Consider the following 57,265-nt stretch of genomic DNA (forward strand, 5'->3'; position numbering starts at 1 on the left):
GCCGCCGCGGCGCGCGCCATCAGTCGCTGCACCGGTCCGCGATCGCCAAAGGGGTAGAGCTGGAACCAGTGGTCGCAATCCGTGGCCCGGGCGATTTCCTCCAGGGTGTAGCTCGCCGCGGTACTGATCACCGCGCGGGTGCCGCGCGCCTCGGCGGCACAGGTGGCGGCAATATCACCGGTCCAGTGACTGATACCGGCAGCACCGGTGGGCGCCAGCGCCACCGGCAGCGCCAGCGATTGGCCGGCCATCTCTACTGACATGCGCGGTGCCGACACGCCGGCCAGGCTGCGCTGACGCAGGCGCCAGCGCGCGAAACCGGTTTCGTTTTCGCTGCGGGTGAGGCCGTCGTCCGCGGCGCTCTCGATGTACTGCCAGGCCATGTCCGGCAGGCGCTTGCGCGCCAGCTCGCGCCAGGCGGCGACGCTCACCGGGGGTGCGGGATCGCGCAGGCCGAAGCGCATCTCAGCAGGCCTCCAGGCACAGCGGCGCGGGTCCGCGCAGGGGCAGTGAGCTGTAGCGCGGCTGGCCATCCACACGATAGGCCGGCAGCGCGTCGAGCAGCGCGTTCACCGCCACCTCCGCCTCCAGGCGCGCCAGGGCCGCGCCCAGGCAGTTGTGCAGGCCGGCGCCGAAACCCAGGTGCGGCTGCGGCGGACGGTGCAGGTCGAAGTCGTCGGGGTTAGCGTAGCGCGCGGGGTCGCGATTGGCGCAGGCCAGCACGCAGGTCAGGTCGTCGCCCTCTTCCAGGCGTACGCCGGCCAGTTCCACCGCAGCGCCGCGCCGCCACCGCGGTGGCGTTCACCATCAGGCTGACCAGGTCGTCACCCGGCGCCGCGCGGCGCTCGCGCATCAGCGCCAGCAGGTAGTCGGCCAGGGCGGTCTTGGCGGACTCGCGCGCGGCCACCGCCACCTCGCGCGCCGCGGCGTCGAGAAACGAGGTGCTGCCGCCGGCCATGGCGTCGCTCCAGCGCACCACGTCCGCCAGCCGCTCGCGCGGCACGCCCATCATGCGGGCGATGACCATGGTCGGCAGCGGCCGGGTAAAGCCGGCGGAGAAGTCCACCACCTCGCCGTCGGCCAGGCGCGCGAGCAGCGGTGTGAGCAGGTCCTGCACCAGGGCCTGTACCTCACGGCGCAGCGCCTGCAGGGCTTGCGGGCGGAAGGCGGGCGCCCAGATTTCGCGCAGGGCGTTATGGCGCGCACGATCGTCCATGGCGATGAACGCATCGGCGCCGAAAATGTCCTCGACCACCGTACCCTCCACGCTAAAATGCGTGTAGTCGAGGGCGACCTGGCGCACGGCGTGATCTGTGGTCACCAGCCAGCGGCGGTGTTCGCTGTGCCAGACCAGCGGGCCCAGCTCACGCAGCGCGCGCAGGGCAGGCCACGGATCGCTGGCCAGCGTCGGGCAGAGCAGGTCGATTGTCGTCGTGGGTACGTTGTTGTTATCCATTACCGCTGCGCCTGGTGGCGGGGCCGGGTGGCGGGAACTGGCGTCCGTGTCGTTTGCACAGACAGCGGGCAGCGCCGCGCGGGCCGTCGCCGCGATCTTTAATAATTGACATCATATTAGTTTTTTATTTTCATTGCCAAGCAATTGTAGATTCGAGCGTGGCTCAAAACTCAATCAGCGAGAGCCTGCGACAGCCGGACGGACAATAACTGTACAATTGTTAGTTAGCAGCCATGCCGCGGGCGATGCGCCAAGCACCGCAAGACGCGAAGCACCACCAGACGCCATGCACCACCAGAATAGTCAGGAGAAGTCTCGATGAGCAAACCGCAACGCCTGTTGCCCAGACCCACGCCGGAAACCCAGCACTTCTGGGACGGCTGCCGCGAGGGTGAACTGCGCCTGCAGCGCTGCCGCGATTGCGCCGAGCCCTTCTTCCCGCCGCGCCCGTTCTGCCCGCACTGCGGCAAACGCGATGTCGAGGTGTTCCGCGCCAGCGGCCGCGCCACGCTCTACTCCTACGTCATCAACTACCGGCCGCGCCCGGACATGGGCGAGGAGCCCTATGCCATCGCCGTGGTCACCCTCGAGGAGGGGCCGCGGTTGATGACCAATATCGTCAGCTGCCCGCAGACACCGGAGGCGCTGCAACTGGACATGCCCCTGCAGGTGCACTTCGCCGCACAGAACGAGACCATCACCCTGCCCCTGTTCGAACCCGCGCAGCCGGCCCCGGGGGACACACCATGAGCCTCGCCCCCGGCAGTATCGCGGTGGTCGGCGCCGCGGAGACCACGCAACTGGGCGTCATCCCCGACGTCTCCGCCCTCGGCCTGCACCTGGACGCGGCGCTCAATGCGCTGGAGGATGCCGGCCTGAAACCCGGCGACATCGACGGCCTGGCCTGCGCCGGCGAGCACCCGTGGAATGTGTCGACCATGCTCGGCATCACCCCGAAGTGGGTGGACGGCACCAACGTCGGCGGCTGCTCCTTCATGCTCCATGTGCGCCACGCCGCGGCGGCCATCGCCGCCGGCTATTGCACGACCGTGCTCATCACCCACGGGGAATCCGGGCGCTCGAATATCGGGGCACCGCAGTACGCGTCGGCGCCGGCCAGCCTGTTCGGCCAGTTCGAAATGCCCTACGGCGTGGCCGCTCCCGCCTCCATGTTCACCATCCCCGTCCTGCGCTACCTCAAGGAGACCGGGGCGGAGGTCGAGGACCTGGCGCGGGTCGCCGTGGTGCAGCGCGAATGGGCCGCGCGCAACCCGCGCGCCTACGCCCGCGAGCCAATCACGCTGGACGACGTGATGAACTCGAAGATGATCGCCTACCCCTACCGCAAGCTGATGTGCTGCCTGGTCACCGACGGCGGCGGCGCGCTGATCCTGACCAGCGCGGATCGCGCAAAGGATTTCCCGACGAAGCCGGTGTACATCCTCGGTACCGGCGAGGCGGTGGAGTGCGTCAGCATCAGCATGATGCAGGACTTCACCAGTTCCAAAGCGTTCCGCGTTTCCGGCAAGTCCGCCTTCGACGCCGCCGGCATCAGCCACGCGGACGTCGACCACCTGATGGTCTACGACGCCTTCGCCCACCTGCCCCTGTACGGCCTGGAAGACCTCGGCTTCTGCGCCCGCGGCGAGGCCAAAGACTTCTTCCGCGAGCGGCGCACCGCGCCGGGCGGCGAGCTGCCGATGAACACCAACGGCGGCGGCCTGAGCTACATGCACTCGGGCATGTACGGCATGTACGCCCTGCAGGAGAGCGTGCGTCAGATGCGCGGCACCGCACCCGCCCAGGTGCAGGGCGCGAAGATTTCCGTATGCCACGGCGTGGGCAACATGTTCAGCGCCGCGGGCACGGTGATATTCAGCAACGAGATCTAGCGCCGCGCCGCCGGGCGGCGCCCACGGGCGAACAGGAATAAACACAATATGTACCCGGGCACCCACGCCAAGACCCAGCCGGAGCGGCTGGCCATCATCCAGCCCTCCAGCGGGCTGGCGCTCAGTTACCGCGAGCTGGATGAACAGTCCAACCAGCTGGCGCAGCTGCTGTACGCCCAGGGCCTGCGCCGCGGCGACCACCTCGCACTGTTCCTGGAAAACCACCCGCGCTTTCTCGTCGTACTGTGGGCCTGCCTGCGCTCCGGCCTGTATTTCACGCCGATCAACCGCCACCTCTCCGCCGCGGAGGCCGCGTACATCGTCGACGACTGCGACGCACGCGTGCTGGTGGCCTCGGCGGCGCTGGAACAGAGCGAGGAACTCGGCCGGCTCGCGCCACGCTGCGAGCTGAAGCTGGCCATCGGCGGCGCCGTGCCGGGGTTCACCGACTACGACACTGCCACCGCGCAGCAATCGACGCAGGCACTGGCCGAGGAGCACATGGGCACACTGATGCTGTACTCCTCCGGCACCACCGGCCGGCCCAAGGGCATCAAGCGGCCGCTGCCCGAGGGCAGGCCCGAAGCCGGCAACCCAAGCACCCTGTTCGCGGCGAAGATGTTCAACATGGACAGCGAGACGGTGTACCTCGCCCCGGCGCCCATGTACCACGCGGCGCCGCTGGGCTACAGCAACGCCGCGCTGGTCAGCGGCGGCACCGTGGTGATGATGGACAAGTTCGAACCGGAACTGTCCCTGCAGTTGATCGAGCAGTATCGCGTCACCCACAGCCAGTGGGTGCCGACCATGTTCATCCGCCTGCTGCGCCTGCCCGACGCGGTGCGTGAACGCTACGACCTGTCCAGCCTGCGCTACGCGATACACGCCGCGGCGCCCTGCCCGGTTGAGGTGAAGCGGCGCATGATCGAGTGGTGGGGGCCGGTGATCGAGGAGTACTACTCGTCCACCGAAGCGGCGGGTTACACGCGAATTTCCAGTGAAGAGTGGCTGGCCCACCCCGGCTCGGTGGGCCGCCCGGTGGGCCGGCCGTTTCACATCTGCGACGAGGCCGGCAACGAGCTGCCCGCCGGGGAGCCAGGCATGATCTATGCGGAGATGACCCCGGGCGCCGAGGTCACTTACCACAAGGACCCGGGCAAGTCCGCCGATGCGCGCCACCCGCGGCACGAGGACTGGCTGTGCGTGGGCGACGTCGGCTACCTCGACGACCAGGGCTACCTGTACCTCACCGACCGCAAATCGTTCATGATCATCTCCGGTGGCGTGAACATCTACCCGCAGCAGATCGAGGACGCGCTGGCGCTGTACCCGGGCATCGAGGACGTCGCGGTGATCGGTGTGCCCAACGAGGACCTCGGCGAGGAGGCGCGCGCGCTGGTCCAGCTGGCACCGGGCAGCGAGGGCAGCGACGCCCTGGCGGAGCAGATCCAGGAGTTCGTGCGCGCCAGGCTGGGCAAGCAGCTGGTGCCGCGTTCGGTAGAATTTGTCGCCGCGCTGCCGCGCATGCCCACCGGCAAGCTCAACAAGAAAGCGCTGCGCGAACGCTACTGGCCCGCCCCGGTGCGGGGCTGACAAGCGCGACGCGCGCCACAAGATAGCGTCTACGCGCGCAACAAGGAGACACCGACAATGCCTTTTACCTGTGAAGAGATCAGCGCCCAGCGCGCCGACGACGTACCGTTCAGCTACGCGGATACGCAGATGCTGCTGTACAACCTGAGCGTCGGCATGGGCCGCGACCCCTACGACGAGAACGAGCTGCCCTACGTGTTCGAACACCCGGCACTCAAGGTCGTGCCCACCGCGGCCACCGTGCTCGGCGGTGGCGGCGCCGCCATTCTCGGCGCCGTGGACATCGACTGGACCATGGTCCTGCACGGCGAGCAGCGCCTGACCTGCCACCGTCCCCTGCCCGCGGCCGCGGAGCTCATCGGCAGCACCTACATCTCGGAAGTGGTGGACAAGGGCCCGGAGAAAGGTGCCATCGTCACCCTGGAAGTGGACGTGCGCCTGGCCGGCGGCGAGCCGCTGTACACCATGCAGAACGTGATCTTCATGCGCGGCAACGGCGGCTGCGGCGGCCTGGCGACGTCCGCGGCAACCCCGCACACCCTGCCCGAGCGCGAGCCGGACATGGTGCACGTCTCCGAAACGCGCCAGGACCAGGCACTGCTCTACCGTCTCAATGGCGACCGCAACCCGCTGCACGCGGAGCCGGCCTTCGCCGCCCGCGCGGGTTTCCCGAAACCGATCCTGCACGGCCTGTGCAGCTACGGCATCGCCTGCCGAGCCCTGCTGGCCAGCGTGTGCGACTACGACCCGGCGCGCATCCGCCGCTTCGACGTGCGCTTCACCTCGCCGGTATTTCCCGGCGAGACCATCCACACGGATATCTGGGTGGACGGCGACGCAGTGTCCTTCCGCTGCCGGGTGCCGGCGCGGGATATCGTGTCGATCAACAACGGGTACTGCGAATTGAACCCGGCGTAACACGCCGGACCAACGACCGAACGAGGAAGCTGGCCAGGTGGGCCAGCGATAACACCGGGCCTGCAAGCCCGGCCTGATAAAACTGAACTCCAGGAGAATCCCATGTCCGCAAGCAGCAGCGACGCCCCCGTCGCCATCGTCACCGGCGCCGGCCGCGGCCTCGGCCGCGAACACGCACTGGCCCTGGCCCGCGCCGGTTACGACCTCGTGGTCAATGACCTCGGCGGCGCCGGCGACGGCACCGGTGCCGACGCCACACCGGCGCAGCAGGTGGTGGCACAGATCGAGGCGCTGGGACAGCGCGCCATCGCCAACGGCGCGGACGTCTCCAACTGGGAGGCCGCGGGCGAGATGATTCGCAGCGCGGTCGAACATTTCGGGCGGCTGGACGCGCTGGTCAACAACGCCGGCATCCTGCGCGACCGTACCATCGCCAACATCACCGAGGAGGACTGGGACCTGTCCATCGCGGTGAACCTCAAAGGCAGTGCCGCGCCCCTGCACCACGCCGCCGCCTACTGGCGCGACCTGAGCAAGGCGCGCGGCGAGCCGGTGAACGCGGCGGTGGTCAATACCACCTCAGCCTCGGGGCTGTACGGTGCCGCCGGGCAGTCCAACTACGCCGCGGCCAAGCTGGGCGTGGCGGCGATGAGCGTGGCGGCGGCGCGCGAACTCGGTCGTTACGGCGTGCGCGTCAACGTGCTGGCGCCGGCAGCGGTCACTCGCCTCACCGAGGGCGTGATGAAAACCGAGGAGTTGAAACAGCGCCTGCAGCCGCGCTTCGTCGCGCCGCTGGTGGTCTACCTGCTGAGCGACGCCGCGCGCGACATTACCGGCCGCGTGTTCGAGATGGGCGGCGGCGCGCTGGTGGCCGTGGACATGCCGCGCCCCGGCGCCGGCCTGCGCCACGCGGACGGCGAGTGGACGCCCGAGCGCATCGCCGAGATCATGCCAACGCTGCTGGAACAGGTGCCGGCGCAACCTTCCGGTATCGAGGCCATGCAGTACATGATGAGCGCGCCGCTGGACGAGTGACGCGCAAGCCTACGCCGGTTCGGCTACCGCCACCGGCGGGAACTCAGGGTAGCGCCCCATGGTGAACAGCAACCCGGACGCCACCACGAACAGCGGCATGAACAGCCACAGCGCCGGCTGGTAACTGCCGCTCACGTCGTAGACATAACTCGCGATCAACGGCCCCAGCCCAGTGGCGACGCTCCACAGGCTGACGATACAGCCGAACACCACGCCGAAGCTGCGCAGTCCGAAGTGGCGAGTGGCGAGGTAGGCCACGACGTCGAGCTCCGCGCCCAGTGCCAGCCCCAGTACCACCACCGCGAACAGCGCGACCGGCACCGACTGCGGCGCGTAGATGAAACACAGGCAGGTCACGATCGGCGCCAGCACCACCAGGCCGCCGATCAGGTTGCCGTCGAGCCGGTCCAGCAGGTAGCCGGTAGCCAGCCGCCCGATGATCGAGGTAACCCCCACCGCGCCGGCAATCGCCGCGGCGGTATCGCGGCCCAGGCCGTTGTCGCTCATGATCGGCACCAGGTTCATCACCAGGCCGATGATTGCCAGGGTGATGCAGAAGGCGGCCAGCGCGAGTTGGGCAAAGCGCCGGGAAAGTATCGCCTGTTTCGCCCCCAACCCCGGCTGCGGCACGCGGCCGGCGGCAGTGGACGACGCGCGGCGGGCGTCGTCCGCGGCGCTGGTGAAGCGCAGGTAGGCCAGCGGGAAAAGCAGGACCAGGCAGATGACGGCGAGCGCGACATAGCTGCTGCGCCAGCCCACATGCTCGATCAACTGGTTGCTGAGCACCGGCACCAGCGCCGAACCCAGTCCCGTCCCGCATAGCGTCACCGCCAGCGCCAGCCCGCGGCCCTGGGTGAACAGGCTGGACACCGCCGCCGTCCACATGGTCGGCTTGGTGAACAACCCGCCCAGCGCGAGCAGCATCCACAACCCCCACCAGGAGTAGAGGTTCGCGGTGGCCAGCGACAGCGCCGCCAGGAAACCGCAGTACATGAGGATTCCGGCGAGTGCCAGGCGTCGCGGTCCGCAGCGGTCGATCAGCGCACCGACAAACGGTGCCAGCGAGGCGCCGACGAAGGTGAGCAGGGTAAACCCGAACATGATCTGCGAGCGGCTCCAGTCGAACTCCGCCTCCAGCGGCGCCAGGAACACCCCGGTTGAATAGATGTGCACCGTGCCCAGGGCCATGCCCAGCATGCCGACCAGGACAACGCTCCAGTGGCGTCGCCATTCCTGCGCTGTGCCCGCATGAGCCGCACCTGCTTCCGCTTCATTCACTGCCCTGCCCTCCGCCGCTCTTATTGTTGTGTCGCGTGTTGTTGTGTCGCGCGTTGCTGTGTCGCGTGGTGTTGTGTCACGGAGTGCTCCGCGCAGCTCGCCCCGGCGCGCAGAGCTGAACAGACTCCCCCGGCGCACCACAGCGAGCGTCAATATACGAAACATTCTCTCATTATAGTTGACGATTTGTCATTTATATGCCAAATATTAACTGAGGAATCCACTTGGACTTCAAGCGAATTCTTGTCAGTTAAATGCTGCAAATAAGCCAATAAAAGCACCACCGCAAGCACACCGGATAGCGCGATAGACGCCTGGAGCCATAATGATAACTGAATCTAGATCATTTAAATTGAAACTCATGCCCGCCCTGATGGGCGCTGCCCTGCTCCCGCTGGGGGCACAGGCCCAGGACACGGCCACTGCCGCAGGCGCCATCGAAGAGGTGATGGTCACCGCGCAGCGGCGCACGGAACGCCTCGAGGAAGTACCCATGGCGATCACTGTGGTCAGCGGCAGCCAGATGGAGCGCGCCGGCATGCGCAACATCGAGGACATCGGCAAGGTCGCCGCCGGGGTGCAGGTGAATCGCGGCGGCGCGTTCAGCCAGCCGGCGATCCGCGGCATCAGCACGCTCACCCTGGGCAACGGGCTGGAGAACAACGTCGCCGTGTATATCGACGGCGTCTACCAGCCGGACGCGGTCGCCATCAACGCGGAACTGGCGAATATCAAGAGCGTACAGGTGCTCAAGGGCCCGCAGGGTACGCTGTACGGGCGCAACGCCACCGGTGGCGCCATCGTCATCGAGACGCTGGCGCCCTCGCAGGAATTCGAGGGCAGCGTCAAGGCCACCTACGGCCGCTTCGACGACAAACGCCTGCAGGGCTATATCTCCGGACCGCTGGGCGACAAGCTCGGCTTCAGCCTGGCGGGCAACTGGCGCGAGAGCGATGGCTATATCGAGGATGTGGGCGACGACTCCACCGCCTCGGGCGATGACTTCGACGCCGCGCCGCTGGAGAGCAGCGCCCTGCGCGGCAAGCTGCACTTCGCGGCCACCGACGACCTGGACCTCACCCTCGGCTACAACTACGTCAAGCACCTGGACGCCCGCGGCCTGGCCTACCGGGTTCCCAAGTACGCCATCCTGCCCGGCGGCGCCACGGCGCGCGACAAGGTCTCGCTGAACCTCGAATCCGACAACACCATGGAAATGCAGGAGGCGTCCCTGGGCATCAACTGGCAGACCGGCATCGGTACGCTCACTTCCACCACGGCCTACGCCAAGCGCGAGGCGATCAGCAATTTCGACTTCGACGGCACCAAGATCGACATCGTGCGCTCGGTGGGCGAGGACATCGCCGAGTACACCCTGCAACAGAGCCTCAACCTCAACATCGACGCCATCGACCGCTGGAACATCAACATCGGCGGCATGTACTACGACGACCGCTTCCGCACCCGCGATATCGAGAGCTGGCAGTACTTCATCCTGCAGTACACCTACGACCTGGGCACCGATGCCGAGGCACTCGCCGCCTACGTCGACGCCAGCTGGGAATTCGTCGACGACTGGTTCCTGACCCTGGGCGTGCGCTACAGCGAGGAGGAACGCCGCGGCTTCTACAGCGTGACCAACTACACTGGCGTCGCCATACCCCCGGCAGACAAGGACCAGGACTACGACGCCACCACACCGCGGGCGGTGCTGCGCTACCAGCTGAGCGATTACAGCAGCGTCTACGCGTCGTACACCACCGGCTTCCGCAGTGGCGTGTTCTACACCGGCACCCAGCCGGACCCGGCGCTGTACAACTCGGTGGACCAGGAGGAGATCACCGCCTATGAGGTCGGCTTCAAGACGGCGCAACCCTTCTACCGCTTCAGCGCCGCGGCCTACTACTACGACTACCAGGACCTGCAGGTGGGCCTCACCGTGCCCAATCCCATCGGCAATGGTGTGATCCAGCAGATCTTCAATGCGCCGGAAGCGGAGGTGTACGGGGCCGAGGCGGAGATCGACCTTTCCCTCACCGACGCCCTCAACCTGCGCGCAGGCATCGCCTACGTCCACGGCCGCTACACCGACTTCGACGATGTCACCGGTGTCGGGCTGGACGCGGCCACCCAGACCAACATCTCCCCGCAGTATCAGGACTGGAGCGACCAGGAGATGGCGCGCGCCCCGGAGTGGACCGCCAACCTCGGCCTGGACTACAGCCTGCCGCTGGCCGGCGGCGAACTGGTGCTGGCGGGCAACGTCAACTACACCGATGCCTACGTGGTGCAGAACCTGTCCCTGTTCGGCCCGCTGGCCGGTAACGCCGGCGGGGCCAACGAGCAGCGCTACCGGCAGGACAGCTTCACCCTGGTCAATGCGCGCGCAGACTGGACCAGCCCCGGTGGGCGCTACACGCTCGGCGTATACGGGGAAAACCTCACGGACGAACGTTATTTCCTGACCACTTCGGGCAGCAGCCTGGGCGACTACAACCAGTACGCCTGGCCGCTGACCTACGGAGTGAGCGTGGGTTACAACTTCTAGGGGAAGGCTCGCGCGCGCCGGCCGGTTTAGCTGGACGAGGGTTTGTGCGCGTTTTTCCAGTGTTCCCGGTTGGCCGCACAGGTCTGCTCCGCCTTGTCCCACCAGTTCTCGCTGTGGGTGAGGTTGACGAAATCGAAAGCGGGCTTGTGGCGGATTTCCAGCACTTCCACTCCGTCGGCTCCGGGCACGTAGGTGTAGGGCACACCGGCGGGCACGAAGAAACAGTCCATGGCACCGAGTTCTTCCGTGCCCAGTTTCAGGCTGCCGGCGATGACGTAGTACATGCAGTCGGAATCGTGGGAGTGGCGCATCAACGGGTAGTCTTTTTTCAGCCAGGCGTAGGTGAGCGCGAAGCCCGGCATGTCCACGAGTACTTTCAGCTCGTCGCCCTCCAGGTAGCCGGACTGGACCAGCCGCTTGAGGCCAGATACCTGGACCTCGGTCATCGGCTGCATCTGCATGCACCCCTTCTCAACCAGTCCGGGCGCTTCGCTGGCGCGATAAATTTTCAACTGTTGTCGCTGCTCAGTGGTTTCGCTCATCTCAGCCTCCTGATGTACTGGCAGCCGCAATCTGCGCTGCATTGCGTTGAGTACCCGACAGGCGGGTCATCGCCGCGCCGATCCGCGTGTTGCCGATGGGCGTGACGCCGAACAGCGCCTGGCAGCGCTCATCCATGGCCTCGCGCACCGGCGCCGGCAGGCACAGCGACCAGTTGGCCTGCGGCCGGATGAAGTCCGCGGAATAGTAGGCGAACAGCATGCGGCGCTGCTCGTCCGCGCTGCTATTGCAGCCCGAGGTGTGCCACATGCGTCCCTCCATGGCGATGAAGGAACCCGCCGGGGCCTCGAAGGGCAGGGTTTGCTCGAGGGCGTTCTCGGGCACCTCCTCCAGCGTGGTGAAGCGGTGACTGCCTGGCAGGTAGCGCGTCGCACCGTTGCCCGCGTGCACGTCGTCCAGGCACCAGATCACGTTCACCGCCCAGGGGTGCAGCCAGGGGCCCGGAATCACCAGCGCCTGGTCCGAGTGCAGGTTCATCGAACCGGAGCCCGGCAGCGCGATGTTCGCGGTGAAGTTCGACACGATGACATTCTCACCGATGGCCGCCGTCACCGCGGCCAGTGCATCGTCGCGCAGCAGGAGTTCGGTAAACACCGGGTCGATCGCCGGCAGGTTGTTGACCCGCAGGTTGCGGTCGTTAGGGTCCAGGCTCGCGATATGTGTGCCACCGGGCAGTTCGCGCGTGAGTTCCACACCCCGTGCCAGCGCCTCCCGCACGCGCTCGAGTCGCTGCGCCGACAGCGCCCGCTCCACGACACAGAAGCCGTCGCGCGCTATTCGCTCACGCATCATTTCGCTGTCCATGTTCGCTTCCTCCAGAAGGTGGGGTCAGACGGGGGAGCGGCCGTTGACGAGGCCGAAGCCGGCGGATTTGTAACCGAGCAGGGTGAGCATGTCGTCGGAGCCGAACTGGTGGATTTCCGGTTTGAGGGCGAGGAACCAGTTTTCCTGGGTGCGCACGTAGGTCTTGGTGTACCAGGCGAAGATGCCGGCGCGAGTCTGGTCCGCGGTGATGTTGTTGCCGGTCTTGTGCCACAGGCGGCTTTCGAACACTACCATCGAGCCCGCGGGGGCCTGCATGGCGACGGTGTCCGCCTCCATCTCGTCGGCGGGCACGCTGCAGTTGCGAAGGTGGCTGCCGGGTACAACGCGTGTGGCGCCATTGTCCGCGGTGAAATCGTCGATCGCCCAGGCCACGTTGAGGCCCTGCGGGCCGGCGGCAGGCCAGGGTTCGCCGAGGAAGGTCTGGTCGGCGTGCAGGTGCCCGCCCTCACAACCCGGGCTGCAGATATTCGCCGAGAGATTGCCGAGCAGGGCCGGCCAGCCGAGCACCTCGCGCACGAAGGCCAGCGCGCTGGGGTGCTCGACAAGGTCCTCGAAGACAGGGTCGCGGCTCAGCACGTTCCACACGCGCTGGGTCAGCGACTGATCGCCCTTGTCCAGCGCGAACTGTTCGACCTCGCGCCCGCGGCAGCGGTCCGCTGCGGCGGCGCGGTACAGCGCATCGCGGGTGCGCGCCAGGGTCTCCCCCGCGAGCACGTCGGGCACCACGGTGAAGCCGTGTTCGCGCAGGTTGGCGAGGCCCTGGGCAAAATCCGTGGTCGGGGCCGGTTCATGCACACTCATCGGCGGCCTCCACCGGCAGTGCGCCGGACAGGTCGATGTACTCGTCCAGCCGCGCGATCCTGCCAGCGGAAAAACTGACGAAGATGCAGCAAGGCCGGGCTTTCAGCACACCGTCGGCAGCGCGCAGCAGGAACCGGTGGCGCTGCACCAGACCGCCCGGGATAGGGTCGCGGCGCACCTTGTCTATGCGGTTTTCGGTAAAACCGTCGAACAGTGCCTGCCAGCCCCGGGCCGCCTGCTCCAGGTTCTGCTCCACGTCGTCAAAATTGTGCCAGAAACAGGCATTTTCGGTGCAACAGGCCAGTGCGGATGCGAGATCCTTGCGCGCCAGGGCGGCGTAAAACCGGTCGACGATTTCTCCTTCCAGCGACGTGGAATCGGGCGGCATCAGCGCACTCCGGTGATTTTTATAGGCGATAGAATACTGTGCCTACGCAGTATAGAAGCCCACCCTGCGCGACTCAATAGCTGACGGTTTATTATTTTTTACGCAGAAAACTCAGCCGAGCTTGAGGCCGCTATAAACGCCCAGCTTGTTGCCATCCGGGTCACGCAGATACGCACCCATCGCCCCGCGCGCCTGCGGCTTGGGCTCCGGCACACCCTCACAGGTACCGCCGTTGGCCAGACCCGCCGCGTGCCAGGCGGCCACCGCCTCGTCATTGGGAGCGGCGAACAGCACGGTGCCACCATTGGCGTACGTCACCGGATTGCCATCGCGGGCCGGGCCGAGAATCAGCGAGGCGCCGCCCGGCAGGTGGTACATGAGAATCGGGTACTCGGGGGGCGTCTCCCCCGGCGGGTAGCCCAGGGCGGCAAAGGTCGCGTCGTAAAAGGCCTTGGCGCGGGCCTTGTCGTCGGTTCCCAGTCGGACACTCAGCAGCATGTTGGCAGGCTCTCCAGGGTAAAGGGTTGTTCAGTCTAACCGCACCGGCAGCGCGGAAATACCCCGCTGTTCCAGTCCGCCGGTGAGGAAGGGCGCGGGCTGGTCCGGGTCGAGGCGGATGTTGGGGAAGCTGTCCAGCAGGCCGTTGATGGCGGCGATGATCTCCGCCTTGGCCACGTTCATGCCCATGCACTGGTGGGTGCCCATGCCCCAGCCGAGTTGGTGCTGTACAGGCCGGCGCACGTCGAACACATCGGGGTTATCCCAGCGCGCCGGATCGCGGTTGGCCGCGCCCAGGCAGATCTCCAGCACCGCGCCCGCCGGCAGCGGCACGCCACCCAGTTCGCAGTCCTGTGCCACCAGGCGGGAGAACACAGGGTCGGTGGGGTTCCAGCGCACACTCTCGATCACCGCGCGCTCGAGCATGCCGCGGTCGGCGCGCACGATCTCCAGTTGCTCGCGGTCCGCCAGCAGCGCCCACAGGGTGATACCCATCTGCCGCCAGGAGGTGCCGCCGCCGGCGATCAGCACCACACGCAGGTGCATGACGATCTCCGCGTCGGTCAGCGGGCGCGAGCTACCGTCGGGCAGCTCGAGGGTCGCATCCACCAAGTGGCTGGTCAGGTCGTCGCGGCGCTCGCGCCGGCGCTTGCCCACCAGATCGGTGAGCATGTTCTGCACCGTCGCCGCGTTGCGCTGGACCTCGTCGAGGCCAATCCGGCCATAGGCGGAGGAGCGCATCAGCGCATGGCGGAACACCAGCGCGTCGTTGCCGTCCAAGCCCACCGCGCGGGTGATCGTGTGCACCGGGATGCGCGCGCACAGCTGCAGGTTGAGATCGGCACTGCGCTCGTCCTTCAGGGCCAGCATCAGCGCGTCGACAATCTCCTGCACCCACAACTCGGTCCACCACTTGAAGGCCACCGGCCGCGAGAACTTCGGCTGGATGGTGCGGCGGTAGGCGCGGTGCTCGGGCTCATCCATTTCCAGTAACCCGAGGCGCGGCGGTTCCCCCGGTTCGGCGGGCCCCATTTGCATAATCTTGTTGGAAAAATTGGTGAAATCGCGAAACGCCTGGTCGCAGGTCGCGTAGCTGAAGCAGGTGTAACCCTGCCGCCCTTTCGCCGCACTGTGGCGGTGAAACTCGGGCATACCCAGCAGTTCGCGCAGGAAGCCCTTGTGCACCGGCGCGGCATCGCGCAGGGCGTTCATGCCGGGGTTGGCGTCCCCCTCCACCAGGTTACCGGCGTCCTCGGCCTCGCGGCGGACGTCGTAGAGTTCTTCGTAGAGGGGGTCACGGGCGGTGAGTACTTCGTTCATCGGCAGACCTATGCTGATGTGGCCAGACATTCAAGGGCGACCTTGAGCGTCTGGCGCAGCTCGAAGTCGAGGGATTTCTCCGCGTCGGTCTCGGCGGACTTCACCACCGAGGCAATTTCCAGGTTGTACTCGACACCGGCGGGGGTGAGTTCGTAACGCTCACCCTCCCGGCGCAGCAGGCCGCGCTGGAGCAGCTCATCGATCTCCCCCGCGCTGGGGTAGCGACCGGGGGTATCCAGCATGGACTGCAGCTGCTCCGCGGTGGGCTGTTCCGCCTGGGCGATGCGCGAAAGGAAGAAGTACTGCGGCACGCTGAGCCCGCGGCGCTCCAGCTCCTGCCCCACCGGCGCGTAGACGCGATGGAAAGCGCGGCGCAGCAGGTCGCCGAGGAAGCCGCCGTGCAGTTCGCTCACCGTATCTGCGGCGGCGCCCTGCGGTTTTACCAGCTGCCCGTACTGACCGCCGTGGAACAGCAGCGGCGCCCGCTCGCAGCGGTCGAAGTCGATCACTTCGCCGACGAAGATGATGTGGTCGCCGCCCTCGTACTGGTACGCGGTGCGGCACACGAAGCGCGCCGCGTGCTGGCGCAGCATGGGAATCCCGCCCGGTCCGGCATCCAGTTCCAGGCCCGCGAACTTGTCCTCGCCGCGCCGGGCGAAACGCCCGGACACCTCCTCCTGTTCGGCGCCGAGAATGTGCACGGCGAAAAACTCCGCGGCGCGAAATGCCGGCAGGCTGAAGGAGGATTTCGCCAGGCTCCACAGGATCATCGGCGGCTCCAGCGACACCGAGTTGAAACTGTTCGCGGTGAGACCGATCTGCTCGCCATCGGCGCCGGCCGTGGTCACCACCGTCACGCCCGTGGCGAAGCTGCCCAGGGCGGAACGGAAGGCGGCGGCATCGGCAACCGGTACTGCACTGCTCGCGCTCACGTCACTGAACCTCCACGGCAGTCAGCTGATGATGCCGAGGCGCTGGTAGGATTCGCAGCGGGTCAGCGCGGCACCCAGGCGCTGGAAGTTCTTGGTGGTGATCGCCGGGTCCACGCGCGTGGTCACCGCCCACAGGTACAGGCCATAGGGTGGCGCACAGCAGTAGTCCTCCCAGGCGGTGTCCATGTCCGGCGGCGAACCGCCGTGGCGACCGAGGGCACCCAGGTAATAGGCCACCAGTTCGCGCTCGTGTTTCTCCGCCAGTTCCACCGGCAGCACGCCGTTGATGTGGTAGGCGATGTCCAGCGCCCAGTTGGCACCCTTGATCAACTGCCAGTCGGCGAAGCCGGGGCCCTCCGGCGTCATGTAGATGTTCGCGATGTGGGTGTCGCCGTGTAGCAGGGTCGCTGCGCTTGCGTCGCTGCGCTTGCCCAGGGCACGCAGCCCGTTGAGCAGGTTGCTGCCGTCGAGTGTCGACTCCGGCAGGCCCTCGCCACGCGGGTCGTGCATCTGCTTGTGAATCCAGGACTCCGGGAAATGCTTGGACTCCGCCATCCAGTCGATGCCGCGCGGAATCCACGGGTTGCTCTCCAGCAGGTGCGAGGCGGCGTGCAGCCGCGCCAGTTGGTCCAGCGTTGCCTGCACCTGCTCGACGGAAAACGGCTCGTGCGCGTGACAGAAGTGACCGCCGGCGGCGATGACGTCTTCCATGATCATGATCGCCTGGCCGCTGTCGTCGGTGACCACGCTGGGGCAGCCGGGCACGCGCATGCTCAGGTGCGGGGCGATGCGGGTATAGAAGTTCGACTCGCGGGTGGTGACCTCGCCGGTGCTCTGGCGGTCCTGGTCGGTGTCCAGGAAGCCCTTCACGCAGTAGAAATGCTGGCGCTCGGGATCGTTGGCGAAGCGCACCGCGATGCGCACCTTGGCCGCCATCGCCTGCACCACCTCGTCGAGTTCGACGGCGATGACCGGCGACCCGCCGGAGGTGTGCACCAGTGCCGCTGCCAGCCACTGGGGGTCCAGCGCCTGCTCGAGGGTTTCGGGAATGTCGAGGCCGGATGTTATTGCTGTACTTGCCTGTGCCATGGCTGCTCCGATTAGGTGTTGGGGGTAAGTTTGACCACTGGGATGCGCCGCTCGGTGCGCTCCTGGTACTGGTCGTAATTGGGCCACTGCGCGGTAACCACCTGCCACAGGCGCTCGCGCTCGGGGCCTTCGACGGTGGTCGCCGTCGCCGGCATCACCTTGTCCAGGACCTGGATTTCAACCTGCGGGTTGCGCTCGACATTCAGGTACCAGGCCGGGTGCCGGGGCGCACCGCCCATCGAGGCGACGACAATATAGTCGTCGCCGTCGCTGGCGTAGATCAGCGGCGTAGTGCGCGGCTCGCCGGACTTGTTGCCGATGCTGGTCAGCAACAGCGCCGTGGCGCCGTTCCAGATATGCCCGACTTCGCCGTTGGTTTCCCGGTAGCGCGCAACATGCTCCTGGTTGAGCAGGCTGATATCGGTCTTGATGTAGCGGCTGTCGTCGCTCATGTCCCTGTCTCCTGCTTGACTGCTGCTGTCGCCGCGCTCATTCGCCCACCCGGTACAGGCGCTTGGCGCGCTCGCAGACAATCTCGTTGATGTCCGCGTCCGGGATACCGTCGAAGTCCCGCGCGATCACGTCCAGCGAGTGCGGGAAGGTGGTCTCCGAGTGCGGGTAGTCCGAGGACCACATGATGTTGCGCCCGCCGGGCAGGTCGCGGTTGAGCACGCCGACACGGTCGTGGATGAACGAGGCATACACGTTCTGGTCCATGAAATGGCTGGGTTTTTGCTGCAGCGGGCTGTCGGTCCAGAAGCGCTGGCGCTCCCAGGTGCGGTCCATATACTCGGCCATCCACGCCATCCAGCCCACGCCGCTCTCGACAATCGCCAGGCGCAGTTTGGGGAAGCGCTGGAACACCGCGCCGTAGATCATGATCGCCACCGGCTCGGCCATCGCCGTCTTGCTCATCACCAGGTCGGGCAGGAAGTGCAGCTTGTTGCCGAAGCGCGGTACGCGGCCACCCAGGTGCATGGTCAGGGTCAGGTCCAGTTCGGTGACGGTTTCCCAGAGGATGTCGAACTCGGCATCGATATAGGAGCGCTTGCCGTCCGGGTTGCCGGAAAGCCCCAGCGCCTGGGCGCTGAAACCGCCGGCCTTGGGCACGTCCGGGTCCATCGGGAAGGCGGGGATGTTCACCGTGCGGAAACCCATCTTCGCCAGGTCGCGCAGCATGCGCACGGTTTCCTCGACATTGCGCATGGGCACGTAACCCACCGGCACCAGGCGCTGGCGGTCGGCGCCGCAGAAATCCCACAGCCAGCGGTTGTAGGCCTCGAAGCTGGCGATGTACAGGTCCGGGTTGGCGGTGCCCAGCGGGCCACCGCCGAACAGCACCGCCGCGTCCATGCCGTCGGTGGCCATGTCCTCCAGGCGGGTTTCCGGCAGCCAAACCGGGCGCATCTCCGAGCGCCGGCCGACCATCTTGTAATCCTTGCCCTGGCGGCCGGCCTGGTTGGAGATCATCATCACCGGGCGCTTGTTGCCCTCGAACACGATCCAGTCGTGCTCCTCGCCGTGCTCGATGTACGGCGCCAGGCCGGCGAGTTCCGCCGGCAGGTAGTCCTTCCACATCTCGTAGGGCGGGTCGATATGCGCATCCGCATCGACGATGGGACGCTTGCGCGCGGTCCCGCGAACACTCTCATCACTTTCTTTCAGGGCGACTGACGACATGACGGATCCTCCTCGTGAACGACTCACGTTTTCGCTGTTGGTTGCTGCGCCGGCTCAATCGCCGCGCGGCCTGAACTGGGGAATCGTCAGGCCGCTGGGGTGCGGCTGCATGACGACTTCCAGTGGCATGCCGACCGCCACCGCATCGTGCGGGCAGTCGACAATGTTGCTGTGGTAGAACGGGCCCTCTTCGAGGCGCACGACGGCGATGACGAAGGGCACCTTGTCGCGCGTATCCGGGGTATAGGCGCGGTGCATCACGGTGTAGGTGTACACCTCGCCGCGGCCGCTGGCCGCCACCCAGCTCATGGCGGCGTCGCCGTGCTCGATGCAGCGGCTGGCGGGCCAGTAGTGCCGGCCGCACTGGCCGCACTGGTGCAACAGGAAGCTCCCCTGTGCACAGGCCTCCCAGAACGGCAGGTCCACGGGGTCGCCACCGTACTGGCGCACCGCGCCCATCAGCGGGTGTTCGGCGGGCTGTTGGTCTGTCGCGCTCATGAGGTTGCTCCCTTCGCGCGCGGGTTGCGCCCGAGAATCATGCAGGCGTGAGCCCAGGTGTTCTGTACCCCGGCATTCATGCCGTGGCCGCTGACCAGCGCAGTCTCCGCGCGCTTGAGCTGGCCCGCGCCCGCGGCGCCGCGCAATTGCAGGATCGCCTCGGCGACACCGGTAAAACCCGTGGAATAGTAGGCCGACAACTGTCCGCCACCGGTGTTGGTCGGCATCGCGCCATCCGGCCCGGCGCCGCCCTCGGCGTAGAACGGCCCGCCCTGCCCCGGCGCGACCACGCCGAAAGCCTCCAGCTGCATCAGCGGCGAGATGGTGAACGGGTCGTAGAGCTGGGCCATGTCGATATCCTCGATGCCCATGCCCGCCTGGCCGAAGGCGCGTGCCTTGGCCGGTGCGATATTGTCGTGGTTCTCATACACCAGGCCCTGGTGCCAGTTGGCGATGTTGTGGCCGGTGCCGGCGCCGAGCACGAACACCGGGTCGCTGAGCAAGTTGCGCGCGCGCTCGGCGGAAGTGACCAGCACGGCGACACCGCCGTCGGTGTTGCGCGTGCAGTCATAGCGACGAAACGGGTCGGTGATCAGCGGCGAAGCCTGGTGCTCGGCCAGCGTCAGCGGCTTGCCGTAGCCCAGCGTGCCGGGGCGGCCGACCGCGTAATCGCGCTGGGTGACCGCCACCGCGCCGAGGTGTTCCGAGGTCGTGCCGTACAGGTGCATGTGGCGACGCGCGTGAAACGCGTGGGTCGCCGCCGCGCCGAGCAGGCCGTAGAGCATCGGGTAGCCGTAGCCGTAGGAGCCGATATCCTGCTTGCCGGTGGTGGCAAAGGCGGTCTGTGCCTCGCCGTAGACACAGGCCACCACCTCCGCCTGCCCCGCCTCGATCATCGCCGCCGCGGCGATAATCGAGAACACCGGGGTGGCGCCGCCGGTCATCATCGACACCGAGAAATTCGGCGACAGGCCCATGTAGCGCAGGTCCTCGCGATCGACATAGGCGCGGATGTAGCCGTCGATGGCGTCGCGCGGCAGGCCGGCGTCAGCCAGTGCGAGGTCCACCGCTCGGGTGCGCAGCTCGCGGCCCTCCAGGCCCAGGCCGACACCCTGCTCAGTGACCCCGAGTCCGACAATCGCGCAACCGCTGCCAGTCATCGCTGCGCGCTCAGACGATCGGCTTGCCGGCGGCCAGGCCGCCGTCCACCGGCAGGTTCACGCCGGTGATATTGGAGGCCAGGTCCGAGGCCAGGAACAGCGCCGCGGCGGCGCACTCCTCGGGTTCGATCACGCGGCCCAGCGGATGGTGGCTCGCTGTGTGCTGGCGCGCCGCGTCGGAGGCCTTGAGGATGCCGCCGCCGAAATTGGTCGGCATGCCCGCCGGGCACACCGAGTTGACGCGGATACCCTTGCGCGCGACTTCCAGCGCCAGGGTGCGAGTGAGGCTGGTGACCGCGCCCTTGGAGGAGCCGTAGACCACGCCGCCGAAACCGACCAGACCCGCCACCGAGGCGGTCATGACGATCGCGCCGCCGCCGCCCTGGGCGTCGAACTGGCGAATCGCGGACTGGCAGCCGTGAATAACACCGCCCACGTTCACCGCGGTGAGGGTGGCGAGGTCGGCATCCCCGGTCTCCAGGAAACCCTGGCCGGCCTTGGTGGTGATACCGGCGTTGTTGTACATCACGTCGAGGCGACCAAAGGCCTCCACGGCTTTGGCCACCGCCGCATCTACCGAGGCCGCGTCAGTGACATCGCAGTGCACTCCTACCGCTTCGCCGCCGTTGGCGACGACCTCAGCGGCGACCGCCTCGACGCCCTCCAGGTTGATATCCGCGGCGACCACTTTCGCGCCGTGCCCGGCGAACAGCAGCGCCGCGGCGCGGCCCACGCCGGAACCGGCACCCGTGATCACCGCGACTTTCCCGTGTAGCAAACCTTGCATTGTTATATTCCCCCGATATTCAGGCAGCTAAGTTGTTGGTAGATGCGCAGGCCCTCGACGCCGCGCTCGCGGCCGATACCGCTGGCGCGCTGGCCGCCGGACGAGGCATAAGCGCTCATCACGCCGGCGTTGACGTTGACCGTGCCGCTCTTGATTTTCAGCGCGACATCCAGCGCCGCCCTGCGGTCCTTGCCGTGCACATAGCCGGACAGGCCGAAGCGCGAGTCGTTGGCCATGGCCACGGCGTGGTCAAGGTCGCGGTAGCCGATGACCGACACCACCGGCCCGAAGATCTCGTCCTGCGCCGCCGGGTTGCTGTTGTCCGGCAGGTCGAGCACCGTGGGCTGGAAGAAGAAGCCATCGCCCAGCCCCTCGGGGCGCGCGCCGCCGACCACCACCTTGCCGCCGTGCGCCACAGCGGCCTGCACGTAGTGTTCGCAGCGCTCCACCTGGGCGCGGGAGATCACCGGCCCCATCTGCGTCTCGGGATCGTCCGCGGGCCCGATCCGGACGCTGCCCACGACCCCGGCCAGTTGCTGCAGGATCTCCGCCTTGTTCTGCTCGGGCACGAAAATGCGGGTACCCAGCGCACAGCCCTGGCCGGCGTGGGACATGCACACGATCATCGCGTTGGCGACCACCTGGTCCAGCGCATCGGGCAGGAACACCTGCGCGGACTTGCCGCCCAGTTCCAGTTGCAGGCGCTTCATGGTCGGCGCGGCCTGGGCCATGATCTGCTCGCCCACCGCGGTGGAGCCGGTGAAGGCCACCATGTCGACATCGCGGTGGGTACTGAGCAGCTTGCCGCCCTCCAGCCCCGCCTCGAGCACCACGTTCAATACGCCCGGCGGCAGCTCCGCCTCGCTGGCCGCCTGGGCGAAGACCAGCGCGGACAGCGGCGTCAGCGGGCTGGGGCGCAGCACCAGCGTATTGCCGGTAACCAGTGCCGGCATGATCTTCCACAGCGCCGTGTAGAACGGGAAGTTGTAGGCGGCGATGCCGGCGACCACACCGGTCGGCGTGTAGCGGCGCAGGCTCTGCACCACCTGGCCCATGGGGTTGATGCGCTCGTCCAGGGGCAGCGGGTTTTCCTCCATCTCCGGCAGCGACAGGAACAGCTTCAGCGTGTCGCCGGCGTGCTTCAGCGGCGCCAGCACCTGGGCCATCATCACGCCGCTGTGCCGCGGGCAGCCCGCCTCGCGCACCACGATGTCGGTGACTTCATCCTTGCGCGCGGCCAGTGCGGCGATAAACCGGCCCAGCGCGGCGACCCGCTGCTGCGCCGGCAGGCCGCTCCACACACCGCTGTCGAAGGCGCTGCGCGCCGAGGCGATGGCGCTCTCCACCTGCGCGCTGTCGAGCCCGGCCAGCCGGGCGAAGGTGCCGCCGGTGGAGGGATCTTCCACTTCAATCGCCGCACCCTTGCCGGCAACCAGTTCGCCGTCGATATACCCTGCGTGTTGATACTCGCTCATGATCTCGCCGCCCCCGTTAGCGCAGTGTGACCGGGATGGCGGACATACCGCGCTGCTCGAGGCCGCCGAGCAGCTGCGGCTGCGGCGCCTCCGGGTCCAGCGCCAGGTTGGGGAAGCGCTCCAGCAGGGCGTCGATGGCGACCACCATCTCCTGCTTGGCGACCTCCATGCCCAGGCAGCGGTGCGGCCCCATGCCGAAGCCGAGGTGCGGTTGCTTGCCGCGCGGGCGGAAGATGTCGTATTCGTCCGGGTTGTCCCAGATGTCAGGGTCGCGGTTGGCGGCGCCCAGGCACATGTCGATACGCGCGCCGGCGGGAATCTGCACGCCCTCGAGTTCGATGTCCTCAGTGACCAGGCGCGGGAAGGTCGGGTCGGTGGGCATCCAGCGCGCGCTCTCCTCGATAGCCGGCTCGATCAGCGAACGATCCTCGCGGCAGGCCTCCCAGAAGTGGTAGTTGCTCAGCAGCTGGTAAAGGGTGATACCGAGCTGGCGCCAGGTGGTGCCGCCGCCGGCGAGGATGATCAGGCGGCAGTAGGCGAAGATCTCGTCGTCCTCCAGCGGGCGCTTGCCGCCGTCGGCGAGTTCCAGTTCGCAGGCGACCAGGGCCGAGACCACGTCGTCCTGCGGCTGCGCGCGCCGCGCCGCGATCACGTCCATCAGCATGCTCTGCACCTGCATGGCGGACTGCATCACCTCCTCCATCGGCAGCGAGCGGGCCATCATGCTTTTCTGCAGGTGGGTGCGAAAGGTCAGCGCGTCCTCGCCGGCCAGGCCCATGCCCTGGGTGACGATACTCACCGGCAGGCGGGCGCACAGGTCCAGGTTGAGGTCGGCGCTTTGCAGGGTTTCCAGGCGCAGCATCAGGGCTTCCACGGCGCTCTCGATCCAGTTCTTGCGCCACCAGTTGATGGCCTTCGGGCGGATGAACATCGGCTGCACCATCTTGCGGTAGCGCAGGTGCTCGTCGCCGACCATCTTCAGGATCACCTTGCCGAGCTGGCGCACGCCGGGGCTCTCCTCGTACACCTCCGAGGAAAACAGCAGGTTCTCGCGCAGGGCGCGGTTGCACAGGGCGTAGTTGAACAGCGTGAAGTGCGGCCGCTCGTTGTCGTACATGTGGTGCGGCGCCGGCGGCAGCTCGAGCAGTTCACGCAACGATCCGGCGTGCACCGGGTGCGCCTCGCGCAACGCATTCATGCGCGGGGTGAGGTCGCCGAATACGTCACCGCCGGTGGCGGTGGTTTCCTTGACCACGTCGAACAGCTCGGAATAGCGCTCGTCTTCGGCGGTTATCGCATTCGCCATGTATCTGCTCCTGATTATTAGGTTTGCGTTCGGGTCAGTCGTTGCGCATGGCGACGACCGCCGCCCCGGCGAGGGTGACGTCGACCACGGAGAGAATGAATTCGTCGCGCACGTCCTCGCGGAAGGTCAGCAGGCGGCGCAGGATGGGCGCGGAGAACATGTCGCCGATGAGTTCGGCATCCGCCGTGCGCGGCAGTTCGCCGCGATCGATCGCCCGCTGCACCAGGCGCGTGCGGAACTGGCGTTCGCGCAGGTAGAGCTTGTGGGCAACCGCCTCGACCTCCGGGTCGGTGCGGCTGAGCAGCGTGGTCATCACGCCGCGCCATGTCGGCCTCTGGGTCATGGTCACCATCATGCGCAGGTAATCGATGATGTCGCTGCGCAGGGAACCGGTTTCCGGCAGCGGGCGCTCGTCCTGGAAGTGGGCGTCGAGGGTCTCGGAGACGAGGATCGCCTTGTTCGGCCAGCGGCGGTAGATGGTGGTCTTGTTGACGCCGGCACGCTCGGCCACCTCGTCGACGCGCAGGTTGGCGTAGCCGACGCGATTGAGCTCCTCGGCCGTGGTACGCAGCACGCTGGATACCACCTTGGCCGCGCGGCCCTGGCGCTGCACGCCGCTGGTGCGGCGATCCACGGCGGGGGCTTTCGCGCCCTTGGCCACGTCTTTGGGCGCGTCCTGGGGTACGTCTTTGGCTTTTGCCTGCGCAGCTTTGGCGTTCAAGCGGACTACACCTCGTTAATGTTATTGGCTGGCGGTCGTCGCTCCCCACCGGCGATGCCGGGAGAGTGAACACAGGCTAATCGAGAGCGAATATTTATGTCAACAACTTGTTGCTTTTAGTTCGCACGGCGTCTCCGAAGCACCACTGCAGACCCCCGACTCGGCAGCCAAAAAACCCTGCAAGAAATCCGGCTAAACAGGAAATAGGCTCTGTATTACGGGATAAGTGCAGAAAGCGGTGCCGACACACGCGAGCCGACAGCCGCACCACCCCCATTTCACCCGGTGAATTGACACAACTTTTTGTTGCTATTACAGTCCGAGGCATAACTCGAGTGACGCCCTGCAGGGCTCACCACCCAACATCACCCGCGCTACGCCGCGGCCAGCAGGGAATCCAGCCGGATGTCGACAACAGCAGGCGCAGGTACACCCTCCGCTCCGGGACCGGTCATCCTGGTCACCGGCGCCTCGGGCGCGATTGGCGGCGAGATCGCTCGCCGCGCCGCGGCGCTGGGTTACCGGGTCGGCGCGCAGGGCGCGCATGCGCAGCGAGTCGAGCAGGCGGCGGCGCGCATTGCGCAGGCCACTGCGGGTGCGCAGGTACTGCCGCTGGTCTGCGACTTCCGCGATGAGCAGGGTATCGAAAGGATGGTCGAGGCGGTCGTCGAGGCCTATGGCCAGCTGGACTACGTGGTGCACTGCGCGGTCACCGGCGCACCCGGCGTCACCGGCGTGTTCGCCAATACGACGCCGCCGAGCTACGGCGAGCACGCGGCCCTGGTCATGGGCAGCTTCCAGCGCTTGTGCCACGCCGCCCTGCCCCACCTGGCGCAAAGTGGCGGCGCGATTGTCGCCTTCGCCTCGGACGCCGCGCGCTTTGCCGCACCGCGCCAGGCGCTGATCGGCGCGGCCTTCGCCGGCGTGCTCGCCTTCGCCCGCAACCTCGCCGTAGAGGCGGCCCGCGACGGCGTGCGCATCAACTGCATCACCCCGAGTTTTGTCGAGCGCACACCCGCCTTCGACAAGTACGCCGCGGGCGGCCGCGGCGAGAGCGCCCGGCAGCGGGCGGGACTCGGCCTGCCGGGGCCGGAGGACATCGCGCCGCTGGCACTGTTCCTGTGCAGCGCGGAGGCAGCGAAAATCACCGGCCAGGTGATCAGCGTCAACGGCGGCCTGAACGCCTGAACCGTCGGCGGCAACGGCGCGGCACGCCGCGCTTGAGAACACATAAAACTAATGTATAGTCAGTTACCTGTCCTGCTCATGGGATCGATCCGGACGGCCTGCGGTGCGCATCGCGCCCGCGGCCCGGTGACTGGCGCGAAACTCGCATCGGCGAGCGCTTGCAACGCCCCGCCTCGCGGCGTGCGGCAGCGGCCTCGCCGCCCAGTACTCCACCCGGAAATGAGGACAACCGAATAACATGGACAACACAGCCGATATTTTCGCAGGCGTGCGCGTGGTCGAACTCGCACAATGGGTTTTCGTACCCGTGGCCGGTGCACTGCTCGCCGACTGGGGCGCGGACGTGGTGCGCGTGGAGCACCCGGACGGCGACCCCTATCGCTCGCTGGCCACCCAGGGCATCGGCTCGGACAGCGGCAGCGGCGTCAACCTGTCGATCGCCCTGGCCAACCGCGGCAAGCGCTCCCTGGCCCTGGACGTCAAGCAACCCGGCGGCCTGGAAATCCTGCACAAGCTGCTGGAGAGCGCGGACGTGTTCCTCACCAGCCTGCGCCCGGAGGCGCTGCGGCGCCTGGGCCTGGACGCGGACCAGTTGCGCGAGAAATACCCGTCGCTGGTGTACGCGCGCGGCAACGGCTTTGGCGTGCGCGGACCGGACGCCAACCAGGCCGGCTACGACGCCTCGGCGTTCTTCGCCCGCGGCGGTGTCGCCGATGCCCTGACCCCGCTGGACCGCGACTACCCGATCAGCCAGCGCGGCGCCATGGGCGACCGCAACGGCGGCATGGCGCTGGCCTTCGGCATCGCCGGCGCCCTGCTCAAGCGCCAGCGCACCGGCCAGGGCTCGGTGGTGGACGTCTCACTGCTGGCCACCGCCATGTGGACGCTCTCCTCCGACCTGCTCACGGTGCTCGACGGCAAGAGCATGCCGCGCCCCACCGATCGCACGGCGACGCCCAACCCGCTGACCAGCGTCTACCGCACTGCCGACGGCCGTTTCATCCAGCTGATGATGCTGCAGGGCGACCGCTACTGGGCGGACCTGTGCCGCGTGCTCGAGCGCGAGGACCTGGTCGCCGACCCGCGCTTTGCCGATCTCGCGGCGCGCCGCGCCAACTGCGCTGCCTGCCTGGCGGAACTCGACGCCGAGTTCGGCCGCCGCAGCTTCGAGGAGAGCAAGACCCTGCTCGGCCGCATCGACGCCCCCTGGGCGCCGGTGCAGCGCGTCGACGAACTGCCGGAGGACCCGCAGGTCATTGCCAACGGTTACATCGGCGAGGTCAACGACGGCGACCTGCACTACCGCCTGCCCGCCGTGCCCGTGCAGTACGACGAACAGCCGCCCACGCTGCGCCGCGCGCCTGAGCACGGCGAACACACCGAAACGCTGCTGATGGAACTGGGCTACGAGTGGGAGAGCATCGCCCGCTTCCAGGCCGAGGGCGTCATCCCGTGACGCACCGCGAGCCCGGCAGCTGACGCATAACACCAACGACAGGGAAGACCAGTCATGCGCAAGCAGTTCAAGAACCGGGCTCTTTACATTCACGAGACCACCGCGCTGGGAATCGGCGATACCGACGCCTATGTCGCGGCCTTCGCCGAACACTACCAACCCGCCATGCAGCGCCTGGGCGCGCGCCTGTTCGGCCACTGGCAGGGCAGCCCATTCAACTCGCACTGGCCGGAGATCACCACCATCTGGGAGATCGACGACTACGCCCACCTCGGCCGGCTGGGCGCGGAACGCGCCGGCGGCGGCAGCGAGGGTGCGGCCTTCGCCGCCTGGAACAAGGCACTGCAGGCGCTGGAGGCTACCGGCGAGGGACGCCTGTGCTACGCCAACTCATCGATAAAGCTGCTCAGCGAGCTGGTCGCAGAACGCTTCGATGCCAGCGTGGTGATCCAGGAGATCATGACCACCAAGCCCGGCCGGCAGGAGGACTATATCGAGCAATTGCAGTACGCCTACGTGCCGTGGTCCGAGCGCACCGGCAAGAAATGGCTGGGCTCCTTCGTGCCGATCTTCCGCAACGAGGAAGTCATCCACTACTGGGCGCTGGAGGGCGGCTGGGAGGGCTTCGGCAAGTGGTACCCGGCCTGGCAGGGCGATATTCCCGACGACATCAAGAGCTGGATGAAACTGGCCCCCGCCCTGCGCGAGGGCTGGGACGACTCCTTCCTCAGCGCCCTGCCCGGCCACCCCCTGACCGGGTCGGAGTGAGGGGTCAGAGCCACGGCCGTGGCCCCGGTTCCGCTAAACCGGGGCTGCGACGCGAGGGGTCAGAGCCACGGCTCTGACCCCGGTTCCGCTAAACCCAGGGCTGCGACGCGAGGGGTCAGAGCCACGGCTCTGACCCCGGTTCCGCTAAACCCAGGGCTGCAACGCGAGGGGTGAGAGCCGCGGCTCTGACCCCGGTTCTTCAGCCATAAAAAAAGGCGCCCAAACGGGCGCCTGGAAAGACGTAACGGAGCGCAGGGTCCCACCCCGTCCCGCCGGCACTGTTACTCGTAGCTGAGCACCAGGTCGATGCCGTAGCTGCGCTCGGCCTCGAAAGTACCGCTGACGAAACCGCCGAAGTTGGTGACAAAGTTCAGCTCGTCGCTGTCAGTCAGGTTGCGGCCCCACAGGGCGATTTCGCCCACCCAGTGATCGCCGAACTCGATGCTCTTGAGCGCCGCCCGCGCGTTCACGTTCCAGGTCGCGGGCGAGAACTCCGCGGAACCGAAGGGCGTCGCCGCGGCGCGACCCGGGTTGGACTCCAGGCGGATATCGTCGTGCCAGATGCCGGTGATGCCCAGGCTCAGGTAGGCGTTGGCGAACAGCGGCTCGCTCTCGTAGTTGGCGGACAGCGTGGTGTTCCACTCCGGCACCAGGGTCGGTTCAAACGAGGAGTTGGGGAAGGCGTTGGGGCCGACGGCAAATACCGTCGCCGCCACCTCGTCGGTGACCTCCGCGAACTCCACATCCTGGTAGCCGATACCGGCGCTCAGGGTCAGGCCCTCGAACGGCAGCGCGGTGAGTTCCAGTTCCGCGCCCTGCGCCTCGAGCTTGCCGCCCTCGACGATCAGCACGCTGATGTTCTCCGCGCCCTCGACGTTGGCGCCGGACTGCGCGGTCTGCAGGTTGTCGTAGCTGACATCGAACAGCGCCAGGTTGGCGCGCAGGCGACCATCGAGGAAGTCCGCCTTGGAACCGATCTCCCAGGATTCCGCCTCCTCTGGCTCGAAGCCGAAGCCCGCCACCGAGCCGCCGGACACATAGGCAGTGGAGAACTTGGCGTAGGCCATGATGGCGTCGGAGATGGCGTAGTTGACGCCGATCAGGTAGTCGACGTGATCGTCGTCATACTCGAACTTGTTGAACACCGGCGCCTCGGGCGTGCCCTGTACGAAGTTGCCGGACTTGTCGTCCTTGGTGTAACGCAGGCCCGCCAGCAGGTCGAGGTCGTCGGTGATGGCGATCTCCGCCTGTGCGTAGGCGGCGTAGGATTCCGCCTGGTTCAACGAGTAACCCTGGTTGCCGTTTGGCACCACGTACTCCGGGAAGAAACCGAAAATAAAGGTATTGACGGAGTCGCGCGGGCTGCCGGACTCGTCGTCCGAGTCGTAGTAGAGCACGCCGCCGGTCACCGTGCCCCAATCGCCATCCCAGGTCAGCTGGAGTTCGTTGCTGAACTGCTCGCTCTCGCCGTTGGACTGGGAGCAGGCGTAGCAGAAGGGCGTATCGCCGGGCAGGCCGACGAACATGGCGACGAAGTCACCGATCACCCAGCCGCTGGTGCCGGAGATATCCGCCGGCTGGAACACGTCGGCCTCGCGATAGGCCAGGGTGTTCTTGAGCAGCAGGTTGTCGCTGATCTCCCAGGTGACGGTCAGGTTGTGTCCCTGCACTTCCTGGTCGCGATTCACCGACCACGCGTTGTTCACCGCATTGGGGCGCGTGGTTTTACCGTTCCACAGCAGGTCCGGGTTGGCCTCCGCCAGCAGGTTGAGGAAGGCGGCGCCATCCGGCGGCAGCGTGCCGGTGTACAGGTCGCTGACCAGCGCGTTGCCGGTGGGCGTACCCTCGTCCGTCGCGTAATCGAACTTGTAGCTCACAGACAGCGCGTCGGTGGGCTCCCACAGGGCGGAGAAGAAAAAGCTCTCCGAGTCGACGTCACCGAGGGTGTCGGGCGAGGTCTGCTTGCCATAGTTGAAACCCGTACGGTCCCAGGTAACCCCGGCGCCGAGGTTGTCGATGTCGCCGTCCTGCTCCTCTTTCGAGTAGGTGAAGTAGGCGCTGAGGTTGCCGAAGCTGGGCAGGTCTATCGTAGTGTCGGAGCGCAGGTAATCGCGGTTGCCGATACCCAGTTTCTGGCGGAAGGCGAATTCACCCAGCGGGTCGCGGGTGGCGATGCTGATGGCGCCACCGGTCGCGTTGCGGCCGAACAGCGTACCCTGGGGGCCGCGCAGTACTTCCAGGCGCTCGATGTCCGGCAACTGGAAGATGGAACCGCGCGGCGAGCCGATATACACGCCGTCGAGGTAGATGGAGATCTGCTTGTCGGAGCCGGCCACCACGCCGTAGCTGGTTATGCCGCGCATGGAGAACGCCGGGATATTCACGCCGCCCGCCGAGGGGCGCACGGTCATGTTGGGTGCGAGGCCCGACAGATCGTTGACGTCGACCACGTTGTTGACCTCGATGGCATCGCGGGTCAGGGCGGTCACCGCAACCGGGACATCCTGCAGGCTCTGCTCGCGCTTTTGCGCGGTGACGATCACTTCTTCCAGCCGCATCTGGGCGTGCGCGGTGGTTGCCAGCAGGCCTGACAACAGGGCCGAACCAAACAGGACCGGTGTCGGAAAGCGTTGGCTACAGGGTTTCCTGGTGGGCATTTCTTTTACTCCAGAGTGACATGTACTTTATTGGTTTTATCGCCGCTGAGCGGCCAGTCCCATAACTGAATTCGAGTCAGTAATGTTTTTCTTGTCCTACCCCGGGCCGCGGTCAGGCGGCGCTATCGAGATTTCCCGGATACCAAAATGCTGGATTTACAGTACCGACTTGTCTCTCCGGGAAATACAGCCGGTATCTTATTCGCAAAAAGCTAACACACCGTTGGTTTTATGCAAGTGTTTTCTGGCCTTCCTGCGGGGCGCTTCGCAGCCTCGCCGGAGCACCTGCGCCGCGGCCGCAGCCGGCGCATCCCCGTGACTCGTGTAACACCCAACCGGCGTCTCGAGGGTGATTCCCGGCACACTTTAGAACGTCACGTCAGAACGTCACGTCAGAACGTCGCGCCGGCACCCAGCGGCGCCCCGTCGTCGAGCACGGCTTCAGCGATACGCGCCTTGTGGCTCGCCGCGTCGCCCCAGCTGCCGGCCAGTGCCCAGGCCTTCTTCATGAAGATGTGCAGGTCCACCTCCCAGGTGTAGCCCATCGCACCGTGTACCTGGATCGACTTCGTCGCGGCGAGGCTCGCGGCGTCGCAGGCGGCGAGCTTGGCGTGGGCGACGTGCAGCGGTGCGCGCGGATCGCCCCGGGCCAGGCTGCAGGCAGCGCGGTACACGGGCGCCCTGGCGTACTCCAACGCCACCGCCACGTCCGCCAGGTGGTGCTTGACCGCCTGGAAGCTGCCGATCGGCCGGCCGAACTGCTCGCGCTGCGCGGTGTACTCGACGGACATGTCGAGCATGCGCTGCGCCAGGCCCAGCGCCTGGGCGGCGCAGCCCAGGGCGCCGCGCTCGAAGCCGGCGGCCAGCAGGGGTTCGGCCTGCGCGCCGTCCAGGACGGCCGCAACGCCGGGGTTGGGCGTTACGCGGAACAGGCGCCGCGAAGGGTCCACGGATTCGCTGCGCACCAGCGCATACTCGTCCGGCTGCAGGGCGTAGAGATTGCCGCCCTCGCCATACAGCAGCAGGTCCGCAACGTGGGCGTCTTCCACCAGCGGGTCCTGCGCCAGGCCGGCGATCACCCGAGCCTCGCCGGCGGCCACCTTCGGCAGCCAGTGCGCGGCCAACTCGTCGCCCACGGCGACCAGCAGCGGCACCGCCACCAGCGCACAGTTCACCAGCGGTTCGGGCAGGGCGACGTAGCCGCACTCCTGCGCCAGCTGCACGAAATCCAGCTCATCCAGCCCGAGCCCGCCGTGCGCCTCCGGCACGGTGACCCCGGTGAGGCCGATCTCCGCCAGCTGCCGCCACAGGGCAGTATCGCGCCCGCTGTCAGTGTTCCAGGACTCGCGGATGCGCTGTGTCTTGATCTCCCCACGCAGGAAATCGCGCGCGGCGTCGCGGAACAGGCACTGCTCGTCGGTAAAGGTGAAGTCCACGCCTGTCCTCCGGCTACCTGGGCATACCGAGCATGCGCTCGGCGATGATATTGCGCTGGATTTCGTTGCTGCCGGCGTAGATGGGCCCGGACTGGGCGAACAGGAAATCGTCCAGCCAGGTGCCGACGCCGGCGGCGGCCGGCGCGTGCGGCAACAACTCGGCGCGCGCACCGAGGATGCGCATGGCGGTACCGCACATGGCCTGGTCGAGTTCCGACCAGAAGATCTTGTTGGTGGAGGATTCCGGGCCGATCTTGCCGCCCTGGTCCAGGCGGCAGGCGGTCTGGTAGGTCGCCAGGCAGTAGGCCTCGGCATCCAGGTAGGCGCGCAGCACCGCGTCGCGAATCGCGGGATCGCGGTCGGCACTGGCGCGATTTTCACGGTACAGCTCGACCAGCCGGCGCGCGGTTTCCTGGAAGCGCGCCGGAGCACGCAGCATCAGGCCGCGCTCGAAGCCGGCGGTGGCCATGGCCACGCGCCAACCGGCACCCTCCTCGCCCAGGCGGTTCGCCACCGGCACCTCGACGTCGTCGAAGAAGATTTCGGCGAAGCCGGGCAGGCCGTCGAGTTGGGGGATGGGGCGTACGGTGACGCCGGGCGTGTCCAGCGGCACCAGGATAAAGGTGAGCCCATGGTGGCGTTGCGAGTCGGGGTCGGTGCGGAACATGCCGAAGCACCAGTCCGCCCAGACCGCGCGGGTCGACCAGATTTTCTGGCCGTTGATCACATAGGTATCGCCCTGCCGCGCGGCGCGGCTGCGGATAGCCGCCATGTCCGAACCTGCATTCGGCTCCGACCAGGCCTGGGCCCAGATCTCCTCGCCGCTGGCCATCTTCGGCAGGATGCGCGCTTTCTGCGCCTCGCTGCCGTACTCCATGAGCGTCGGCCCGAGCAGGCAGATGCCGTTCATGTTGACGCGCTTGGGCGCACCGGCGCGGTAGTACTCCTCCTCGAAGATCAGCCACTCGACCAGGCTGCTGCCGCGCCCGCCGAGGTCCCCGGGCCAGGTGACCATGGTCCAACGGCCGCGGTGCAGCACCGCCTCCCACTCGCGGTGCCGCTGGAAGCCCTCCTCGGTGTCGTAGCTGGGCAGCGGTTCGGCGGGCACGTGCGCGGCGAGCCACTGCCGGGCCTCTGCGCGAAACGCCTGTTGTTCTTCGGTGTAGTCCAGTTGCACGGTTGCATCCCAGGTCGTGTACGCACCGCAAACGACGGCGCGACATTTGCCACTGGCCGCAGTGTACCCGCCCGCCCGGAGCGGCGGCAACAATAATTGACGGTTCGTTACTTATTATTGACTTCGCCCCACGCGGTGAGTGAATATGAGCGCCACAATAACGCCGGGTATCCGCGACGGGCGCTGCCCGGTGCGCGCACACCTGCACTGATATTCGCATTACTATTCGCACTACAGGAGCACCCGATGTCCGCCTCCAGTCGCAACCTCCGCTACATCATCATCGGTGCAGGCATGGCCGGCATTCTCGCGGGAATACGCCTGCGCGAGCGCGGCGAGGAGAATTTCGTCATCTACGAAAAGGGTGACGGCGTGGGCGGTACCTGGCGCGAGAACACCTACCCCGGCGTCGCCTGCGATACGCCCGCCCACTCCTACAGCTACTCCTTCGCCTTCAACCCGGAGTGGAGCGCGTTCTACGCACCGGGGTCGGAAATTCGCGGTTATTTCGAAAAGATGACCGACCGCTTCGGCGTGCGCGATTTCATCCGCTTCAATACGGAAATCGCCAGTTGCCGCTTCGAGGACGGGCGCTGGCACGTCACCACCCGCGACGGCGAGGAGGATGTCGCCGACGTACTCGTGGCGGCCACCGGCGTGCTGCACCACCCGAGCATCCCGGACATCCCCGGCCTCGCCGACTTCCAGGGCAAGTGCTTCCACAGCGCACGCTGGGATCACGACATCGACTACGCCAGGCAGCGCGTGGGCGTAATCGGCAACGGCTCCACCGGCGTGCAGATCGTCGCCGCGCTGGCCGGCAAGGTGCAGCGCCTGGTGCATTTCCAGCGCTCGCCGCAGTGGATCATGCCCTGCCCGGACACCCGCTACAGCGAGGACGACAAGCAGGCCTTCCGCACCGACCCGCAGCGTATCGAGGACGTGCGCAGCGGCCCCGAGGCGCAGGCCCGGCGCGGCCGCTTCCTCGCCGCGATCATCGATGCCAATTCACCGGAGCTGGCGGAGATCCAGTCCATCGTCGAGCAGAACCTGGAGAACAGCGTGCGCGACCCGGCGCTGCGCGAAAAGCTGCGCCCCAACTACCGCGCCGCCTGCAAGCGCATGGTGTTTTCACCGAACTACTACGAGAAGGTGCAGGACCCGACGGTCTACGTCGATACCAGCGGCATCGAGCGCATCGAGAGCGACGGCGTGCGCATGCGCGACGGCAGCTTCCACCCCCTCGACGTGCTGGTGCTGGCCACCGGCTTCAAGGCCGACGCCTTCGTGCGGCCGATGACCATCACCGGCCGCGACGGCGCCGACCTCAACACGCTGTGGGCGCAGCACCCCAAGGCCTACTACGCGGTCACCGTGCCCGACTTCCCCAACTTCTTCATGCTCAACGGCCCCACCGGCCCGGTGGGCAATTTCTCGCTCATCGACATCGCCGAGCGGCAGTGGAATTACATCGAGCAGCTGGTGGCCTTGCTGCGCAGCGGCCGCTGCACCGAGGTGTCACCCAGCCATGCGGCGCTGGAACACTACGAGGCACTGCGCACCGAGGCGGCGAAGAAAACCGTGTTCGCCTCCGGCTGCAGCAGCTGGTACCTGGACGCCGAGGGCGTGCCGCAGGTCTGGCCCTGGCCCTACGAGCACTTCATGGAAGTCATGGAAAAGCCGAACCTGGACGACTACGAACTCACCGCGGCCTGAGCGCCAGTCCTCGCTGCCGCGGCACCGCCCTGCGCTTTCAACTTTCGTAAAACGCGAAAACACGCAGTTCGACACTGGCCCGGGGCACACTGCCCGGGGCCAGGCCCGGCTGCTGGAACGCGCCGTGCAGGCAGCCCATGGGCTGGCTGCTGTCACTGTCGAAACCCTTGAAGACAATCACCTCGTCCTGCGTCACCGCGGAGAAATAGTGCCAGCGTTGCGCCGGGTTGTGGACGCTGCTCAGGTAAGGTACGCCCTGCGGAAAGTTTGGCTCCACGGTGCGGCCGATCACCCAGTCGCGCTCCTCCAGCGTGCGCTGGTCGCACAGGGCCAGGGGCACGTCCTGCGGCGGCGGCGTGAGCGACCGCCACAGGTTGAAGATCCGGTAGTGCGGGTAGCGCTCGCGCAGGTCGGCGTCGGCGGCCATTTCCAGGAACGGCTGTACCGCGTCCCGGGTCTGGTCCAGGTGCACGAACTCGGCGGCCGGCGCCCTGTGCGGGTCGCCCGTATCGCGAATCAGGATAGCGCCGTGGTAGAGCGGCGCGACATGTGCCGCACCGGTCAGGGCGGCTACCAGCTGCAGGGCCTGCGGCAGGTAGTACTCCGCCACCCAGGCCGGGTTTTCCCAATCGCCCCCATCCAGGGGCATGGGGTGAATCTCGAAGCCCTCGCGCTCCAGCGAGGGCGGCGACGGCAGCTGCCGGGCGTCGTGCAGGGTGACCGGCTGCGCCACCAGCGCCTGGGTGATCCGCTCGCGCCAGGTGTTGCTCCAGATACCGCCGTCCCTGCGATCGGCGGCAAAATTGAGCGCGGCGGTTACGCCTGGCGCAGGCATGAGCCGATCCATTGCGCCGCTTCCTCAACTGCCTGCGCGGCGGCGGGGACCGCAGCGGCGGCCGCCAGGTAGCCGTGCAGCATGCCGCTGTCACAGCGGGTGCGCACCGGTACGCCCGCGGCGGCCAGGCGCTGGGCGTAGGCCAGGCCCTCGTCGCGCAGCGGGTCGAGTTGGGCCACGTGCACCAGGGCCGGCGGCAGTCCCGCGGCATCGGGCACGCGCAGGGGCGAGACCAGCGGCTGGTCGCGCTGCGCGATATCCGGGCAGTAGTGACCCCAGAACCAGCGCATATCCGCCTCGGAGAGCAGGTAGTTCTCGCCGCCGACGTCGCGATAGGATCCGGTGGTGAAATCGTGGTCGGTTACCGGGTAGGCCAGGTACTGGCCGGCCAGTGCAATACCCGCGTCACGCGCGCGAATCGCACAGGCGGCTGCGAGATTGGCACCGGCACTCTCACCGGCCAGCAGGATCGGCCCCGGCAGCTCGGCACGCGCCCACTGCAGCACCGCCCACAGGTCGTCCTGCGCCGCCGGGCAGGGATGTTCCGGCGCCAGGCGGTAATCGACGCTGACCACCTCGCAGCCGGCGCCGGCGGCCAGGCGCCGGCACAGGGCGTCGCCGGTATCCAGGTCGCCGATCACCCAGCCGCCGGAATGGCAGTACAACACCACACCCAGCGGATCACCCTGGGGCCGGTAGCGCCGCACCGGCACGTCGGCGTCGGCGTCGGCGCCACAGACCTGCTCTTCCCATACCTTCTCCAGTTCCGGTAACCCGGACTGTGGCGGCGCGGCGGCGAGGCTGCTGCGCAGCATCTCGCGCGCCGTCACCGGATCCACCTGCCAGAAGTACGGCCGCCCGGCCTCGGCATAGGCATCGAGGATCGCGCGGTAGTAGGGATGGACTGGATCGGTGTCGGTCGGCATGGGAGCTACCTGTTTTCGCTCCCGCTTCGGCGGGATGCTTTTATTGTCGGGAAAACCCGTATAATACGGACGCGCAGGCGGATGACGCGGCGGCCCGGGCGACAATCCCGATGCCATGTAAAATGTCACCGCTCGCGGTATAATTTCCCATTACTAACAATGTGTCAATTTTTCTGAGCCGGCGCGACAGTCGGCCGGGACAGGTAACGACGGGTCCGCACAGCGCGGACGCGTCGGGCACACACCACCACACAGGACAACCGAGGTAAGCATGGCAAGCGTAAAATTCATCCAGCCCGATGGCAGCGAGAAGATCGTCGACGTTCCCGAGGGCACCTCACTGATGACCGCCGCAATCGATAACGGTGTCGAGGGCATTCTCGGCGACTGCGGCGGCGCCTGCAGCTGCGCGACCTGCCACTGCTACATCGATGACGCCTACTTCGCCAAGCTGCCCGAAGCGGCGGACGTCGAGAAATCCATGCTGGAATTCGCCGTGGAGCCGAAGGAAAACAGCCGCCTGGGCTGCCAGGTGCAGGTCACCGAGGAACTGTCCGGGCTGGTGGTTCACATCCCCGAATCACAGTACTGACTGTGGGGCCGGTGGCGACGCGTTTGGCTTCGCCGCCGGCTGCGGGCACCCTCCCCCAAGGCCTTGCACGCGAGGCCTTGCACACTAGGCCCTTCACATTAGGCCCTTCACACTAGGCATTGATACGAGCCCTGCCTGCGAGCCTTTCGTGAAGGCGCTTCGTACAAGCCTCTCGTACTAGCCTTTCGTATTGTTCTGCTTGAGCTTCGACACATCGCGGGTGAGCACGGCGCTCTTGCCCGCGGAGCGCGCCAGGCACTGGGTATGCTGGAACTCGTGAATATCGAAGGCGGCCTGTAGCGCGGCCGGCTGGCCCATGGTGTCCATGGTCTGGTTGACCACGCGCTTGGCCATCATCAGCGAGAACAGGTCCTGCTCGGCGATCTTGCGCGCCATGCCCAGGGCGGCCTCGCCCAGTTCATCCAGCGCCACCACCTCGTTGACCATGCCGAGCTTTTCCGCATCGTGCGCGGTGATGCGCTCGGCGGTAAACAGCATCTGCTTGGCTTTGCGCGGGCCCAGCTCCCAGGTGTGGCCGTGGTACTCCACCCCGGCGATACCCATGATAATGGTCGGGTCGCTGAACCAGGCGTTGTCAGCGGCGATGATCAGGTCGCAGGGCCAGCACAGCATCAGCCCCGCGGCGACGCAGGCGCCCTGCACCGCGGCGATCGACGGCTTGGGATTGTTGCGCCAGCGGCGGCTGTACTCGAAGTAGTGGGACTGCTCCCACAGGTACTGGCCGGTGATGCCGCGGGTTTCCCAGTCGAAGCTGGCGAATACGTCCTTCTCGTCCTCCTTCACCGACAGGTCGTGCCCGGCGGAGAAGTTCTTGCCGTTGGCCCGCAGCAGGATCACCTTGACGCTGTCATCGCGCGCCGCGGCGGTCCAGCACTCGTCGAGGCGGGCCAGCAGCTCCGGGTTCTGCGCGTTGTGCACTTCCGGCCGGTTCAGGGTGATATGGGCAATACCCTCGCTGGCCTCATAAAGTACGGTGTCGCTCATCACTGTTTCGCTCCTGGCTTTATTGTTTCGCTGCTGGCGTCGCGGCCGTTCCGGGCGCTGGTAAGGCGCAAAGGCACCCTAGCGCTTGATCACGATCGGCACGTGTGAATAGCCGCGCACGGTGCTGGTACGGGTGCGCTTGAGACCCGCGGTTTCCACGTCCCAGTCGGGAATGCGCTTGAGCACTTCCTCCAGCGCGATTTTCGATTCCAGCCGTGCCACCGACGAGCCGAGGCAGGTGTGCGGGCCGTAGCCGAAGGTCACGTGGCGCTTGGGCGCACGCTCGATGTCGAACACTTCCGGGTTGTCCCAGTGGCGGTCGTCGCGGGTCGCGGCGGCGGTGAGCAGGGCCACGTTGTCGCCGGCTTTCATGGTCACGCCGTGCATCTCCACGTCGTTGAGCAGGCGGCGGAACTGGATCGGCGAGGGCGGCTCGTAGCGCAGCATCTCCTCGATCGCCCGGGGAATCAGCTGCGGGTTGTCGCGCAGCTTCTGGCGCTGCTCTGGGTGGCGCGCCAGCAGCACGCCGGCGTTGCTGAGCAGGCGGGCCACGGTCTCGTTGCCCGCAGAGGCGATCAGCACCATGAAGAACAGGCTCTCGTCCTTGGTGAACGGGCGCTTGCCGTCCTCCGTCTCGATCTCGGCGTGGGTCAGGTAGGAGAGGAAATCGCCGCAGGGATTGGCCTTGCGGTCTTCCAGGATTTCGGAGAAATAGCCCATCGCCTTGCCCATGGCGTTGATACCGGCCTCGGTCATGCCGCCGTTCTCATCGCGCGCCAGGGAGTCGTCCGCCCACTGGTTGATCTTGCGGCGACCCTCGTGGGGAATGCCGAGAATGTGGCTGACCACGTCCATGGGAATCCAGCGGCCGAAGTCCTGCACGAAGTCGAAGCTGTCGCGGCCCTCCAGCGGTTGCAGGTAGCCCAGTACGATGTCGCGAATGTCGTTTTCCAGTTTCGCGATCGAGGCCGGGGTGAACTGCTGTGCCACCACCGCGCGCAGCTGGTCGTGGTAGGGCGGATCGTTGTTGATCATCAGCGGTGCGTCGCCGGGATTTTCCGACATGAGTTCCAGCACCGTGCCCCAGGCCGAGCTGAAGTTCTGCCAGTCCATCGAGGCCTTGAGTACGTCGTCGTAGCGGCTGAGCACCCAGTAGTTGTACTTCTCGTTGTACCAGACCGGCGCTTCGTCGCGCAGGCGCTTCCAGATCTCGTAGGGGTTGTCGTCGATGTCGTAGCTGTACTGGTCGTAGTAGAGCGCCTGGGCTTCCATTGAGTGTCTCCGAAGGTAAAACCGAATTCTGTCCGTCGCTGGCTGCCGCGGCTCAGATACTGACGCCGCCGTCGATCAGGTTGTCGGTGCCGGTCGTGGACCCCGACTCGTCCGATGCGAGGAAAACCAGCAGCGATGATACCTGCTCACGCGTCACGAATCGCCCCAATGGAATACTTTCCTGCACCTTTGTGCGCAGAGTCTCGTCCACGCGGCCGCTGAACAGGCCGGTTTCGTCCACCGCGCCGGGCAGGATGGCATTGACGCGGATGTTGTGGGACGCAAGTTCCAGAGCCAGGTGCTTGGTCAGGCCGCGAATTGCCCACTTGGAACAGCCGTAGACGCTGTAATCGGTCCAGCCGCGGTACCCCACCTGCGACGAGATATTGACGATGGAACCGCCGCCGCGGGCGATCATCAGCGGGCTGATGGCGCGGATGCCCATCCAGGTGCCGACCACGTTGACGTCCAGCACCTTGCGCAGGGTCTCCGGGCTCTCGTCGCCGATTGCGCCCTTGGTCAGGATGCCGGCGTTATTGACCAGCACATCGACACCGCCGAAGCGCTCACTGGCGAGCTCCGCCACACGCTGCCACTGCGCCTCGTCGGCAATGTCCTGGGTGACGAACAGGGCGCGCTCGCCCAGCTTCGCCGCCAGCGCCTGCCCCGCCGCCTCGGCGATATCGGTCATCAGCAACTGGCCGCCCTCGGCGACGATGCGGCGGGCGTGGCACTCGCCCATGCCGCTGGCGGCACCGGTGAGGAGTACGACCTTGTCCTGCAGTCTCATGGCAACGCCTCCGTCAGTCCGCGTAGGGCATGTGCACGCGCATCTCGGCGATCTTCCAGCCCTGTGCGGTATTGTGCAGTTCGAAACGGTATTCGACGAAGATGCTCAGTACCGCGGGGCGCGTCGCCCAGTCGGACACCGCGCCATAGGCCCTGGCCTGGGCGCGTTCGTCGGTCGATTCGCTCTCCACTACCACGTTGCTGATGCAGTGCCGGTACTCGGTCGAACCCGCTTGCAGGTCCTGCGCCTTGCGCACGAACGCGTCGCGCCCCTGCAGGTGGATGTCCGGGCCGAGTAGACGGCCGTCCTCCAGGAACAGGTCAGCCCAGTCCTCGCCGCGGTAATTGTCCACCGGGTACGAATAGGAGGCGATGAGTTCGTGTACGGCTAAACGGTTTTCCAGGGAAATGCCTGACATCGGTTTTACCTTTATTGTTCTGGGGTCGCGGGGCTACTGCCCCTGCGCTTCGCGCTGGCGCCCGGCGATCTCCTGCGCCAGGCGGCGCAGTTCGTCCTTGCGCACCTTGCCCGAGGGCACGCGGGGGAAGTCCGCCACGCATTCCAGCCACTCGGGGTATTTCTGTTTGGCGAGGCCCGCGCCATCGAGAAAGCGTCGCATGTCGGCGAGGTCGATGCTGGCACCTTGCGCCGGTATGACGAAGGCGCAGCCCATCTCACCGGTCGCCGCACTGGGCATGGCGACAATCGCGATATCGGCGATCGCCGGGTGCTGCATCAGCACGTCCTCGACTTCCTTGGGGCTGATGTTCTCGCCGGAGCGGATGATGATGTCTTTCTTGCGCCCGGTGATTTCCAGGTAGTTGCCGTGGCACCAGCGGCCCAGGTCACCCATGCGGAAAAAGCCATTATCGTCGAAGGCGCCGGCGTTGTCCTGCGGGTCCAGATAGCCGGCGAACTGCTCCGGCCCCATGGCGAGGATTTCGCCCTCGACGCCGTCTTCCTCGATGTCGTTCCCATCGTCATCGACCAGCTTGACCTGGATCGGCGGCAGCACCACGCCGTCGGTCTCCGCGCCCAGCGCCGCCTGCTCGCGGCTGCTGATACCCAGGGTCACGGTCATCATCTCGGTGGAGCCGTAGGCGCGGAAGAACAGGCAGCCCGGGAAGGCCTGTGACACCTGCCTGATCAACTCCGGCGACACCGAGGTACCGCCGCAGAAAAACGTGCGCAGCGAGGCCAGCGCGGCGCGGTCGTCCGCGGTGGCAGCGAGGAACTGCTGCAAAAACGGTGTGGCGCCGCCGCTGATGGTGCAGCGGTATTCGCGGATCGCGTCGATCGCGTCCTGCACCTGCCACACGTCGAGCAGAACGGCGGGCGCGCCGCTGATCCACGGGATGTCAAAAGCCCAGATGGCGCCGGTGATGTGGGTCACCGGCGAGGGCATGAAGATCACGTCCCCCTCACCCACGCCCCAGGCCTCGACCATCTGCCTGGCCTTGTAGCCGAAGCCGTAGTGGGTCTGCAGTACGCCCTTGGCGCGCCCGGTAGTCCCCGAGGTGAACATGACCATGAAGGCGGCGCCGGGGTCGACCTCCGGCAGTGTCTCCAGCGGTTCGCTGGCCAGTACCGTGGCCCAGGGGGTATCGGTACCGGCATCGCCGCGCAGCACGATCACCTCGTGCAGCTGCGGCAGGCGGTCGCGCAGCCCGGCGACCAGCGCCGGGTAATCGCACTTGCGGAACTCGCGCGGCACGAAGAGAAACTTCGCGGCGGTTTCGCCCAGGATGTAGAGCAGCTCGGACTCGCGGTAGATCGGCGGGACGGGGCAGATCACCAGACCCAGCATGCGCGCCGCCAGCGCGATCACCGCGCTCTCGGACCAGTTGGGCAACTGGAAGGCGACCACGTCACCGGCGCGCGCCCCGCGCTCGAGGAAGTAGCGCGCCAGGCGCAGTGCATCGCTGTAGACCTCGCCGCGGGTCAGGGTGCGGCCGCCCTCGATGAGCAGCGCGCGCTGCGGCGCAAGGCGCGCCTGTTCACGCGCCACGTCGGCCAGGGTCTCCTCGCGCCAGTACCCCGCCTCGCGCCAGCGCGCCTCGTGCTCTGCGCTGCAGCGCAGCGGGAAACCGCCCACGTCGTGTCGAATCTTCCAGCTCATGCGCGCCCCCGGTTCAAGCCGCAACACGCGGTGTCAGCGGCTCGAACAGCGCGGCGAACATGCGCTGCGCATCGCCGTGCGGGATCGCCGCCAGTCGGTCCGCGGGCCGGGTGAGCGCATCGACCAGCGCGGCGCTATCGTCGGCCTCGAACATCAGCAGGTAGCGGTACTTGCGCGCGCTGCCGCGCAGCTGCGCCTCGGTGAGTGTCCACAAGCTGGTGGCACCGGCGCCGGGCAGGCCGGCGAACTCGCGCAGTCCGCCATCGAGCAGGGCGGACTCGAAAGCCGCATCCGCGCCCTCGGCCGGGTTGAGAAACGCCAGCAGCAGCTGCCCGCGCGATGCGGGTTCCGGTTCGCTTTCCGCGCCCGCGGCGAACCGGCGCAACAGCCTCATGGTCGGCGGCTGCACGCTGCTCATGTCGATAGCGGGACTGATCGGCATGGCCTGCGTGCCGTGGCTGGCCAACAGGGTTTCGATGGCCGTCGCAGGGTCGCCGGCCAGTTCCCAGATCACCAGGTTGTGGTGGCGTCCCGCCGGCCAGGGCGTGCCCTCGACACGAGCAAAGCGCTGCCCGGCCTCGACTACCAGCAGGCGCACCGAGTGCGGCAGGTGTTCGTCGCTGTACCAGCGCTGGAACTCTGCTTCCATCCCCTCGACAGGGCTGGAAAATGCAAACTGGAAACATGCGGTCATAGGAGTGTCCTGTGGGTTGCGGTCAGCGCGCACGCGGCAGTTCCAGCAGCTGGTCGGCGATGATCTCGCGCTGGATCTCCGAGGTGCCGCCGGCAATGGTATACACCCAGCTCCACAAATACTCGTAGGTCCAGGGGTGCTCGGCGCGGTCACCGTTGAAGGCCATGAACTCCCAGCCGAGGATTTCCGCCACCAGGTGACTCAGCGCCTTGGAGGTCCCGGTGACCAGCAGCTTCATCACCGAGCCCTTGGGGCCGGGGTTGCCGGAGCGCTGCAGCTCACTGATCTGGGCGAAGGTCATGGCGCGGATGGCCAGGGTGTCGGCCTTGATCAGCGCCAGGCGCGAGGCGATGGCGCTGTCCTCGATGGCCAGGCTGCCGTCTTCCAGGCGCGTGCGCCGGGCCAGTTCAATAGCCTGGTTGACGCGTTCGTACAGGGCCAGCTGGTCGCCGATGAAACCCGTGCCGCGCTCGAAGGACAGTGTCGACATGGCGGTCTTCCAGCCGCTGCCCATCTCGCCCACCACGTTAGCCAGCGGGATACGCACGTCATCGTAGAAGGTGGTGTTGACGTGCTCGTCGCCGAGCATGGTGCGGATCGGCGTCATCGAGATACCCGGCGTGGTCATGTCGCAGATCACCCAGGTGAGACCACGGTGGCGCTGTGAGCCCGGCTCGGTGCGAATCAACAGCTCCTGGAAATCCGCGTGCTGGCCGTCGGTGGTCCAGGTCTTGCTGCCGTTGACCACCAGGTGATCGCCATCGACCACCGCCGAGGTTTTCAGCGAGGCCAGGTCGGAGCCGGCGTTGGGCTCGGAAAAGCCCTGGCACCACAGGCTCTCGCCGGACAGGATGCGCGGCAGGTGAAACGCCTTCTGCGCCTCGGTGCCGCAGGCGATCAGCGTGGGGCCGGCGTGCATCAGGGCCACGTAAGTGGTGTTGATATAGTTCGGCGCGCCGGCGCGAGCGCACTCCTCGTACCAGATGACCTGCTGTACCTCCGGCAGGCCGAGACCGCCGAATTCCTGCGGCCAGTTGACGCCAGCCCAGCCGTGTTCGTACAGGCGGCGCTGCCAGTCGCGGTCGAACTGTGCCGCCGCGGCGCCGTGTGCCGGGCGCGCGGTGGCGGGAATGTTGTCGCGCAGCCAGCTGCGGGCGCGGGCGCGAAAATCCAAATCGGCTTCGGAAAACACCAGATCCATCAGTGCGCCTCCTCGCCGGCTTCCGGCGCCAGCAGGCTGGCGCGCAGGGATCGCCCGGCGCCGAGCAGGCGCTCCAACAGGTTGGCGCGCTTGAGCAGCAGGTGGGCATCGTGCTCGTCGGTGACGCCGATGCCGCCATGCAGCTGGATATTGGCGTCTGTATTCATGCGCGCGGCGCGGGCGGCCAGCAGTTGCGCGGCGTCGACCTGCATGGCGGCGTCCGCATGACCCTCGTGCAGGGCGGTGGCGGCGTAGTACAACTGGCTGCGCGCCGCCTCGTTGCGCACCGCCATGTCGGCACAGGGATGGCGCACTGCCTGGTAGGCGCCGATCTTGCGGCCGAAGGTCTCGCGCTCGCGTGCGTATTCGACGATCATCGCCAGCGCGCGTTCGGCGATGCCCATGGACATCGCGGACACCGCGACCTGGGCACGGCGCCAGGCGCCCTCCCCCGCGCTGTGCTGCACGAGCTGCAGGCACTGTGCCGGGCCGGTGTACATGCCCACCGACTGGTCCAGGCAGGGTTGCTCGTGCAGGTACTCGCCCTGCAGCGCATAAAGTGTGGCACCGGCGGCATCCACCGCCACGGCATAGGGCGCCGCGGCATCGCCGACAAGGCGCACCGGCGCGTCCCCGTTCGGTGGCGTCACCAGCAGGGCGCTACCAACCTGACCGGCACAGAGCCCGGCGCACAGCTCGATATTTTCCTGCGCAGCGGCCGCCGCCAGCACCTGGGTGAACACCGCCAGCGGGCCACACTGGTACCCCAGCGCCGCAAAAAACAGCATTTCCTCCACCACGCCCAGTGCGCTGCCGCCGGCCGCCTCAGGCGCCGCCAGGCCCAGCCAGCCGAGTTCGGCGAAAGCAGCCAGGCGCTCGGGGTCACGCGCGCTGGCGTGCAGGCGCTGCAGGGGAAATTCGTTGGCCAGGAAGTCCGCCGCGGCGTCGGCGATTTCCCGTTCATCGGCATCGAGTGCCAGGTACATGGGTGTAACTCCGCTTTACTTCGACCGCGGCCAGGTCGCCGCGATGGCCGTCCGCACAGGGCGGACAGCCCGTGTTGTTGGTCTTATCCGGGAATGGCCGTCGGCTGGTAGGCCACCAGGCGCCATTCGCCCGCCTCCTGTGTCCACACGGACAGCGTCCAGTTGTCGATCGCCTTGTCCTGGCCGCCGACCGTGACGCCCGCGGTCAGCCGCGACACCAGCAGTGCCGTGTCGCCCAGGTCCACCACCCGCGGCTCGCTGATACGCAGGGTGTTGTAGACGATGTTACCGGAACTCATGCGCGCCAGCAGGCTGGCCTTGTCGTCGTAGTTGGTATTGGCGTGGGCGAACACCAGCCGCTCCGAGAGCAGGCCGGACAGGGCCTCGATATCGCCGGCCAGCAAAGCGTCGCAGCGCTGTTGCTCGCGGGCCAGGATCACCGTGTGCAGGTCGTCACTCATCTCGCCGCTCCCGCGCGCCCTCAGGCGCCGCCCGCCGCGTCGCTGCCGGTCGCGGCACAGGCCTCGTCCAGCCGCCGGCAGTGGTACTCGGTGAGGTCGATGTCGGCGGTGAAGTGGCGGTAGTCCGCCAGCCGCCAGGGCGAGTTCATGATCACCCGGCCACTGCTGTTCTTGTACCAGCTGGTCACGCCGGGATGCGACCACACCAGTTGCCGGTGCTCGGTATCGACTTTTTCGTTGTAGGCCTCATACGGTTCACGCCGGACCTCAAGCTCGTCCCAGTCGTTTTCCAGCATCTCGCGCAGGGCCTCGCTGATATAGCGCACCTGGCACTCGCTGTGGAAGAACGCGCTGCCGCCATGGGCGAGGTTGGTGTTGGGGCCGTACAGCACGTAGAAATTCGGGAAATCCGGCACGGTGATGCCCAGGTGTGCGCGCGGGTCGTCCTCGCCCCAGCGCTCACGAATGGTCGCCCCGCCGCGGCCGACGATATCCATTGGCGCGAGCAGGCGCGAAGCGTGGAAGCCGGTGGCGAACACCAGCACGTCCGCCGGGTATTTGCGGCCGCCGGCGACCACGCCGTCCTCCTCGATGCGCTCCACGTCACCGGCGTACAGCTCGACGTTGTCGCGGCACAGCATCCTGAACCAGTTGTTGTCGCGCAGCATGCGCTTGCCGAAGGGCGGGTACTCCGGGATCACCTTGTCCAGCAGGTCAGTGCGCTCGCCGAGTTCGCTGGTGATGTAGGCGATGAGTTCCTCGCGCATCTTCGCGTTCTCGGCGTTCAGCGAGTGCTCGGGGTCGCTCCACTGCGGGTCGATCTTCAGCGTGGGGTAGAAGCCATCCGAGGCGGCCCAGAACAGTTGGAAGCGGAACCAGTCCATGTAATAGGGAATGTGCTTGGTGGCCCAGGTGACCGCTTCCGGCACATGCTCGTGGTACATGGGGTGGCGGATCACCCAGTGTTTTGAGCGCTGGAAGATGGTCAGGTGCCCGACCTTGTCGGCGATCGCCGGGCCCACCTGGATACCCGTCGCGCCGGTGCCGATCAGCGCCACGCGCTTGCCGGTGATATCCACGCTGTGGTCCCAGCGCGCCGAGTGAAAGGCGGGACCCTTGAAAGTATCGAGGCCGGGAAATGCGGGGATGCGCGGGCGGTTGAGGATACCCACTGCGCTGATGAACACGTTGGCTTCGAGGGAATCGACGCTGCCATCGGCGCGGCGCGTTTCCACCTGCCAGCGACAGGCCGCCTCGTCGTAGCGCGCGGCGCTGACCTCCTCATTGAAGCGGATGTGCTCGCGGATGCCGAAGTGGTCGACCATGCGGTTGATGTAGGCGTCGAGTTCCGGACCCTTGCTGAAAAACTCCGGCCAGTCCGGGTTGGGCATCAGCGAGAACGAGTAGAAATGACAGGGCGTATCCACGCCGATACCCGGGTAGGTGTTCTCGTACCAGGTGCCACCCACCGCGTCGTTTTTTTCGATGATAACGAAGGGAATACCGGCCTGCTTCAGGCGGATGCCCATCACCACGCCGGAAAAGCCCGCCCCCGCGATCACGACCTGGAAGTCGCGCAGCCTGTCCTCGGACACCGGTTTGCGCCACTCGACCCGGCGGTAGTCGCGCCCACCGAAACAGGTTTCCTCGTAGAAAATAGGCAGGTATTTCTCCGGCACGTCCGCGCCGCAGGCGACGTCCATCATCTCCTTGAGTTCCTCGCGCGGCGGTTCGCGATGCTGCGCACCGCCCGATGCCGCGAGGGTTTCGATCGCCTCGACCAGGGCCGCGCGAATCTCCGCCTGCAGGTCTTCGGGAATGGCCTGCTGGTAGTCCCAGCCGCCCTGGATGTACGGGCGCACGCGCGGCAGGAAGGACTTGTCCCCGGTGAGGTGCACATAGCTCATCAGCAGGGGTACGACGTGCGCGCCGGCCACCGCCTGGCGCAGGGCGTCGGGATCGGCCGCTGCCGCCTCAATCTGTTCCTTCAGGTTCATAACTACAATCTCTCTTATTAATTCACTGCGGCGCGGTGTCAGACCGTGGCCACCGCACTCACCGGGGAACCCACTGCGCCGGGCAGGCGCAGCGGCGGCGCCGTCAACAGGAAACGGTAGCGGCCGGCCGCGCGCAGCCAGTCCGCCAGGTCACTGAGCAAAAACAGTTCGCCCAGCGGTACGCCGAGCTTGAACAGGCAGTGCTCGTGCAGCGGGAAATGCGCGCCGCGGCCGGCCGGCGGGTTCGGCGTGGGCAGGAACTCCACCGCCTCGTTATCCGCGAGGATGGCGGCCACCCCGCTGTCGGTGATCCACTGCAACAGCTTCGGGTCGGAGCCGTCCAGGCCGGTACATACCTCGTGCTGGATGCCCTCCGGCGGATCGCGCTCGGCGTCCAGCAGCACGCGGTCGAAGCCGGTGCGCAGGCACAGGATGTCGCCGGGCTCCACGCTCACCCCATCGGCTTCCAGCACCTGCATCAGAGCCTCGTAGCCGATGGCTTCGCGCCGCTTGCCGTAGTGGGCGTGCAGGTCGACCAGCACACCGCGCCCCTGCATGCAGGCCGCGGCCAGGGCGTCGATACCCAGCGGACCCGCGCCGTAGGGCGGCGGCAGTTCGCGGTCGCCATCCAGGTAATCGCGCGGGCCGCGCACGTGTTCGCCGGCGCGGTAGCCGTTGTAGAACACGACCTCGTCCTGCCCGTCGCCGTCCGCGTCGAACAGCGCACCCATGTGGGCGAGGCTGTCCCACTGCGTGGAATACTGTGTGGACAGGGTGACGCGGTCGTCGCAGACCACGTCGGTCTGGCCCGGGTTGAGGCGCGCCAACGGGTAGCACATGGCGGGGTCGTCGCCGCGCATGGAGTACTGGATCTGCGGTGGGAAACGGCGCGGGTTGAGCGCGGACTTACCCGGATAGTCCAGTGGCAGGGAGAGACAAAAGCTGACTCCCTCTCTGACTTCTGCGACGGCCTGCAGCACTTTCTCCGGGGTCAGCAGATTGACGCGACCGAGTGCGTCGTCATCGCCAAACTCTCCCCAATTAGCGCCTTCAGGCCTCCTGGACCAACGTCTCACGGCGTAACCATTGTTTTATAGCGGACTTTCAGGGAAATATACGCGCCGCAAAAACTGACGTCAATTCAATTATTGGAAGTTTGTCCGGACATCAGCGCTTGAGGATCACCGCCGAGCCGTGGCCGAACAGGCCCTGGTTTGCGGTGATGCCCACGCGCGCGCCGGCGACCTGCCGCGGCCCCGCCGCGCCGCGCAACTGCCAGGTGAGTTCACACACCTGGGCCAGCGCCTGGGCCGGCACCGCTTCGCCGAAACAGGCCAGGCCGCCCGAGGGATTCACCGGCAGGCGCCCGCCGATACACGTGGCGCCGCTGCGCACCAGGTTGGCCGCCTCGCCGCGCGGGCAGAACTGCAGGTCTTCGTACCAGTCCATTTCCAGCGCGGTGGAGAGGTCGTACACCTCGGCCACCGAGATATCTTCCGGCCCCAGCCCCGCCTCCTCGTAGGCCTTGGCCGGCAGCGCTGCGCGAAACCGCGCGGCCTCCACTGCTGCAGCGGAGTCGGTGGCGATATCGGGCATCTCCACCACCGCCGAGGCAAAGGTCGGCGTCACCGTGGAAATGGCGGCGACGCGCACGGCGTCCGCCTGGCCCAGGCGCCGGGCGTAATCCAGCGACGACACCACCAGCGCGGCGGCGCCGTCGGAGGTGGCACAGATATCCATCAGGCGCAGCGGGTCCGCGACCAGCGCCGAGCTTGCGACATCCTCCAGGCTGAAGCGCTTGCGATAGCGGGCGTTGGGGTTCTCCAGCCCGTGTTCGGCGTTCTTCACCTTGACCGCGGCGAAGTCCTCCGGCGTGTCGCCGTAGAGATCCATACGCCGGCGCGCGTAGAGCGCGAAATACGCGGGATTGGTGATGCCCAGGCGAAAACGCACCCAGTCCGGGTCGTCCGGGCGCTCACCCGGCGCGGGCTTGAGAAAGCCCTTGGGCGTGGTGTCCGCGCCGACCACCAGGGCCACCTCGCACTGGCCGGCAAGTATTTTCGCGCGCGCCGCGGCCAGCGCCTGGGAGCCGGAGGCGCAGGCGGCGTAGGAGGTATTCACCTCGGCACCCTGCCAGCCCAGGGCCTGGGCGAAGGTGGCCCCGGCCACATAGCCGGGGTAGCCGCAGCGCATGGTCGCGGCACCCGAGACGAAGCCGATGTCGCGCCAGTTGACGCCGGCATCACGCAGCGCATCGCGGCTGGCCTTCACCCCGTACTCGACAAAGTTTTTGCCCCACTTGCCCCAGGGGTGCATGCCCACGCCGAGCACGGCGATGTCTTTTTCCATGGTCATTGATTCCGTTTTTCCCGGGCGATTTCTATTTACCGGCGGCTCCCGTTTCCCGGCGGTTCCTACAAGGCAGCAAACGCGGCGCCGGTTCAGGCCAGCGGCGCCCACTTCCAGGTGATGGTCTCCTGCCCGTCGCGCTCGAACAGCGTGTCCAGCACCAGTTGCACCGGCATGCCCACACGCAGGTCGGCGCACTCGAGTCCGGCCACCCCCTGGCCGAGCACGATCATCTTCTCGCGCTCCAGTTCCACCGCGAGGATGGTGTAGGGCACGTGAGGGTCCTCGGCAACAAATGGCTCCGGGGGCTGGTACATGGCGTTGGTGTAGGACCACAGCGTGCCGCGCCGCGACAGCGGCACCTCGTCGAACGCCTCGCTCTCACAGTCCGGATTGCGGCAGAACAGCGTCTGCCGCGGGAAATAGTAGGTACCGCAGGCGCGGCAGCGGGTACCGAGCAGGTGCGGCTCGCCATTTTCAATGGCAAACCAGCCCGGCAGGACCGGAACCTGGGATTTGGACATGGTGCGCTCCGCTGGAGAGTGGACTGACAGGACAGCGGCATCCTAGATGCTTAATTGAATATCTGTCAATTTTTACCCCTCGCTCACCCGCACAGGAATGGCCCACCTTGGTGGACTGCCTTGCAACGGGATGGCGACTGGACGAGATTGGCCCGCCCTCGCTATTATTGGCACATCGTCAGTTTTAAGAATAAGCACCGTGACCAGCCACTACTTCGACCGCCAGCTCGCCGAACACCCCGACAGCCTCGCGCTCACCGACCTCGCGTCCACGCGCAGCTGGCGTGAGCTGGACCGCAACGTCGCCGCCCTCGCCCACTACCTGGCCACGGACGCGAACCTGACGCCGGGTGATCACCTGGCCATGCTGGTCGGCAACCGCGTCGAATACATGGAGTGCCTGCTCGCCGGCCTGCTGACGGGACTGTGGGTAACGCCGGTCAACACCCACCTGACCGCCGGCGAGATCGACTACATCCGCCGCGACTGCGGCGCCAAGCTGGTGCTGCACGACGACGCCCATGCCGAACTCCTGGACGCGAGCGTTGCCGCCTGCAATATCCAGCGCGAACTCCCGCCCATCGTCGAAGAGCATGCGGGCCACAGCGTGGCGCCCACCGCCCCCGCCGGCGGCAACATGCTCTACACCAGCGGTACCACCGGCCGGCCCAAGGGCGTAAAGCGCGCCAAACCGGACAACGTCGAGGCGATGATCGCGCGCATGTGCGGCTTCGGCAGCGCCTTCGGCCTCACCGGCGCCGGACCGCACCTGGTGACCGGCCCGCTGTACCACGCCGCACCCGGCCTGTTCGCCACCTACGACCTGCTCAACGGCGCAACGGTGATCATCATGCCGCGCTGGGACTGCGCGACCTTTTTTCGCGCCGTGCGCGAACACCGGGTGGTCACCACCCACCTGGTGCCGACCATGTTCGTACGCCTGCTGGAGGCCCGCGAGCAGGGCGCGCAGGATATCGACGTCAGCTCGCTGCGCCACGTGCTGCACGGCGCGGCGCCGATCAGCCGCGGCGTCAAGCAGCGCATGCTGGACTGGTGGGGGCCGATTCTCACCGAGTACTGGGGCGCCACCGAGTCCGGCGTGGTTACCCTGGCCGACAGCGGCGAGTGGGTGTCGCACCCGGGCACCGTGGGCCGCCCCATTCCCAACTTCGAGGTGTATGTCGGCGACGCGCAGGGCAACCCAGTCGAGGATGCGGAGGGGTTGCTGTTCTGCCGGCACCGGCAGCTTGCCAGTGTCTTCCACTACCACGAGGATGCGGAAAAAACCCGCCGCGCCCACCCCCAGCCGCACGTGCTGTCGCTGGGCGATATCGGCCGGGTGGATGCGGACGGCTTCGTCTACCTGTCCGACCGCGAGTCCAACATGATTATCTCCGGCGGGGTGAACATCTACCCCAGCGAGATCGAGCAGGCGCTGCTGGAGCACGCGGATATCGCCGACATTGCCGTGTTCGGCATTCCCAACGACGAGTGGGGCGAAGAGGTAAAAGCGGTGGTCGAGTTGCGCCCCGGTCTCGCCGGCGACGCCGCCATCGCCGAGGACATCCGCCGCTTCGGCCGCGAGCGGCTGGCCGGTTTCAAGGTGCCGCGCTCGGTGGATTTCGTCGAACGCCTGCCGCGCAACCCCACCGGCAAGGTACTGGTACGCCAGTTGAAGGCGCAGTATGCGACGGGATGAACAGCGCCTTTTGCCGCTGCGCGCCGGCCTGAGTTAGAGTAACGGTCGGCCCGACACCTGGCACACAGCGGAGCCCGAATAATAATGAGTGAGACCACCACAGCAGCCACGCCTAACACCGTCGGTGCAGCCGCCACCGCGGCGACCAACGACACTAGCGTCGATGAAAAACCGGCGCCCGGGGCCTATTACGCCCTCGGCGTCCTGCTCGCCGCCTACATCCTGTCCTTCGTCGACCGCAATGTGATGGCGGTACTGATCGGCCCGATTCGCGACGACCTGCAGATTTCCGATTTCCAGTACAGCCTGCTGCACGGCTTCGCGTTCTCCATGTTCTACATCGTGCTCGGCATTCCCATCGCCCGGCTCGCCGACCACGGCAACCGCAAGTGGATCGTCACCATCGGCATCTTCCTGTGGAGCGTGATGTGCTGCCTGTGCGGGCTGGCGCGCAGCGTGGCCACCCTGTTCGTCGCGCGCATCGGCGTCGGGGTGGGTGAAGCGGCGCTCTCGCCGCCGGCCTTTTCCATGCTCTCCGACCTGTTCCCGCCCGCGCGCCAGGCGCGCGCCTTCGCCATCTACAGCCTCGGCGTGACCGTGGGCGGCGGCCTCTCCGCCATCATCGGCGGCTTCGTCTACAAGTATTTCGCCGCGACTGGCGGCGCTACCCTCCCGCTGCTCGGCCACGTCGGCCCCTGGCAGATGACCTTTGTCAGCGTCGGCGCGCCGGGCTTGCTGCTGGTGGTGCTGCTGGGCTTCATCCGCGAGCCGCAACGCCGCCTGGACCGCGACCCGGCCAGCGCCGGGGACGGCGCCAGCCTCGCCGAGTTCTGGGCCTGGCTGGTGCGCCACAAGCGCATCTACATCGGGGTGATGGGGGCTAACTCGCTGCTCACGGTAATGACCTACGGCATGCTCGCCTGGTTTATCGAATTCCTGATCCGCACCTACGGCGTGCCGCGCGAGAGCGCCGGCCTGCAGTTCGGCCTGATCAACATCATCGCCGGCAGCCTCGGCGCGCTGGTCATCGGCTGGCTGGTGCAACCCATGGTGAGCCGCGGCATCAGCGACGCCCCTGCGCGTATGCTGCTGGTGATCGCCTGCCTGGTAGCCCTGCCCACCACCATCGGCCCGCTGTGCCCGACCCCGCAGCTGGCTATCCTGCTCGCCTGCCCGGCGATGTTCCTGCTCAACGGGTTTTACGGGCCGGGCGTCACCGCCCTGCAGGCGATCACCCCGAACCGCATGAAGGCGCAGGTCACCGCGCTGTCGCTGTTCTTCGCCAACCTGTTCGGGCTGGCGCTGGGGCCGACCATCGTCGCCATGCTCACGGATTTCCTGTTCGGCGACGATCAGTACCTGCGCTATTCGCTGGCGCTGCTGCCGGTGGTGCTGTGCCCGCTGGCGGCGCTGCTCGCCTGGCAGGCGCTGCGCCCCTACCGGGAGTTGCTGGAAGCCAGGTGATGGTCTCGCGGAACCGGGCCGGACAGCCCGGGGACAGGGAATGTCAGGCCTTGCTGAGCAGGACCCGGTAGAGCAGTTCCACCACGCCGGCGCTGAGCTGCTTGCGGGTTTGCCGCGTGGCACCGGCAATGCCGATATCGTGCTGCGCGGCCAGCGCGCCCATCGCCGCGTGAATGGCGATGGCGATCTGCTGCGGGTTTTCCAGGCGCGGGTTGATCTGGGCGATCTTCTTGCCCAGCGCCTGCAGGATGCCGCGGGTGGTCTCGATACGCAGGTTGAGGAAACGCAGGTTGCCCTGGTCCGCCTCGAGGTTGCGGATGCGCAGCTCGATGCGGTACTTCTCCCACAGCTCGCCGTAGATCTCGACGAAGCGGCGTACGCGGGACTCGAGGTTATCTTCCGTCCACTCGGCGTTGAGCACTTCGTAGAGGGGGTCGAGGTTCAGTGCCGCCGCCTGCACGCAGGCGAACAGCACGTCCTCGATATCCTCGAAGTAGACGTAGAAAGTGGAACTGGAGACATCCGCCTCGAAGGCGACGTCGGATACCGTGAGGTCTTTGTAGGACCGGTTTTTCAGCATCTCCAGGGTGACGTCCATGATCCGCTGGCGGGTCTCCCTGCCCTTGCGGCCCATCTTCTGGCCGTGCAGATTGCGAACCTCTTTTTCCACTGACTGATTTCCCGCGGCTGTCATTGGCCGATGGTAGCCCAAGACTGACGCGGCTTCAATTTTCACCTACCCGGACGACACCCTGCGCCGCGCGGTGAGCGCCGCGCGGAGAGAGCCTCGAAGTGAGTACCTCGTAGAGAGCGCCTGGCGGCCCGGGCTTACCGCGGCAGGGCGTAGGCCAGCACCGCCGCCGCGGAGGGGCCGGGAATACCGGGGTGGCCGCCCGCCGCGATGACCACGAACTGCCGGCCGCTGGGAGCGGTATATGTCATCGGCGTCGCCGCCCCCACTGCGGGCAGCCTGGCGCTCCACAGCTCGCGGCCGTTGCCGATATCCAGCGCGCGCAAACGGCGGTCCTGCGCTGCGCCGATGAACACCAGGCCGCCGCCGGTGGTGATGGCGCCGCCGGCATTGGGCACGCCCATGGTGATCGGCAGGCGGGTTTCAATGCCCCAGGGGCCGGAGTGTTCCGCGGTACCCAGCGGCTTGCTCCACAGCAGTTCGCGGCTGCCGATGGCGAAGGCGCTGATGCGGCCGTAGGGCGGCCGCTGGCAGGGCGCGCCCAGTGGCGAGAGAAAGACCTTGCGCTTGAAGGCGTAGGGCACGCGCTCCTGCGGGTAGAGCAGCGTGTCCTTCGAGCCGGCGAGGTCCAGCGCCGCCGCCTCCTCGTGAGTGATCATCTGGCCCGTTTCCGCCATGTGCAGGCTGCTCGCCACCATGATGCCGCGGTCCAGGTCCACGCTGACACTGCCCCAGTTGCTGCCGCCGGCGGCCCCCGGGTAATTGAGCGTGGTATCGGTGGACGGCGGGTTGAAGTCGCCCTCATAGCGTAGCTGGCGGAAGCGCACGCGGCACCACAGCTGGTCCAGGGCAGTCATGCCCCACATGTCGGTCTCGGTCAGGTGCTCGCCGGCCAGCGAGGGGAAGCCCGTGGTATAGGGCTGGGTCGGCGAGATGGGCTCGCCGGGCAGGCCGCCCTGGGGCACGGGCTTTTCCACCACCGGGTCGATGGGCGTGCCATCGCGGCGGTCGAGCAGGAAGGTCTCGCCGCGCTTGGTGGGCACGATCAGCGCGGGCAGCGGCTGGCCGTCCTGGTAGATATCCACCGCCACCGGCTGCGAGGCGACGTCGTAGTCCCACAGGTCGTGGTGCACGGTCTGGAAGGACCAGCGCACGGCGCCGGTTGCCGCGTCCAGGGCGACAATGGAGGAGCTGTATTTCAAGGCCGCCGCGGAGCGCTCGACGCCGTAGTAGTCCGGCGGGCTGTTGCCGGTGGGGATGAACACCAGGCCGCGCTCCGGGTCCGCGCTGAATACCGACCAGGCGTTGGGCGTGTCCAGGGTGTAGCTGTCGCCCTCCTCCGGCAGGCCGCGCGGCACCGGGTAGCCGGCATCCCAGGCCCAGCGCAGCTCGCCGCTGAGCGCGTCGTAGCCGCGGATGACGCCGGCGGGGGCGTCGAAGAACGAGAGGTAGTCGTTGACGAACTGGCCGACCACCGCCACGCCATTGACGATGGCCGGCGGCGAGGTGACTGACAGCGCGCCGGGCGGGATCCTGCCCATACCCAGGCGCATGTCGGCGGCGCCGTTGTCGCCGAAGGAGGTGCAGGCGCTGCCGTCATCGGCGTTGACCGCGAGCAACCGCCCGTCCGCGGTGCCGTAAATCAGCCGCCGCGGGCACTTCGAGGTGCCGGGGGGCGCCTCGTAGTAGGACACGCCGCGACAGGTGGTGACGAACACGCCGTCGAGGTTGATGTCCGGGTCGTGCCGCCAACGTTCCTTGCCGGTCTCGGGGTCCAGCGCGACCACAACATTGCGATCCACGCACAGGTACAGATAGCCGTTCGCCGCCAGCGGCGTCGGTTCGAAGCTGTGCGCGCCGAAGCTCGCCAGCGGCGGAACATCGGAATCGTAGCGCCAGGCCAGCTCGAGTTGATGCACGTTGCTGTTGTCGATCTGCTGCAGCGGCGAGAAGCGGTCGCCGGCGGCGTTGCGTCCCCACACACGCCACTCGCCGGCATCCGCCGCCGGTGCCGGCTGCACTGTCGCCGACGGCAGTTCCTCGCCCTGCCAGTCGGCGAGAGCGAAGGCGCCACCCACTACGACCAGCGATGCCAGGCCGGACAGCGCGGCCCAGCTGGCAGCCCCTGCGCCCGCCGTGCGCAGGGTACCCGGCAGCAGGAACACCAGCGCGAGCACCGCCAGCAGCGTCAGCCGCGGCACCAGCGCCCAGCCATCCATGCCGACCTCCCACAGGCTCCAGCCCAGGGTCGCCCAGACGATTGCACCGAACAGCCACGCGCCCAGTGCCGGCATGACGAACAGGCACAGGGCGGTGAACAGCAGTGCGACCCCGGTGGCCACGTAGTAGGCGCTGCCGTCCAGCTGCAGCAGCTGCCAGCCGCCCCACGCGAAGGCCGCACCCAGCAGGGCGAGCAAAATCCCCAGCAGCTGTCGGCTGATGCCTGATGAATAGTACATGCGGTGATCTCCCCGGCCTTGCGCGTCTTGTTATGGTTGACT

53 protein-coding genes are annotated in these 57,265 nt (G+C 67.0%); 13 read left to right on the forward strand and 40 right to left on the reverse strand.

The window, feature by feature from the left end; genetic code table 11:
- The 3 genes from E4634_RS18460 to E4634_RS18470 all read right to left on the reverse strand — a co-directional run.
- Positions 1-464 (reverse strand): alpha-hydroxy acid oxidase (locus E4634_RS18460; RefSeq protein ID WP_206046947.1); only part of this gene is annotated, 464 nt, incomplete at its 3' end.
- A gap of 1 nt (position 465) precedes the next feature.
- Positions 466-771, reverse strand: coding sequence for a cytochrome P450 (locus E4634_RS18465; protein WP_135446151.1), 306 nt, complete (start codon positions 769-771; stop codon positions 466-468).
- Positions 683-1,456, reverse strand: a complete 774-nt coding sequence (locus E4634_RS18470) for a cytochrome P450 (RefSeq protein ID WP_135446152.1) — start codon at positions 1,454-1,456, stop codon at positions 683-685. The genes E4634_RS18465 and E4634_RS18470 overlap by 89 nt, the downstream gene beginning before the upstream one ends.
- Positions 1,457-1,774: 318 nt before the next feature.
- Between E4634_RS18470 and E4634_RS18475 the strand changes: the two genes are divergently transcribed.
- The 5 genes from E4634_RS18475 (at position 1,775) to E4634_RS18495 (ending at position 6,894) form a co-directional block, all read left to right on the forward strand.
- A complete protein-coding gene (locus tag E4634_RS18475) occupies positions 1,775-2,206 on the forward strand; it encodes a Zn-ribbon domain-containing OB-fold protein (RefSeq protein ID WP_135446153.1) in 432 nt (143 codons plus the stop codon).
- Positions 2,203-3,348 (forward strand): thiolase C-terminal domain-containing protein, encoded by a 1,146-nt coding sequence (locus E4634_RS18480; RefSeq protein WP_135446154.1) that lies wholly within the window; start codon positions 2,203-2,205, stop codon positions 3,346-3,348. The genes E4634_RS18475 and E4634_RS18480 overlap by 4 nt, the downstream gene beginning before the upstream one ends.
- Before the next feature lie 48 nt (positions 3,349-3,396).
- Positions 3,397-4,941, forward strand: coding sequence for an acyl-CoA synthetase (locus E4634_RS18485; protein WP_135446155.1), 1,545 nt, complete (start codon positions 3,397-3,399; stop codon positions 4,939-4,941).
- 57 nt (positions 4,942-4,998) lie between these two features.
- Positions 4,999-5,859 (forward strand): MaoC family dehydratase, encoded by an 861-nt coding sequence (locus tag E4634_RS18490; protein ID WP_135446156.1) that lies wholly within the window; start codon positions 4,999-5,001, stop codon positions 5,857-5,859.
- Between the two features lie 102 nt (positions 5,860-5,961).
- Positions 5,962-6,894 (forward strand): SDR family NAD(P)-dependent oxidoreductase, encoded by a 933-nt coding sequence (locus tag E4634_RS18495; protein WP_135446157.1) that lies wholly within the window; start codon positions 5,962-5,964, stop codon positions 6,892-6,894.
- Between the two features lie 9 nt (positions 6,895-6,903).
- Here the strand turns inward: E4634_RS18495 and E4634_RS18500 are convergent, their stop codons facing one another.
- Positions 6,904-8,172: an MFS transporter gene (locus E4634_RS18500; RefSeq protein ID WP_167854983.1), complete on the reverse strand. Its 1,269-nt coding sequence runs from the start codon at positions 8,170-8,172 to the stop codon at positions 6,904-6,906.
- Between the two features lie 361 nt (positions 8,173-8,533).
- Here E4634_RS18500 and E4634_RS18505 point away from each other — a divergent pair, with 361 nt between their 5' ends.
- The gene (locus E4634_RS18505; protein WP_240725252.1) at positions 8,534-10,720 is read left to right on the forward strand and encodes a TonB-dependent receptor; all 2,187 of its coding nucleotides are present in this window, start codon (positions 8,534-8,536) and stop codon (positions 10,718-10,720) included.
- 26 nt (positions 10,721-10,746) lie between these two features.
- On the opposite strand, the gene E4634_RS18510 is transcribed toward E4634_RS18505, so the two are convergent.
- From E4634_RS18510 to E4634_RS18585, 16 genes are all read right to left on the reverse strand, one after another.
- Complete coding sequence (locus E4634_RS18510; protein WP_135446160.1) at positions 10,747-11,262, reverse strand: cupin domain-containing protein; 516 nt, start codon at positions 11,260-11,262, stop codon at positions 10,747-10,749.
- Between the two features lies 1 nt (position 11,263).
- Positions 11,264-12,085 (reverse strand): phytanoyl-CoA dioxygenase family protein, encoded by an 822-nt coding sequence (locus tag E4634_RS18515; RefSeq protein WP_135446161.1) that lies wholly within the window; start codon positions 12,083-12,085, stop codon positions 11,264-11,266.
- A gap of 24 nt (positions 12,086-12,109) precedes the next feature.
- Complete coding sequence (locus E4634_RS18520; protein ID WP_135446162.1) at positions 12,110-12,907, reverse strand: phytanoyl-CoA dioxygenase family protein; 798 nt, start codon at positions 12,905-12,907, stop codon at positions 12,110-12,112.
- The gene (locus E4634_RS18525) at positions 12,894-13,295 is read right to left on the reverse strand and encodes a nuclear transport factor 2 family protein (RefSeq protein WP_135446163.1); all 402 of its coding nucleotides are present in this window, start codon (positions 13,293-13,295) and stop codon (positions 12,894-12,896) included. Before E4634_RS18525 ends, E4634_RS18520 begins: the two co-directional genes overlap by 14 nt.
- A 111-nt stretch (positions 13,296-13,406) precedes the next feature.
- Positions 13,407-13,793, reverse strand: a complete 387-nt coding sequence (locus tag E4634_RS18530) for a VOC family protein (RefSeq protein ID WP_135446164.1) — start codon at positions 13,791-13,793, stop codon at positions 13,407-13,409.
- A 30-nt stretch (positions 13,794-13,823) separates the two neighbouring features.
- Positions 13,824-15,113 (reverse strand): cytochrome P450, encoded by a 1,290-nt coding sequence (locus E4634_RS18535; RefSeq protein ID WP_135446165.1) that lies wholly within the window; start codon positions 15,111-15,113, stop codon positions 13,824-13,826.
- A gap of 8 nt (positions 15,114-15,121) precedes the next feature.
- On the reverse strand, positions 15,122-16,045 hold the full coding sequence (locus E4634_RS18540; protein WP_135446166.1) for a flavin reductase: 924 nt from the start codon (positions 16,043-16,045) through the stop codon (positions 15,122-15,124).
- A gap of 21 nt (positions 16,046-16,066) precedes the next feature.
- Positions 16,067-17,134, reverse strand: a complete 1,068-nt coding sequence (locus tag E4634_RS18545) for a phosphotransferase (RefSeq protein ID WP_135446167.1) — start codon at positions 17,132-17,134, stop codon at positions 16,067-16,069.
- Between the two features lie 11 nt (positions 17,135-17,145).
- Entirely contained in the window at positions 17,146-17,586 is a 441-nt protein-coding gene (locus E4634_RS18550) for a nitroreductase family deazaflavin-dependent oxidoreductase (RefSeq protein WP_135446168.1), read from the reverse strand.
- Between the two features lie 37 nt (positions 17,587-17,623).
- On the reverse strand, positions 17,624-18,814 hold the full coding sequence (locus E4634_RS18555) for an amidohydrolase family protein (RefSeq protein WP_135446169.1): 1,191 nt from the start codon (positions 18,812-18,814) through the stop codon (positions 17,624-17,626).
- Positions 18,815-18,868: 54 nt separating this feature from the next.
- Complete coding sequence (locus E4634_RS18560) at positions 18,869-19,312, reverse strand: Zn-ribbon domain-containing OB-fold protein (RefSeq protein ID WP_135446170.1); 444 nt, start codon at positions 19,310-19,312, stop codon at positions 18,869-18,871.
- Complete coding sequence (locus E4634_RS18565) at positions 19,309-20,472, reverse strand: thiolase family protein (protein WP_135446171.1); 1,164 nt, start codon at positions 20,470-20,472, stop codon at positions 19,309-19,311. Before E4634_RS18565 ends, E4634_RS18560 begins: the two co-directional genes overlap by 4 nt.
- A gap of 10 nt (positions 20,473-20,482) precedes the next feature.
- The gene (locus E4634_RS18570; protein ID WP_135446172.1) at positions 20,483-21,259 is read right to left on the reverse strand and encodes an SDR family NAD(P)-dependent oxidoreductase; all 777 of its coding nucleotides are present in this window, start codon (positions 21,257-21,259) and stop codon (positions 20,483-20,485) included.
- Positions 21,260-21,261: 2 nt separating this feature from the next.
- Positions 21,262-22,734 (reverse strand): aldehyde dehydrogenase family protein, encoded by a 1,473-nt coding sequence (locus tag E4634_RS18575; RefSeq protein ID WP_135446173.1) that lies wholly within the window; start codon positions 22,732-22,734, stop codon positions 21,262-21,264.
- A gap of 16 nt (positions 22,735-22,750) precedes the next feature.
- The gene (locus tag E4634_RS18580) at positions 22,751-24,040 is read right to left on the reverse strand and encodes a cytochrome P450 (RefSeq protein ID WP_135446174.1); all 1,290 of its coding nucleotides are present in this window, start codon (positions 24,038-24,040) and stop codon (positions 22,751-22,753) included.
- A 34-nt stretch (positions 24,041-24,074) separates the two neighbouring features.
- Complete coding sequence (locus tag E4634_RS18585; protein ID WP_135446175.1) at positions 24,075-24,761, reverse strand: TetR/AcrR family transcriptional regulator; 687 nt, start codon at positions 24,759-24,761, stop codon at positions 24,075-24,077.
- Between the two features lie 405 nt (positions 24,762-25,166).
- Here E4634_RS18585 and E4634_RS18590 point away from each other — a divergent pair, with 405 nt between their 5' ends.
- The 3 genes from E4634_RS18590 (at position 25,167) to E4634_RS18600 (ending at position 28,173) form a co-directional block, all read left to right on the forward strand.
- Positions 25,167-25,949, forward strand: a complete 783-nt coding sequence (locus E4634_RS18590; RefSeq protein ID WP_206046948.1) for an SDR family NAD(P)-dependent oxidoreductase — start codon at positions 25,167-25,169, stop codon at positions 25,947-25,949.
- A gap of 238 nt (positions 25,950-26,187) precedes the next feature.
- Positions 26,188-27,405, forward strand: coding sequence for a CaiB/BaiF CoA transferase family protein (locus E4634_RS18595; RefSeq protein ID WP_135446176.1), 1,218 nt, complete (start codon positions 26,188-26,190; stop codon positions 27,403-27,405).
- A 54-nt stretch (positions 27,406-27,459) separates the two neighbouring features.
- Positions 27,460-28,173 (forward strand): NIPSNAP family protein, encoded by a 714-nt coding sequence (locus E4634_RS18600; protein ID WP_135446177.1) that lies wholly within the window; start codon positions 27,460-27,462, stop codon positions 28,171-28,173.
- A 281-nt stretch (positions 28,174-28,454) separates the two neighbouring features.
- Here E4634_RS18600 and E4634_RS18605 read toward each other — a convergent pair whose 3' ends face one another.
- From E4634_RS18605 to E4634_RS18615, 3 genes are all read right to left on the reverse strand, one after another.
- The gene (locus tag E4634_RS18605; protein WP_135446178.1) at positions 28,455-30,830 is read right to left on the reverse strand and encodes a TonB-dependent receptor; all 2,376 of its coding nucleotides are present in this window, start codon (positions 30,828-30,830) and stop codon (positions 28,455-28,457) included.
- Positions 30,831-31,222: 392 nt separating this feature from the next.
- Positions 31,223-32,266: an acyl-CoA dehydrogenase family protein gene (locus E4634_RS18610; RefSeq protein WP_135446179.1), complete on the reverse strand. Its 1,044-nt coding sequence runs from the start codon at positions 32,264-32,266 to the stop codon at positions 31,223-31,225.
- Between the two features lie 13 nt (positions 32,267-32,279).
- Positions 32,280-33,443, reverse strand: a complete 1,164-nt coding sequence (locus E4634_RS18615) for an acyl-CoA dehydrogenase family protein (RefSeq protein ID WP_135446180.1) — start codon at positions 33,441-33,443, stop codon at positions 32,280-32,282.
- 246 nt (positions 33,444-33,689) lie between these two features.
- Here E4634_RS18615 and E4634_RS18620 point away from each other — a divergent pair, with 246 nt between their 5' ends.
- Entirely contained in the window at positions 33,690-35,159 is a 1,470-nt protein-coding gene (locus E4634_RS18620; RefSeq protein ID WP_135446181.1) for a flavin-containing monooxygenase, read from the forward strand.
- 37 nt (positions 35,160-35,196) lie between these two features.
- Here the strand turns inward: E4634_RS18620 and E4634_RS18625 are convergent, their stop codons facing one another.
- Positions 35,197-35,994: a CmcJ/NvfI family oxidoreductase gene (locus E4634_RS18625; RefSeq protein ID WP_167854985.1), complete on the reverse strand. Its 798-nt coding sequence runs from the start codon at positions 35,992-35,994 to the stop codon at positions 35,197-35,199.
- Positions 35,976-36,920, reverse strand: a complete 945-nt coding sequence (locus tag E4634_RS18630) for an alpha/beta hydrolase (protein WP_135446183.1) — start codon at positions 36,918-36,920, stop codon at positions 35,976-35,978. Before E4634_RS18630 ends, E4634_RS18625 begins: the two co-directional genes overlap by 19 nt.
- Before the next feature lie 271 nt (positions 36,921-37,191).
- On the opposite strand from E4634_RS18630, the gene E4634_RS18635 reads away from it, so the two are divergent.
- Positions 37,192-37,512, forward strand: coding sequence for a 2Fe-2S iron-sulfur cluster-binding protein (locus tag E4634_RS18635; protein ID WP_135446184.1), 321 nt, complete (start codon positions 37,192-37,194; stop codon positions 37,510-37,512).
- Positions 37,513-37,689: 177 nt separating this feature from the next.
- Here the strand turns inward: E4634_RS18635 and E4634_RS18640 are convergent, their stop codons facing one another.
- The 13 genes from E4634_RS18640 to E4634_RS18700 form a co-directional block, all read right to left on the reverse strand.
- Entirely contained in the window at positions 37,690-38,517 is an 828-nt protein-coding gene (locus E4634_RS18640; RefSeq protein ID WP_135446185.1) for an enoyl-CoA hydratase, read from the reverse strand.
- 78 nt (positions 38,518-38,595) lie between these two features.
- On the reverse strand, positions 38,596-39,789 hold the full coding sequence (locus E4634_RS18645) for a cytochrome P450 (protein ID WP_135446186.1): 1,194 nt from the start codon (positions 39,787-39,789) through the stop codon (positions 38,596-38,598).
- A 52-nt stretch (positions 39,790-39,841) separates the two neighbouring features.
- Positions 39,842-40,579: an SDR family NAD(P)-dependent oxidoreductase gene (locus E4634_RS18650; protein ID WP_135446187.1), complete on the reverse strand. Its 738-nt coding sequence runs from the start codon at positions 40,577-40,579 to the stop codon at positions 39,842-39,844.
- Positions 40,580-40,592: 13 nt separating this feature from the next.
- Positions 40,593-40,997, reverse strand: a complete 405-nt coding sequence (locus tag E4634_RS18655; RefSeq protein WP_135446188.1) for a nuclear transport factor 2 family protein — start codon at positions 40,995-40,997, stop codon at positions 40,593-40,595.
- Positions 40,998-41,030: 33 nt separating this feature from the next.
- Positions 41,031-42,698, reverse strand: coding sequence for an AMP-binding protein (locus E4634_RS18660; RefSeq protein WP_135446189.1), 1,668 nt, complete (start codon positions 42,696-42,698; stop codon positions 41,031-41,033).
- Between the two features lie 13 nt (positions 42,699-42,711).
- A complete protein-coding gene (locus tag E4634_RS18665) occupies positions 42,712-43,392 on the reverse strand; it encodes a hypothetical protein (protein WP_135446190.1) in 681 nt (226 codons plus the stop codon).
- Between the two features lie 22 nt (positions 43,393-43,414).
- A complete protein-coding gene (locus E4634_RS18670) occupies positions 43,415-44,593 on the reverse strand; it encodes an acyl-CoA dehydrogenase family protein (protein ID WP_135446191.1) in 1,179 nt (392 codons plus the stop codon).
- Complete coding sequence (locus E4634_RS18675; protein ID WP_135446192.1) at positions 44,593-45,579, reverse strand: acyl-CoA dehydrogenase family protein; 987 nt, start codon at positions 45,577-45,579, stop codon at positions 44,593-44,595. The genes E4634_RS18670 and E4634_RS18675 overlap by 1 nt, the downstream gene beginning before the upstream one ends.
- Positions 45,580-45,662: 83 nt before the next feature.
- Complete coding sequence (locus E4634_RS18680; RefSeq protein ID WP_135446193.1) at positions 45,663-46,040, reverse strand: nuclear transport factor 2 family protein; 378 nt, start codon at positions 46,038-46,040, stop codon at positions 45,663-45,665.
- Positions 46,041-46,060: 20 nt separating this feature from the next.
- A complete protein-coding gene (locus E4634_RS18685) occupies positions 46,061-48,037 on the reverse strand; it encodes a flavin-containing monooxygenase (protein WP_135446194.1) in 1,977 nt (658 codons plus the stop codon).
- Positions 48,038-48,075: 38 nt separating this feature from the next.
- Positions 48,076-49,017 (reverse strand): cyclase family protein, encoded by a 942-nt coding sequence (locus E4634_RS18690; RefSeq protein ID WP_206046949.1) that lies wholly within the window; start codon positions 49,015-49,017, stop codon positions 48,076-48,078.
- A gap of 187 nt (positions 49,018-49,204) precedes the next feature.
- Positions 49,205-50,392, reverse strand: a complete 1,188-nt coding sequence (locus E4634_RS18695; RefSeq protein WP_240725249.1) for a lipid-transfer protein — start codon at positions 50,390-50,392, stop codon at positions 49,205-49,207.
- Between the two features lie 86 nt (positions 50,393-50,478).
- Positions 50,479-50,910: a Zn-ribbon domain-containing OB-fold protein gene (locus tag E4634_RS18700; protein WP_135446196.1), complete on the reverse strand. Its 432-nt coding sequence runs from the start codon at positions 50,908-50,910 to the stop codon at positions 50,479-50,481.
- Between the two features lie 199 nt (positions 50,911-51,109).
- On the opposite strand from E4634_RS18700, the gene E4634_RS18705 reads away from it, so the two are divergent.
- On the forward strand, positions 51,110-52,609 hold the full coding sequence (locus E4634_RS18705) for an AMP-binding protein (RefSeq protein WP_167854986.1): 1,500 nt from the start codon (positions 51,110-51,112) through the stop codon (positions 52,607-52,609).
- 84 nt (positions 52,610-52,693) lie between these two features.
- Positions 52,694-54,073, forward strand: a complete 1,380-nt coding sequence (locus E4634_RS18710; RefSeq protein ID WP_135446198.1) for a spinster family MFS transporter — start codon at positions 52,694-52,696, stop codon at positions 54,071-54,073.
- Positions 54,074-54,116: 43 nt separating this feature from the next.
- Here E4634_RS18710 and E4634_RS18715 read toward each other — a convergent pair whose 3' ends face one another.
- Together E4634_RS18715 and E4634_RS18720 are read right to left on the reverse strand one after the other, a co-directional pair.
- Positions 54,117-54,743: a TetR/AcrR family transcriptional regulator gene (locus tag E4634_RS18715; RefSeq protein ID WP_167854987.1), complete on the reverse strand. Its 627-nt coding sequence runs from the start codon at positions 54,741-54,743 to the stop codon at positions 54,117-54,119.
- A 158-nt stretch (positions 54,744-54,901) separates the two neighbouring features.
- The gene (locus E4634_RS18720) at positions 54,902-57,223 is read right to left on the reverse strand and encodes a membrane-bound PQQ-dependent dehydrogenase, glucose/quinate/shikimate family (RefSeq protein ID WP_135446200.1); all 2,322 of its coding nucleotides are present in this window, start codon (positions 57,221-57,223) and stop codon (positions 54,902-54,904) included.
- Between the last annotated feature and the right edge of the window lie 42 nt (positions 57,224-57,265).

Source organism: Mangrovimicrobium sediminis (assembly GCF_004745945.1).
Taxonomy (GTDB): domain Bacteria; phylum Pseudomonadota; class Gammaproteobacteria; order Pseudomonadales; family Halieaceae; genus Mangrovimicrobium; species Mangrovimicrobium sediminis.

Coding starts and splice junctions, on each gene's coding strand:
- E4634_RS18470 (WP_135446152.1), bottom strand. CDS start 1,456: ATGGATAACAACAACGTACCCACGACGACAATCGACCTGCTCTGCCCG.
- E4634_RS18475 (WP_135446153.1), top strand. CDS start 1,775: ATGAGCAAACCGCAACGCCTGTTGCCCAGACCCACGCCGGAAACCCAG.
- E4634_RS18480 (WP_135446154.1), top strand. CDS start 2,203: ATGAGCCTCGCCCCCGGCAGTATCGCGGTGGTCGGCGCCGCGGAGACC.
- E4634_RS18485 (WP_135446155.1), top strand. CDS start 3,397: ATGTACCCGGGCACCCACGCCAAGACCCAGCCGGAGCGGCTGGCCATC.
- E4634_RS18490 (WP_135446156.1), top strand. CDS start 4,999: ATGCCTTTTACCTGTGAAGAGATCAGCGCCCAGCGCGCCGACGACGTA.
- E4634_RS18495 (WP_135446157.1), top strand. CDS start 5,962: ATGTCCGCAAGCAGCAGCGACGCCCCCGTCGCCATCGTCACCGGCGCC.
- E4634_RS18505 (WP_240725252.1), top strand. CDS start 8,534: ATGCCCGCCCTGATGGGCGCTGCCCTGCTCCCGCTGGGGGCACAGGCC.
- E4634_RS18510 (WP_135446160.1), bottom strand. CDS start 11,262: ATGAGCGAAACCACTGAGCAGCGACAACAGTTGAAAATTTATCGCGCC.
- E4634_RS18515 (WP_135446161.1), bottom strand. CDS start 12,085: ATGGACAGCGAAATGATGCGTGAGCGAATAGCGCGCGACGGCTTCTGT.
- E4634_RS18520 (WP_135446162.1), bottom strand. CDS start 12,907: ATGAGTGTGCATGAACCGGCCCCGACCACGGATTTTGCCCAGGGCCTC.
- E4634_RS18525 (WP_135446163.1), bottom strand. CDS start 13,295: ATGCCGCCCGATTCCACGTCGCTGGAAGGAGAAATCGTCGACCGGTTT.
- E4634_RS18530 (WP_135446164.1), bottom strand. CDS start 13,793: ATGCTGCTGAGTGTCCGACTGGGAACCGACGACAAGGCCCGCGCCAAG.
- E4634_RS18535 (WP_135446165.1), bottom strand. CDS start 15,113: ATGAACGAAGTACTCACCGCCCGTGACCCCCTCTACGAAGAACTCTAC.
- E4634_RS18545 (WP_135446167.1), bottom strand. CDS start 17,134: ATGGCACAGGCAAGTACAGCAATAACATCCGGCCTCGACATTCCCGAA.
- E4634_RS18550 (WP_135446168.1), bottom strand. CDS start 17,586: ATGAGCGACGACAGCCGCTACATCAAGACCGATATCAGCCTGCTCAAC.
- E4634_RS18555 (WP_135446169.1), bottom strand. CDS start 18,814: ATGTCGTCAGTCGCCCTGAAAGAAAGTGATGAGAGTGTTCGCGGGACC.
- E4634_RS18560 (WP_135446170.1), bottom strand. CDS start 19,312: ATGAGCGCGACAGACCAACAGCCCGCCGAACACCCGCTGATGGGCGCG.
- E4634_RS18565 (WP_135446171.1), bottom strand. CDS start 20,472: ATGACTGGCAGCGGTTGCGCGATTGTCGGACTCGGGGTCACTGAGCAG.
- E4634_RS18570 (WP_135446172.1), bottom strand. CDS start 21,259: ATGCAAGGTTTGCTACACGGGAAAGTCGCGGTGATCACGGGTGCCGGT.
- E4634_RS18575 (WP_135446173.1), bottom strand. CDS start 22,734: ATGAGCGAGTATCAACACGCAGGGTATATCGACGGCGAACTGGTTGCC.
- E4634_RS18580 (WP_135446174.1), bottom strand. CDS start 24,040: ATGGCGAATGCGATAACCGCCGAAGACGAGCGCTATTCCGAGCTGTTC.
- E4634_RS18590 (WP_206046948.1), top strand. CDS start 25,167: ATGTCGACAACAGCAGGCGCAGGTACACCCTCCGCTCCGGGACCGGTC.
- E4634_RS18595 (WP_135446176.1), top strand. CDS start 26,188: ATGGACAACACAGCCGATATTTTCGCAGGCGTGCGCGTGGTCGAACTC.
- E4634_RS18600 (WP_135446177.1), top strand. CDS start 27,460: ATGCGCAAGCAGTTCAAGAACCGGGCTCTTTACATTCACGAGACCACC.
- E4634_RS18605 (WP_135446178.1), bottom strand. CDS start 30,830: ATGCCCACCAGGAAACCCTGTAGCCAACGCTTTCCGACACCGGTCCTG.
- E4634_RS18620 (WP_135446181.1), top strand. CDS start 33,690: ATGTCCGCCTCCAGTCGCAACCTCCGCTACATCATCATCGGTGCAGGC.
- E4634_RS18625 (WP_167854985.1), bottom strand. CDS start 35,994: ATGCCTGCGCCAGGCGTAACCGCCGCGCTCAATTTTGCCGCCGATCGC.
- E4634_RS18630 (WP_135446183.1), bottom strand. CDS start 36,920: ATGCCGACCGACACCGATCCAGTCCATCCCTACTACCGCGCGATCCTC.
- E4634_RS18635 (WP_135446184.1), top strand. CDS start 37,192: ATGGCAAGCGTAAAATTCATCCAGCCCGATGGCAGCGAGAAGATCGTC.
- E4634_RS18640 (WP_135446185.1), bottom strand. CDS start 38,517: ATGAGCGACACCGTACTTTATGAGGCCAGCGAGGGTATTGCCCATATC.
- E4634_RS18645 (WP_135446186.1), bottom strand. CDS start 39,789: ATGGAAGCCCAGGCGCTCTACTACGACCAGTACAGCTACGACATCGAC.
- E4634_RS18650 (WP_135446187.1), bottom strand. CDS start 40,579: ATGAGACTGCAGGACAAGGTCGTACTCCTCACCGGTGCCGCCAGCGGC.
- E4634_RS18655 (WP_135446188.1), bottom strand. CDS start 40,997: ATGTCAGGCATTTCCCTGGAAAACCGTTTAGCCGTACACGAACTCATC.
- E4634_RS18660 (WP_135446189.1), bottom strand. CDS start 42,698: ATGAGCTGGAAGATTCGACACGACGTGGGCGGTTTCCCGCTGCGCTGC.
- E4634_RS18665 (WP_135446190.1), bottom strand. CDS start 43,392: ATGACCGCATGTTTCCAGTTTGCATTTTCCAGCCCTGTCGAGGGGATG.
- E4634_RS18670 (WP_135446191.1), bottom strand. CDS start 44,593: ATGGATCTGGTGTTTTCCGAAGCCGATTTGGATTTTCGCGCCCGCGCC.
- E4634_RS18675 (WP_135446192.1), bottom strand. CDS start 45,579: ATGTACCTGGCACTCGATGCCGATGAACGGGAAATCGCCGACGCCGCG.
- E4634_RS18680 (WP_135446193.1), bottom strand. CDS start 46,040: ATGAGTGACGACCTGCACACGGTGATCCTGGCCCGCGAGCAACAGCGC.
- E4634_RS18685 (WP_135446194.1), bottom strand. CDS start 48,037: ATGAACCTGAAGGAACAGATTGAGGCGGCAGCGGCCGATCCCGACGCC.
- E4634_RS18695 (WP_240725249.1), bottom strand. CDS start 50,392: ATGACCATGGAAAAAGACATCGCCGTGCTCGGCGTGGGCATGCACCCC.
- E4634_RS18700 (WP_135446196.1), bottom strand. CDS start 50,910: ATGTCCAAATCCCAGGTTCCGGTCCTGCCGGGCTGGTTTGCCATTGAA.
- E4634_RS18710 (WP_135446198.1), top strand. CDS start 52,694: ATGAGTGAGACCACCACAGCAGCCACGCCTAACACCGTCGGTGCAGCC.
- E4634_RS18720 (WP_135446200.1), bottom strand. CDS start 57,223: ATGTACTATTCATCAGGCATCAGCCGACAGCTGCTGGGGATTTTGCTC.